This window comes from Flavobacterium sp. RSP49, assembly GCF_003968735.1.
Classification (GTDB): domain Bacteria; phylum Bacteroidota; class Bacteroidia; order Flavobacteriales; family Flavobacteriaceae; genus Flavobacterium.
Window position 1 is genome coordinate 1 of sequence record NZ_RYDN01000027.1, and the last position, 42535, is coordinate 42535.

The window sequence follows — 42535 nt, forward strand, 5'->3', positions numbered from 1 at the left end:
CTGCCCAAGACTGAAACTGTTCGCTCAAATCGATTTAAAAGTTCCTCGAAACCCGGAACTTCCCGTTTGGCTTGGTTCAGGATTTTGTTTTCTCTTAAGGAATCGGGGTGCTTTTTTTTGTAGTCATACTATTCTATTTTAGTTATCTTCGTAAGATAATCAAAATCTACAATGGTGCTACCGAAGGTTTAGTTCAACCACTCAGTAATAGCTGAACCAATCAGATTAATGCTAAATCATTTTAAAGAAGTAAAATTAGGAAATCAAGTTTCTATTAAATACAAATTAAGAGGCTACTACAATTCAGGTCATTCCAAATTGTCATTACCTTTAAATATACAAAATCTTAAAGACCACTTTTTAACTTATACTCGAACTGAAAAAATTAATAGTGTACCAACTAAAGTAAAACATCTTCATCATAACGAGCTTACACTTAATGATGCCGAATTAAATGAATTCATCGGATTACTTGAGATTGATATCCATGCTTTTGAATTTGAAAAACAATTTAAAGAAATTATCAGTCTATTTAAGAAGGTCTTTACTTGTACTGACTTTACATCTGAATTTTATTTTTACAACAGCGCTTTAAGAGTTATAAGAGATATTTCAAAAGATTCAAATCAATCAAATAGAAACATTACTAAAGGAGAGTTTCTTAAACGTGTAAATAATTCAAAAATATTATTTAATGAATGGTATGTGGTAATAAAGGGAGAAAAAGCACATTATTCTAATTTAAGAAAGGAATACTTTAGCAACGTGAACATATTATTTAAAGAACGATTTTTCTTATTTGAAATAGATCCAAGATCCTATTCAAGAAGTGATCTAAAAACTCTCTTAAATTTAGTAATTATAAATTATGCGAAAATTATAAATCAACCTACTCCATTTTGCCCCTATATATACATCCATGGAATTGATAATTTAGAATTAATAGAATTAAAAAAAGACTTAACAGACGATGAAATCATAATTTCTGATGGTTTTGATTTTGAAGGAGCCAATTTTAATTCAAAATCGATAATAAAAAAACCAGCCCTTTCTAATCCAATCAAACTTAAATTCCTTAATAAGATAGATTTCTTAGATGAAACACTAGCTATAACTGGAAGACGTTCTGAAATTTATCAATTTTATTTGAACGATATATTTTTTGATTATAGTTCAAGTTCAGTTAAAGAGGTTAAAATTCAAGTAGAAAACCTAAATATTATTAAAAATATAGTATGAGTACAGAAAATTCAACAGAGCCAAATGCTCAAGTAATAGCAGTGTTTCCTGATAAGGTTAAAATAACAGTAAAGGATTTGGAAATATTTAAAAATGTTGATGAAACATTGAAAGTAGGTTCATATTTAAAAATTGAAGATAGCGAAAATGCAAGTTTAATTGCAATTATTGAAAATTTTCAAATTTCAATTCGAGACGTAAAAGATGAAAATGGAGATATGAAACACGTAAGAGAACATATTATAGAAGCATTTCCTCTCGGAGTTTTAAGGAATGGTAAATTTGAAAGAGGAGGTGATTCTCTTGCAATTCCGCCGAAAAGTGTTTTTCCTGCAACAATTGATGAAATAAAAAAAATATATGAAGAATCAATAGAGGAAAAAGAGAGTTTTACCTTCTCTTCTCTTTCATCTAATCCTACAGTAAAAGTACCCGTTAATGGAAATAAGTTTTTCAACAAACATATTGCGATTGTGGGTTCAACTGGTTCTGGTAAATCTCATACACTATCTTCAATTATTCAAAAAGCTGTATCGGAAAAAGATGGTAGTTTTTCATTGAATAATTCACATGTAATTATTTTTGACATTCATTCAGAATACAAATCTGCATTCCCAAATGCTAATTTCATAGATATTACAAATCTGGCATTACCATATTGGTTATTAAATAGTGAAGAACTTGAAGAAATTCTTTTGGACACAGGTGAAAGAGATAATTACAATCAATCTTCTGTTTTTAGAAAATTGGTTACAGAAAATAAAAAGAAACATAACCCCGGACATGTTAAAGTATTTTATGACACACCTTTATTTTTTGATGTTACAGAAATTAAAAATGCATTGTATAACATTCTCTATGTAGAGTTTTGTAATTTTACAAATATGGTAAAGAACCATTGTTTACAACAAGTAAAAAAATTTAACGACGGCTTACTTGAAGTAAAGTAGAGTTGTAAACATTCTAAATTTACGTAACTCAAATGAGTATAACCATAAAAGAAAAAAAATGAAAACTAAAATGCAATTAGAACAAAGCATCATAAAGATAACTACTACAATTAACCAAGAATATCCAGAGCTATCAAAATTTATTATTGAAATGCCCGAGAACAATTCGGAGAGTGAGGAAGTAACTATCAAAAGCCTTGAAGAGTATTATAATTCTTTAAAAGATCTTCTGGATAAATATGCAAAAACGCATAGTGAAACGGAGATCAAAGAAATTGTTAAAACACCGGAATACGCAGACTTACAAATCTACCCGCCTTCTGACGATATTTATCAACAATTAAAGGAAGAAAAAGATTTAAATCCAGAAGATATTACAAAAAAGAAAACACCAAACGAAAAGGACTTTAAATATGTGAAAACGGGTGCTGATTTAGATGTTCCAGGTTCAGAGCTAGACGACCAACAAGAAAATGTGGGAAGCGAAGACGAAGAAAACAATTATTACAGTACCGGCGGAGACAACCATAATGATTTAGACGAAAACAAAGAATAATATATAAAACAATTATGAAAATTCAGTTCACCACAGACAAAACAATTTTTGATGACGAAAATCAAGAAGACTATATACCTACCTAAAAATGACAACAAAGGATTTATCAAAGAGCTGTTTGTAAAATACTAGATTATCCTCACGGTTTTGATTGAACACATTAAATTGTTTGTAAATCAGTTTCCTCATTTAGTTAATAGTAGTTTTATAAAAGTATTTATATATAAAAAACGAAAAAATGACTGCTTTTTAAATTTGTAGTTAAAAGAATAATAACTGAATGAATCACAACGATGAAACAATTAAAGCAATATAAAATGAAACAAAGTATAAACAGTTTATTAGGCTACACCATTAAAGGAACTGATGGTGAAATTGGAAAAGTAGAAGAATTCTTTTTTGATGATCAGACCTCAACCATACGGTATGTGGTGGTAAAAACGGGAGGATGGTTTTCCGAAAAAAAAGTTTTGATTTCGCCTGAAGCATTTCAAAAACTGGATTGCGAATCAAAAAAACTATCTGTAAATCTTACGCAGGAAAAAATAAAAAACAGTCCCGATATTGAAACAGACAAACCTGTTTCAGAACAACAGGAAGAGTTGATTCGTGGATACTACTCTTGGCCCGGCGATTACGGAAACGGAATGTATGGACACATGGGCCTAGGCATGTGGGGATATCCGTTAGTTGAAGTAAGAGAAACAGAAAAGGAAATGATACAAAGAAAAACGGAAAAGCAAGCTAATGAAAACCCGCATCTACGCAGCACACAGGAAGTTACAGGATATGATATTCATACAACGGACGGAAACATAGGCAAAGTAGAAAATTTTATAATTGACGATGTAAGCTGGAAAATCCATTTTCTTATTGTGGAAACCGGCAACTGGTTTTCGGGAAAAAAAGTGATTATTTCTCCACGTTGGATTAAAGATGTAAAATGGCAGGAGCAGATAGTTACTATTAATCACTCAAAAGAAGAAGTAAAAAACAGTCCCGAATATGATTCGTCGCAACCGATAATTGATTCATATGAGCATTCACTCAATGACTATTACGAAAAATAAAATAATAATTATGGAAATTTTACAACAAGCAGAAGTATTTGAAAAAGCCAAAATGAGTCATATGTCTAATAGTGATAGAGTGACAGCTTCAAGAGAAGCAAAACGACTTGTATTAGCAATCAACAAAATTTATAAGAAGACAAAAGAAGCAACCTTGATGGATATAATGAAGCGGTTAACCATTAAGAAAAAAAGAATAGATATTCGATTGAAAGGAAGACCTAATTCTTGAGTATACTTATACTATTAACCTCTAATAAACAAACGCCATGGAAAATCATATTGTAAAAATAATTTCAGTGGAACCAGTAACGCATGATGTAAAGCGATTTACAATCCAAAAGCCAGAAGGTTTCAAATTCATACCTGGACAGGCAACCGAAGTGTCTGTAAATACTCCTACTCTTAAACATGAAAAGCGACCTTTTACTTTTACAAGTTTAAATGATAATAGGCACCTTGAATTTACAATCAAAATTTATGATAACCACAACGGAGTTACAAAAGAATTAGGAAAATTAAAGCTCGGTGACGAACTTATCATCCGTGATGTTTGGGGCGCAATTGAATATAAAGGCGAAGGCGTATTCATTGCTGGTGGTGCAGGTGTTACACCATTCATTGCAATTCTGCGGCAGTTACAAGCGGATGACAAAATTGCTAACAACAAACTAATTTTTACCAACAAAACCGAAAAAGATATAATTCTAAAAAAAGAATTTAATGAAATGCTCGGCAAGAATTTCATCAACACGCTCACTGATGAAAAAAAAGAGGGGTACGAAAATGGTAGGATTGACTATACTTTTCTAAAAGAAAAAATAGACAACTTTAAACAGCATTTCTATGTTTGTGGTCCACCACAATTTGTAACGGCCATTTCAGAAGCACTCACACAATTAGGAGCGAAAACTGATACAGTAGTTTTTGAGAAATAATCGGTGAGATTTGTTAAAATTGCTTTAATGATTTGATTGCTTTTTTCTCGAATTTAGAATTATAAAAAAAATCTTTAAATTTATATTGTGCTTGTTACAAACGCATCCGATAGCAATAAATTATGAAAAAAACATAAAAACGATAATAACTAAAAACATATTTCGTCTCCCACTGGATATTCCGGGGCAAAGTAAACACCCCATTCCGGTTCAAATTGGACAGTTTTGATGATGATTTTTAGTCCTACTTTGTGATCAAATCAAAAAGATAATTAATAGCCTAATCAAAGCCATAGATAGAGTATGTGAACAAATAACAAGAGATTGTGTATCTACCCGAAAGACATACAACGCATAACAGGAAAGAGTTAACGTCAAAGCATAATACTACTGCAAAAAATGAGGATTAAGTCGAATAAACTAGAAGAAAAGTTTGTGTCTATTGAAGAATTTTGCCAATTTATGAGCCTAAAAATTAAACAAGTTGAACCTTTGATAATTGGATAGAATTTATGTTTTAGGTGACTAAATTTTGAACCGTTTCCAGTTCAATAATAGTACTCAACTAGTTCAAACTTTAAACAACGAAAGACCTTTTTTACTTTAATAAACCTTTAATTATCACTATATTTACAACGATAAGATTACATGATTTTTTACCTATAAATCGTAGGAGTAAAATCGAGACCCTTGTTTTAAAATAGTTTGCGAGACATCGTAAACACTGACATAAGGAGAGAGACAAATCCCTCTTTGATTTTCTCGATTGGTACATCAGCTTTATCTTTTGGTTTTGATTTAGTAGGTTTTTACTATATTTCTAAAATTCCAGCATTTGTTGAAAATAATTCTCCTTGTCCTGTTGAGGATTGTCCGCCATTTATAGTTGCTCTAGGAATAGGGTTGCTCGGCGATTGGCTATGTGATCCAGTTCCTTGCCCTGAACTAGACTTCGGTAGAAGTTCTTGTGATGTTGTTTCAATTGGTCTTTTACTATTGGACTGTAATGTTACAAGTGTACTTGGTATGGTTACTAAATCAGAAATAACGTGAGATGCTAATAGCGGTTTTGCGTAACTACTGTTTTTGCGTTTGCAGGAACGCACTTTTTAATAACTTCACGTATTCAGGCCGAGAGTACTCAGTTCCAATTTCCGAAACTGTCGCAAAGCCACGAAACGTTCGGTCCGAATAACATTCTGTATTCATTACAATTAATATCCATACCGATTCACACAATAAATCCAATCTTTTATCTGAAACTTAGTATATTTCAAAAGCTAATAAGGCGTTTTATTGACCAATTAATTAGTGGTTTAAAAAAATTACGTGTGTGTTTTTTTTAAATACTATTTACTACCCCTTGTAGTTTTACCCTTTCTAATTTCAATCTATTTTACAATAAATACGACTATTTAAAGGACTTTAGCACTTTTTATCCAATACGAATTACTCTTATTTTTTCCTTTTTTATTTACACAATATTCTTTATTTTGATAATAAAAATACGATTACTGTAAAAATAAATTTTACTAAAACGTTTTTGTAATAAATTTTACCTTAGGTTTGTGATCAAGCTCCGATTTATTTACACCCTTTTATCATTATGAGAAAAGTTACCATTAAGGATATTGCAATTCAAGCTCAGGTTTCTATATCTACTGTTTCTTTTGTTTTAAATAACAAAGGACCACAAATGGCAATAAGTAAAGTTAAGATTGAAAAAGTAAAAGAAATTGCCAAAAATTTAGGCTACATCCCAAATATGATCGCTAGTAGTTTGAGAACTGGAAAAACAAAATCGATTGGTCTGATTGTAGAAGATATCTCAAATCAATTTTTCTCAGAACTTGCTAAAGTAATTGAAGATCAGGCTCGTATACTAGGATATAAAATTTTTTATTGCAGTACAAATAATGATGATGTACGAACAAATGAATTAATCCAAAGCCTGCTACAGGCAAATGTAGATGGTTTTATTATTACTCCTACAGCCGGTTCCGAAAAAAATATTGATCATCTAATCCAGTTAAATAAACCGGTGGTATTGATTGACCGTTATTTTCCTCACAAAAATGTGAGCTATGTAGTAATGGATAATTACGAAGCTGCAACCGAAGCTGCCAATTTATTAATTAGTAAAGGATTTAAAGACATAGCATTGGTTAATAATACCTCTGGAATGATCCAAATGCAACTCAGGGAAAAAGGATACATGGATGCTTTAAAAAAAGCAGCGATTTATAAAGAAGCACTAGTTTTACATCTCCCTTTTCAAAGTACAGAACAACAACGAATTGAAGAGTTGGTTTCTTTCTTTAAAAAATACCCAGAAATTGATGCAGTAATTTTCTCTGCAAATTATATGGGACTCGCAGGTCTTCAAGCTTTTAAACAGATGAAATATATACTGCCTAAAGACATTTCTATAATTAGTTTTGATGATCATGCCAGTTTTCGATTGCATACTCCTACTATATCCATAATTGAGCAACCTATAGAAAGTTTAGCCATAAAAGTAGTTGAAATTTTGATGGACCAAATTAATAATCAAAAGGAGTTTAAAGTGCAAAAAATAATGCAAAAAGGGAAATTAATTCTAAGAGAATCTATATTTTCTAATAATTAACACGTTTAAGATTCGAGTATTTTTTTATTGAATTTACTAAAACGTTTTAGTACATAGTTTAGTCTAATTGTTTTCAATATAAGGAGAATTACCACATATATTCTTAGTAATAAAATTTAAGGAGGATAAGTAATAACCATTGTATAATGTCGTGTTTTAAAATTAGATAAAATGACGCAACAAATCGATTTTAAACTATTGTTTACAATATTGCTATTTTGACTAGTAAACTTTAGACTTACTTAAGAGATTTGACTTATTTCAAATTTAGACTGGACTAATGCAATAATTACAGAATGACCAATAATAATTAAAATAGTATTAAAAAAACTACCATGAGAAAGAAACACTTTATTTTATTAAGTCTAATTTTCGTTTTTTTTACATCAAAAGCACAAACCGATATTTTTGACGCCGTGAGCTATGTTAACCCGCTGATGGGAACACAGTCTACACACAGTCTCTCTAATGGAAATACCTATCCTGCTATCGCCAGACCTTGGGGAATGAACTTCTGGACTCCACAAACCGGTAAAATGGGAGATGGATGGATGTACACTTACACCGCGGAAAAAATTAGAGGTTTCAAACAAACCCACCAACCATCGCCTTGGATGAATGATTATGGACAGTTTTCCATCATGCCGGTTACCGGTAAATTGGCTTTTTTAGAAGACGACAGAGCTAGCTGGTTTAGCCATAAAGCCGAAATTTCTACCCCTTATTATTATAGCGTTTATCTCGCCGATTATGATGTTACCACCGAAATAACCACTACCGAAAGAGCCGCTCACTTTCAAATTACATTTCCGGAAAATGACAGATCATATATTGTTCTTGATGCTTTCGACAAAGGGTCTTATGTAAAAATAATTCCTTCTGAAAATAAAATAATAGGATATACCACCCGCAACAGTGGCGGAGTTCCTGATAATTTCAAAAATTATTTTGTGTTGGTCTTTGATAAGCCCTTTGCTGATAAATACACCTGGCAAGATCAAAAATTAGATAAAGACAAATTAGAATCTATGTCCAATCATGCTGGAGCGATCATCGGTTTTTCTACTACTAAAGGAGAAAAAATCAATATAAAAGTAGCTTCTTCCTTTATCAGTTTCGAGCAGGCAGAACTCAATATGAAAAGGGAACTGGGCACAGCCACTTTCGAACAAACTAAAATAGAATCCAAAAAAGAATGGAATAAAGTACTAGGAAAAGTCAAAGTCGAAGGCGGAACAGTAGAACAAACCAAAACCTTCTACTCCAGTTTATACCGAACCGTTTGTTTCCCACAGAAACAATATGAAATTGATGCCACTGGAAATCAAGTGCACTACAGTCCCTACAACGGAAAAGTGGAAGCCGGTGCTATGTTTGCCGGTACCGGATTCTGGGATACTTTTCGAGCTTTATATCCTTTATTGAATTTAGTGTATCCTTCCATAAATAAGGAAATGCAAGAAGGTTTAATAAATGCTTATAAGGAAGGAGGCTTTCTTCCGGAATGGTCTAGTCCTGGATTTAGAGATGTAATGGTAGGTAATAATTCGGCATCTGTGGTATCTGATGCCTATTTAAAAGGACTTCGTGGATATGACATTAAAACATTGTATGAAGCGCTTTTAAATGGGGCAAATAATGAAGGGCCCTTGAATGCGGTAGGAAGAAAAGGAGTTAAGTTCTACAATTCCCTAGGATATGTGCCCAATGATGTAGGTATAAACGAAAGTGCTGCAAGGACTCTTGAATATGCCTATGATGATTTTACCATCTGGCAGCTTGCCAAAGCACTAAAACGTCCCAAAAAGGAAATCAATTTGTTCGAAAAACGAATGATGAATTATAAATTACTTTTCAATCCAGAATTCAATTTGATGAGTGGAAAAAGTAAGGATGGTAAGTTCTCCGCTTCTTTTAATCCGTTCAAATGGGGTGGTGATTTTACCGAAGGAAACAGCTGGCATTACAGCTGGAGTGTATTTCATGACATGCAGGGTTTGATTGATTTAATGGGGGGAGAAAAAATATTCACCTCTCAACTGGATGCTGTTTTTAGCTTGCCTCCTATTTTTGACGATAGTTATTATGGCGCAACCATACATGAAATACGAGAAATGCAAGTCATGAATATGGGACAATATGCGCATGGTAACCAACCGATTCAGCATCTTATTTATTTGTACAACTATGTTGGCCAGCCTTGGAAAACCCAATATTGGTCCCGAGAAGTAATGAATAAATTATACAAACCAACACCCGATGGTTATTGTGGAGATGAGGACAATGGTCAAACCTCTGCCTGGTATGTTTTTTCTGCAATGGGCTTTTATCCGGTATGCCCGGGAACGGATGAATATGTTCTGGGCGCTCCTTTATTCAAAAAAATAAGTTTGGAACTTGAAAACGGAAAAAATATAACTATTAATGCTCCCAATAACTCTGATGAAAACATATATGTAGCTGATTTAAAATGGGACAATACTCCTTTTACTAAGAATTTCATAAAGCATTCCGACTTACAAAATGGTGCTATTTTGAATTTCAACATGACCAATACCCCAAATAAAGAGAGAGGGATAGATCCAAAATCCTATCCTTATTCCTATTCAAGCTCAAAATAAACAGTATGCAATCACGTAGAAAATTTATTCAAAACACAAGTCTTTTAACAGCCGGTTTACTAACAATTCCTGCGGGATCATTTGCTTTTTCAACTAAAAATTTCACGAGTAAAAGACCTCCTTTATCTGAAAGAAAATTTACCAGTACGGCTGTAGAAGCGGCAATAATAAAAGTCAAAAAACAAATAGCAAATCCTGAATTGGCATGGTTATTTGAAAACTGCTTCCCTAATACATTAGACACCACGGTTGATTTTGAAATCATAGATGGAAAACCGGATACCTACGTAATCACAGGTGACATTGATGCCATGTGGTTAAGAGACAGTACCGCACAAATTTGGCCCTACCTGCCTTACATCAAAGAGGATCCAAAGCTCAAAGAATTAATCAAAGGTGTAATCAATCGCCAGACTAAATGTATTTTACTGGATCCTTATGCCAATGCCTTTTATAAAGATGTGAATCAAATAAGCGAGTGGAAAAATGATCTTACGGATATGAAACTGGGTATCCACGAACGCAAATGGGAAATTGACAGCCTCTGTTATCCCATTCGACTTGCTTATGGGTACTGGAAAGAAACTGGAGATACCAGCTTGTTTGACAAAGACTTCAAAGAAGCAATGTTCTTAGTGTTGCAGACTTTTAAAGAACAACAACGATATGAAAATCTGGGACCTTACAGTTTTCAAAGAACAACAGCGTGGGCTACTGATGGAGTTCCTTTGGGTGGTTATGGTTATCCAGTAAAGCCATGTGGCTTAATCGTATCTACTTTTAGACCAAGTGATGATTGTACTTTATTGCCGTTTTTGATTCCAAGCAATATGTTTGCCATTGAGGTTTTAGGGTATCTAATGAAACTGTTTTCACTGCCAGCAATCAAAGATGATTCCTTAGTTGCCAAAGCAAAAGAATTACAAGTACAGGTAAAGAAAGGTCTGGAAGAACAAGGAATAATTAATCATCCCAAATTAGGGAAAATTATTGCTTTTGAAGTAAATGGTTTTGGTAGTTTTCACATGATGGACGATGCCAATGTTCCTTCCATTCTATCACTTCCTTATTTAGGAGCTATAGCACCAGATGACTCTTTATACCTTGCCACCCGTAACCTAATATTGTCTGAAAATAACCCCTTTTTTTATAAAGGAAAAGCAGGAGAAGGAGTTGGCGGCCCCCATACTGGGGTAGATACTATTTGGCCTATGAGTATTATCCTTAGGGCTATAACCAGCGTTGAGGAGGATGAAATTAGAAAATGCATCCATACTTTATTGAAAACTCATGCGGATACCGGTTTTATGCATGAGTCCTTTCACAAGGATGATGCAACAAAATTTACCCGCAAATGGTTTGCTTGGGCAAATACTCTTTTTGGAGAAATGATCGTACAAACAAGTATTAATTACCCACACCTGCTCAAAGAAAAGAACGGCTAGTTTTTTTAAAAAAAATATTGTTTTTTCTGTTGTACACCTACTCTATTGGATTTTCAATAGTATAGGCAGGGGCTTCTTATCGTAAATTCTGAGCAAGTACCCTTATAGAAATAAGGTATGAATGCCAAAAAAATTAAATAATTATGAAATCCAATTACAACAAATATCCTGCAACTCTAACAAAAGGCACACTGTTCCTGGGCTGGAAAAAGGCTATGGATCAGTTGAAAACGGAAATAAATAAAGAGCGATTTTTAATAGTCTTCGATATTTATATTGGAATTTATACCTCTGAATTTTTAACAGAAATAAAAACTTATAAATCTGAACTTTTCATCAATACTAGCGATTTATTTTTAAAGGAAGAAGAAGTTCTAAAGATGACTTCCCGATTTATGACCAACGATAGTTTGTTTGGTTATGTAACCAATTTAACAATGATTGATTATTTTGATCCTATAAAACTGGAAAAAGCAAGACAATCAATTAAGTATTCTAATGGACTCACAATTGTTTTCGGACCTGGTGCGGAGTTAGTGGATAAAAATTATGACAAATTAATTTATGCTGATTTAGCCCGATGGGAAAGTCAGTTGCGATTTCGTACACAATCCGCTCCAGCTTTAGGCATAGATGACAGCAAGGAGCCCTTTGCAATACAATACAAAAGAGCCTATTTTAATGACTGGATTATTTGTGATCAACATAAAAAAACCTTATTTGATAAGGTCGATTACTGGATAGACACACACATCGCCAATCTGCCAAAAATGATCCACAAAGAAACGTTTTTTAATGGAATCCACAAAACCATCGAAGGCCCTTTCAGGGTAGTTCCTTTCTTTGATCCTGCTCCATGGGGTGGTCAATGGATGAAAAAAGTATGCGATCTGGATCAGGATAAACCAAATTATGGCTGGTGTTTTGATGGAGTTCCCTCTGAGAACAGCCTGCTCTTAAATATCAATGGAGACTGCTTTGAAATGCCTTCCATTAATTTAGTTTTTCTTAAAAGCAGCGCATTATTAGGAGAACCCGTAAAATCGCGGTTTGGAGAGGAATTCCCCATTCGCTTTGATCTTTTGGATACTATGGAAGGCGGGAATCTTAGCCTGCAGGTACATCCTACGACCCAATTTATTCGAGATAATTTCGGAATGCACTATACCCAGGATGAAAGCTATTACATCCTGGATGCAAAAGAAAATGCCTTTGTATATCTAGGTTTAAAGACGGGAGTTGATAAAGAAAATATGATCAACGATCTCCGGGAGGCTGAAAAGGGCAAAATTGTCTTTGACGCCGACAAATACATTAATAAAATACCTGCTAAAAAACACGATCATTTCCTCCTACCCGCCGGAACTGTACATTGCTCCGGAGCGAATACGCTGGTTCTTGAAATAAGCGCTACGCCAAGCCTGTTCACTTTTAAACTATGGGATTGGCAGCGTCTTGGATTAGATGGTAAACCCAGACCTATCAATATTGAAAGAGGAAAAGAAGTAATCAATTGGGAATACCAAACGGATTATATCTATAAAAATATGGTGAATACTATCATTCCAATTGCAGCGAGTAAAGCTTGGAAAGAGGAATCAACAGGACTTCATCCCCGTGAATTTATTGAAAGTCGTCGTCATTGGTTTACGGAGAAAGTAAGCCACAATACGAACAATAGTGTAAACCTTATAAATTTAATAGCAGGAGATGAAGTCGTAGTAGAAAGTCCGGAAGGAAAATTCGAGCCTTTTCATGTACACTATGCCGAAACATTTATTGTTCCTGCATCTGTCGAAAATTATACAATAACTCCTTTTGGAACCGGCATCGGCCAACAATGTGCTACTATTAAAGCTTACGTAAGAATTTAATATTTAAAATAATAAAAATGTATACAAACGATAATCGAATTGTGATGACACTTGATGCCGGAGGTACAAATTTTGTTTTCTCTGCAATCAAAGGAAATCAGGAAATTGTAACTCCTGTAATATTTCCTTCCAATTCAGACAATTTGGAAAAATGTCTAAATACAATTAAAGAAGGTTTTTGTATTATAAAAAAAGAGTTAAATGCCCATCCAGCAGCCATTAGCTTTGCCTTTCCTGGACCGGCTGATTATAAAAATGGTATCATTGGAGATCTTCCGAACTTTCCTTCTTTTCGCGGTGGTGTAGCACTAGGCAGCTTTTTAAGAGAAAATTTTGATATCCCAGTTTTTATAAATAATGATGGAAATCTATTTGCTTATGGGGAAGCTTTGGCTGGCCTGCTACCCGAAGTAAATACCAACTTAAAAAATGCCGGTAATTTAAAACAATATAAAAACCTTTTAGGAATTACCATAGGTACTGGATTTGGTGCTGGTATAGTAATTAATAATAATTTAAATATTGGCGACAATGAGTGCGGTGGCGATGTATGGTTATTGCCTAATAAAAAATTTCCAAATATAATAGCCGAAGAAAGTGTCAGTATTCGAGCGGTACAAAGAGTATATGAAGAAATCACAAAAGATAATTCTGAAAAATCACCAAAAGATATTTTTGAAATAGCCGAAGGGATAAAGCTTGGCGATAAAGAAGCAGCAATCAAAAGCTTCGAAGAACTTGGGGAAGCTGTGGGCGATGTAATTTCTCGAATTATTAATGTTATGGATGGCTTGGTCGTAATTGGCGGAGGATTATCAGGTGCTGAAAAATATATTTTCCCTGCTATTTTAAAAGAACTGAATTCCACTGTGGGAACCTTTGATAGTAGTTATTATCCTAGTTTACAAATGGAAGCGTTTAATCTATCCGATTCTTCTGAGTACATAGAATTTCTAAAAGAAAAATCAAACCTTATCAATGTTCCCTTTTCTAATAACCAAGTGCGATATAATCAATCTAAAAAGACCGGAATTGCAATATCAAAGCTCGGAGCAGCGAAAGCCATTTCATTGGGCGCCTACGCTTTTGCTTTGGAACAATTAAATAAAAACGAAAAAAAGCTTGAAATAAGCCTATAAAAAATACGATACTATCAAAAAAAAATGATGATTACCTAAAAAATTTACTTTTTTGAATAAAAAAAATAAAATGAAAAATAGCAATTATAACCTCAAAAAAATACTTCCCATTCTATTTGGTTTCTTTATTGTTGGTTTTGTGGATCTTGTTGGTACCGCGACAAACAACATTAAACATGATTTTAATCTAAGTGACTCCATGGCTAGTACATTGCCTATGGTTGTATTCCTTTGGTTTTTAATTTTCTCTATTCCAGTGGGTTTATTAATGAATCGCATCGGAAGAAAGAAGACAGTTCTTCTAAGTATGATCGTTCATTTAACCGCTTTTTTGCTACCATTATTTGCTTATAACTTTACAATCATTTTAATAACTTTCGCATTACTAGGAATAGGTAATACTATTATTCAGGTTTCCCTAAATCCACTATTGTCTAATGTGGTACAAAACAATAAACTTACTGCCAGTCTTTCTGCAGGACAGTTTGTAAAGGCAATATCATCTTTTTTGGGACCGATAATTGCCGCTTACGCCGCCAAAGAATTTGGGGATTGGACGCTAATTTTTCCCGTTTATCTGATAGCTACTTTGGCATCCTCCTTTTGGTTGTTGGTTACTCCCATCACTGAAAACCAGACCATTCACTCTTCCTCCTTCAAATCCTCTTTATCATTGCTAAAAAATCCAACAGTATTAAAATTGTTTATTGGAATTTTTACAGTCGTGGGCATTGATGTCGGAATTAATACAATAGCGCCAAAACTAATGGAAGAACGTATTTTTGGAATGACCTCCCTAGACTCCGTTTATGCTATTAGTGTCTATTTCATATTTCGTACTATCGGCTCTTTTCTGGGGAGTATTATGCTTTCCTATGTTTCAGTCCGAAAATTTTATATCACTAGTACTTTTATTGCTATAAGTTCTTTACTTGCTCTGATTTTTGCTGATAACTTAAACATACTCTACTTATTTATAGCCTTAGTAGGCTTATCGGTTTCTAATATCTTTTCTATCGTTTTTTCCTATGCGCTTCAATATTTACCCGATAAATCAAATGACATTTCTGCCTTGTTAATTATGGGGATTTCTGGAGGTGCCTTATTTCCTTGGTTAATGGGCTTAGCATCCGATAGCTTAGACTTACAGGCTGGAGCTTTAATTGTACTGATACTATGCTGCGTATACCATATTTATCTTTCGTTTTTTGTAAAAAAGGTAGAAATCGAAACTGTTGATAAATAAAAAATTAAATTTTGAGAACCAAAACTAATTATTAAAATGTCCAGATGCCGTAAAAATGCATCACTTAAAAACCCTAGTGCTTATGCTAAAAAATCTTTAACTAACAAAAAATCTTTAACTAAATAATTTTTTATTATATGTATATACAGAAAAAACAGTCTGATTTTTACAGACTATTCAAATCGCGTCTCACAAGTATCTGTAGCGCATTTATCTTCCTTTTTTCAATGACTGCCTTTGGACAAAATATCCAAATAACAGGCGAAGTACTAGATACAAAAAACAATACTTTGCCAGGAGTAAATGTGGTTGTAAAAGGTACATCAAGAGGTACAATTACTGACTTAGACGGTAAGTTTAGTATTACTGTGCCAAATGAATCCTCAGAACTCGAATTTTCTTCATTGGGATTCGTTACAAGTATTCGCAAGGTAGGTCAATTAACAACGATTAATATCATATTAGCCGAAGACTCTCAGGAATTAGATGAAGTTGTTGTGGTGGGCTATGGTGTACAGCGAAAATCTGACGTTACTGGTGCCATAGGTAAAATTACATCCAAAGAAATCCTTGAAAACCCCTCTTTTAATGCTCTAGAAAGTATGAGAGGTAAAGTATCCGGAGTTAATGTTTACACAAATTCTGGCTCACCTTCAGGGAGTAATAGAGTAGTCATTAGAGGAGTCGGTACCATTAACTCTTCATCAAATCCACTTTATGTAGTGGATGGAGTTGCCATGCAGGATTTTCAATTTCTAAATCCCAATGACATCGAAAGTATGGAAGTCTTAAAAGACGCTTCTTCAACAGCGATTTATGGAGCTAGAGGAGCTAATGGAGTTATTTTAGTGACCACCAAAAGAGGGAACAAAAGTGACAAAATTACCGTTGCCTATGACACTTATGTCAGTTTTGGTCAATTGCGGAAACAAATGGATGTATTAGACTCAAATCAGTTACTGCAAGTGATTAAAACGGGCTATGCCAATGCCCCTAAATATAATGACTATCAGCCGGGAGCTGCTCCTGTACTAACCACTAATGATCCTCGCTTATTTGATGCGAATGGACAGCCACTTTACAATACAAATTGGCAAGAAGAGGCTACTAGAACTGCTATCTCTCAAAATCACCAAATTAGTATTCAACAAGGGGGAGAAAAATCATCGGTAGGTGCTTTTTTAAATTTTACAGACAGTCAAGGGATTATGCTGAATTCCTATATGAAAAGGATTAATGCAAAATTTGCCTTTGATGTTAAACCTAAAGAATGGTTTGATTTTGGAATTAACATGCTCGTTAATCGTACAAATGAAAATGCGGTTGAGGAAGATGGTGGCGGGCAGTCACCCAGGAGAACTATGATTGAAATGCCTTCGTTTTTTCCTGTAAAATATCCGGATGGTTCCTGGAGTAATTCTTTAGGTACAACTGATAATTTTGGATTTGAAGGAATGGCTAATCCGGTTCATGTGCTAGAAACTCAGGAGCGTTTACGCAATCGTACTCAAATCTTTGGTAATGCTGCTTTGACCTTTCATATTTTACCTGGTCTGGATTTAAAAACTCAATTTGGAGTTGATAACCAATATCGTAATTATAAAGATTATTGGCCTACCGATTTAGTAAATATCTCTGCCCCTAATGGTTTTGCTCAAATCACAAACGAACAAAACATGTATTGGCAACAAGAAACGTTCCTTACTTTCAATAAAGATTTAGGCGATAATCACCGTATAAATTCGGTACTAGGTCTGAGTTGGCAGGAAAATAGTTTTGAAAGAAGTGGTTCGGCCACTAGAGGTTTTTTTGATAATTTTTTCAAATACAATAATATGGGAGCAGCGACAACACCTGATCCTCCTACTTCATTATCAGAAAGCTGGGCTATGAATTCGTACTTTGTGCGTACCGGCTATACTTATAAAGATCGTTATTTATCAACATTCACCGCCAGAATGGATGGTTCTTCCCGATTTGGTGCCCAAAACAAATATGCCTTCTTCCCTTCTTTGGGTCTAGGTTGGATCGCATCTAAAGAAGATTTTTTTGTAAATAATCTTAAGTTTATAAACCAATTAAAATTTAGAACCAGTTATGGCCTTACAGGAAATTCCGAAATTGGAACCTACAGATCTCTGGCAACTATAGCCTCCGGTACTGCTCTGATTAATGGAGAACGTGCTCCCTCATCCTACTCTAACAGACTTCCTAACAGCAATTTAAAATGGGAGAAAACTTCACAATTCGATATCGGCTTTGACCTAAGTATGTTTCAAAATAGAGTTTCTCTCGAATTTGACTATTATTACAAATCCACAACCGATCTTTTGTTAGATCGTCCGGTTCCGCATAGTACTGGTTTTACATCCGTACTCGATAATATTGGTGAAGTATCGAACCGTGGAGTAGACATCCTAGTTTCAACAGTAAACATTGAAAATAATGATTTTTCTTGGAATACCTCTTTGAATTTAAACTTCAACAAAAACCGTATTGAAAAATTAGGCACGAACAACGAAGATATTGAACCAGGTCCTTTTTGGGTATCAGGAAGTCAGACAATCTTGCGCGTTGGGGAGTCTTTGGGATCTTTCTATGGATATACTCGTTTAGGAACTTGGAGTACAGATGAAGCTGCTGAAGCCGCCTTAGTAAATCAAATTCCGGGTGAGGCTAAAAGATCAACTACAAAAAGTATTTTAGGAAGTGGTTTACCTGATTGGACTGGAAGTTTTATAAATAAATTACGATATAAAAATTTTGATTTCATCCTGGACTTTCAATTTGTTAAGGGAGGCGAAATTCTTCAACAGTTTTTTCACTCTACTCAGGATAGAACGGGTTATGGTAATGGTTTAGTTGAAACACTAACCGAAGCTTGGACTGAACAAAATCAAAACACGATGGTACAACAAATTCGGAATGGCCCTATTAGCGGTCAAAGTTCGGAAATGGACAGCCAGTGGGTTTCCGATGGATCTTATCTTCGACTGAACTCTATCTCTTTTGGATATAACTTCCCCGATACGTTTCTTGAAAAAAGTGGTATTAATCGTTTAAGAATCTATTCTACATTAAACAATGCATGGGTTTTAAACGCCAAGTCCTTTAAAGGTTTTGATCCCGAAGGATCTTCACAAGGAGGAAATCAATGGGGACAGAATATGTTCTTCTTTCAATATCCAAGGCCAACAACGCTCACTTTTGGACTTAATGTTAGTTTTTAACCAACCTTTAATTGAAATTTAATATGAAAAAATCTATTATACTTTTAACGGGACTCCTTTTAATATTGAACTCTTGTTCTGATTTCTTAGTTGAAGAGCCCCTAAGTGAAATTACACAAAATCAATATTTCACTTCACCCAATCATGCGTATGCTGCAGTAAATCAGCTGTATCGTGGCGGGATTCAGGACCTTACTTATGCTGCTAGTGCTTATAACGGTCCTAAACTAATGAGTGGCGGATACATGTCAGGCTTCTTTGACAATCCTAACTATAAAGGACAGGAACAATTTATTGTTCAAAGTCAAAGCCTTAGTCTTAATGCGCAAACAAGTGCTGGTTATCTCGATGGAATTTGGGATCCTTGTTATAGAGCAATTGCTAGAGCTAATTTTGCTATTGAAAATATTCCTGTAACTCCAGGTTTAAACGATAATGAAAAAAAGCAACTTTTAGCAGAAGCCTATTTCTTCAGGGCGTTTAATTATTTCTATTTAGTAAAATATTTTGGAGACGTACCCCTTATTATTGATACCCTCCAAGAGGATATTTATGTTGCACGTTCAACTTCAAAAATAGTATACGAACAAATGATTACGGATCTTACTTATGCTAGTAAAGAAGGAGATTTAGAAGACCTTCCTATGCCAAAAAACAATTTCAGAATCTCAAAAGGTGCTGTTAATACCCTTTTGGCTGATATTTATTTGCATATGAGTGGATTTCCAGTTCAGGCGAATAAATATGCCGAAGCAGCAACAACGGCTCGGGAAATTATCAATTCAGGAAACTATAGACTAATCCAAAATGGAAATACAACTACTAATAGTGCCTATAATATTATGAGAACTTCTGATAGCGAAGATGAATACATGTACCAGGTTGAATATATGTCAGGTATTGCAACGAATGGATGGATGGCAACCTATTCTTTTCCAACAGGTGCTGTTAGCTGGCCTGGACAAATTTTCAAATTTGCTATTACCACCGAAGTCTTTTTGCCTCGCCCCGGATTACTAGCTATTTATGACAGCACCGAAGATATTAGAATTCAGGAAAAACAATTTTTTCATTCACAGTTTACCTATGATTATTCTAATTCTAGCGGTACAAATACCGAGACAAGAAATTTTCCAACGATGCCCTATTTGTGGTTTGACCAAAATGCTTTATTTACTTCAGGGCAACAAGACAAAGATTTTAAAATATACCGCTACGCCGAAGTATTGCTTATTGCCGCAGAAGCAATTGCCAAAACAGAAGGAGTCACTGCCGAAGCTAGAGGCTACTTAGCCCAAGTTAGAAGCAGAGCTTCACTTACAGGAAAAAGTGTGGAAACAGTTTCAACCGAACTGGCTGCTTTATCTCCCAATCAATTTATTGAAGAAGTTTGGAAAGAAAGACTGAGAGAGTTTCCTCTTGAATTTAAAATCTGGGAGGATATGCAACGTACCCGTAAAATCATGAAAACCAACATTAATAATAAGGGAGTAATCTCTTTTATTGATCTTATAGGGGCACAAAACACTTGGGGAAATACATTTCAGGCCAGAGACCTTCTTTATCCAATATCTGCTAATGAATTACAACGTAATCCAAATTTAACTCAAAATGAGGGCTACTAAAATATAAATCTAGTATTAAAAGGGAAGAAAAGAGCATGAAAAAAGTATTGAAATAGCTTGCTCTTCCCTTTTTTATTTTTGAATTAAGGGTAAATTAAATCTCCTAATAAACAAAAAAAGCATGCAAAATCTAACATATCTTTTACTCTTATTCTTCTTAATTCCCGAATTTAAGAAAGAGAGCACTGAAACAAAAACACTATGGCAAATTGGCACTAAAAATAATAAAGCCGATGAATTTGCTCTGAAATCAGGTGCTTATCAAGACTTTCTGAAAAAAGATTTTGGTTGGGAAGACCGATATTATCTAATTGGTGTTTCAAAGCCTGAAAAAGACTGGCCATACATCATACCAGGTCCTCAGGATAAATGGGGAGGTACTGGTGGTACTTCAGGGATACGAACAAATGTGATGACTATTTTATTTGGAATGGATACACTTCCAAAACAAGGAAAATATAAATTAATTGTCACGGTTTTAGAAACTTCTGAAAAATTGGAGTCGTTGTTAAAAATTACCGTGAATTCTAAATCTTGGAAATACAAACTAAAGACCGGCACTGGTGATATTAGCCTCAAAAAAGAACCTAATACGCGAAACTCACAAATTATAAGTATTGACATAGACTCGGAGATAATCACCACTCATGGAAATGAAATACAAGTCGGTATTATTGAAGGTTCCTGGCTTATTTTTGATGAAATAAGACTCGAAAGCCCCGCTGCTGCCAGTATCTCAAAAACACACCAAGCTGCCTTTATACGTAAAGTGAAGGCCGCAGATTATGAATTAAAAAACAAAATGATTCAACCCTTATTAATTGATGTCGAACATTTGAATGGCACGCAGGAATTGACGGTTAAATTAGATAATTCTCTTATTTTTAAACAAAAAACAGAGCAGGGTCGTTACCTCTTTGAGGCTCCCATGCCAGCAGTGTTAAGTACTCAGAAATCTAATTATAGTATCGCTTTAGACGGTAAAATAATTGAAAACGGTACCATAATTAGATCTCCTCAAATCGAAGCTTCAATAGCTAATTACGTAGACACAAGAATAGGAACGGCCCATTCCCGATGGATGATTGCCCCAGGACCTTGGATGCCTTTTAGTATGGTTAAACTGAGTCCTGACAATCAAAATGACGGTTGGCAGTCCGGATACGAGCCTTCTTTTGAAAGTATTGGAACTTTTAGTCACATTCACGAATGGACTATGGCTGGATTAGGAATGATGCCGACATCCGGAGAACTTAAAACCGATATTGGGGATCAAAGTGTCGATTTGATCAATCCTATAGTGCTTGATAATAATACAAAACCAGCTTTATCCGGATACAGATCTAGAATTGACAAGGCTTCCGAAAAAACTCCGCTCGGATATTACAGTGTCAAATTAACAGATTATAATATTTTAGCCGAATTAACAGCGACCAATCGATGTGGCTTTCAAAGATATACCTATCCCAAAGGGGCCAAAGCCAGAGTAATGATTGATTTACAAATACCATCCGAATACAAGTATCTCGTTCAGAATGCTGAAATAAGGCAAATCAATAATCGAAGAATTGAGGGATTCAGCAAACAACTCTCCGCAGATGCCTGGTCTGGAGGAGTCGATCAGGAATACACCATTTATTTTGTTATAGAATTTGATCAAGATATTAATAAATTCGGTGGATGGGAGAATGAGCTCGTATCTAAAAATAGAAGTATTAAGGGTACTAACCTATCGAAAGTGGGAGCCTATGTAGAGTTTGATACGCGAGAAAATCAAATAATTCAGACACGTTCAGCAATTTCATATGTTGATATTGAAGGGGCACGTGGGAATCTCAAGACAGAAATATCGGATCCTTTTAAATGGAATTTCGAAGAAATCCGTCAGGCTCAGGTTGATTCTTGGAATAAAATTCTAAATCGAGTTGAAATTAGTTCGAATGACAAGCGGGAAAAAACACGTTTTTATACCAACCTTTACCGATCCTATTGCAGGAATACTTACAGTGATTCTGACGGACGCTGGGTGGATGCTACCGAAAAAATACAAAAATTCTCCGATACTGATGCCCTTGCCTTAGGCTGTGATGCCTTTTGGAATACCTTTTGGAATTTGAATCAAGTATGGAATTTAATAACACCGGAATGGTCAAGCCGATGGGTTAAATCGCAATTGGCCATGTTTGATGCTAACGGATGGCTGGCCAAAGGCCCCGCAGGCATGGAGTATATTCCTGTAATGGTCGCAGAACATGAAATACCTCTTTTAGTAGGAGCGTATCAAATGGGAATACGCGATTATGATACCGAAAAACTTTTTGCAGCGGTAAAAAAAATGCAAACTACGCTTCCTCAAAAAATTGGTGGCGGCTATGCCGGAAACGAGGACTTAGCGCCCTACTTAAAATACGGCTATGTTCCTTCCGATAAAGGACGCTTTTCCAATAGCCTGGAATATTCCTTTGATGATTGGACTGTGGGGCAATTAGCACTAGCCTTAGGCAAAAAACAAGACTACGAAATATTTAATGATCGAGGCAATTGGTGGAGAAATGTTATTGAACCCAAATCCGGATATGCACAACTTCGCAACAGCGAGGGTATTTGGCAATCGGACTTTGATCCTTTTAAATCAGGGGCAAACCACCATTATGTAGAAGGGAATGCCTGGCAGCTCACCTTTTTTGTTCCTCAAAATATACCTGCTTTAGCAAATGCAATAGGAAAAGATCGTTTTATCGAACGATTAAATTGGGGTTTCGAGCAAAGCGAACCCTGGAGATATAATGCTCCTGGAGATCAATATTGGGATTTTCCAGTAGTGCAGGGAAATCAACAATCCATGCATTTTGCTTTCTTATTTAATTGGGTCGATCAACCTTGGAAAACTCAGAAATGGTCAAGATCAATACTGGATCGTTATTATGGATTTGATATTTCAAATGCTTATTTAGGGGATGAAGATCAGGGCCAGATGAGTGCCTGGTTTATAATGGCGGCACTGGGCTTATTTCAAACAGATGGTGGTACCCGCTTAGATCCGATTTATGAAATTGGGAGTCCATTATTTGAAAAGGTAACCATTGATCTTGGGCAAAAATACGATCGAGGCAAAAAGTTTACAATCGAGGCAAAAGAAACCTCAAAAAAAAATATTTATGTACAATCAGCAAACCTCAACGGAAAAGTATTAAACAGCTTTCAATTCCCGGTAAGTGAATTGCTCAAAGGCGGTAAATTAAGTCTGATCATGGGACCAGAACCCAATAAAAAATGGGGAGCAAAATAGATTATAAATACCAATAACGCATCAAATAATAACTTAAAAATAAACATATGAATTATTTTATAAAAAAAAGCGTACTAATTTTAGGCCTGGCATTAGCTTTTGGTTCCTGTCAAAAAGATTCAGAAAAAAAGATTGATAACCTGACACAATATGTAGATCCTTTTATTGGTTCAGGAGGCCACGGCCATGTTTTTGTTGGCGCCAGTGTTCCTTTTGGCGGAATCCAGTTGGGTCCTAGTAATTTTTATAAAGGCTGGGACTGGTCTTCCTCCTATCATTTTTCAGATAGTATTGTAAAAGGTTTTACCCATCTAAATTTAAGTGGAACTGGGATTTCTGATTTAGGGGAACTTTCGGTTTTGCCAACTGTTGGAGTCCGAAAAGTTTGGTCTGGAAATCAAGACCGCCCAAAGGAGGGTTATGCCTCGCTTTACAATAAAACGACAGAAGCTGTAAAACCAGGATATTACACGGTCGAATTAGAGGATTATAATATTAAAGTGGAACTCTCTGCTACGGAACGGGTGGGTATTCATAAATATACATTTCCGGCGAATAAAGAATCCAGAGTAATTGTCGATTTAAGCGAAGGAAACTCCGATATTGCCGTAGAAACCTTTATCCGCCAAATTAACGATACTACTTTTGAGGGCTATAGGTATTCAAAAGGATGGGCTGAAGATGAAAGAGAATACTTCTCCTTGATACTCTCAAAACCGGTAAAGAATTTTGTAATCTACAATGAAAATACCAAATTGGAAGGAAACGAAGCTAAAGGAAAATTGATCAGAGGATTCTTAGAATTTTCGACAACTGAAAAAGAGATTCTGTATCTAAAAATGGGAGTTTCACCAGTAAGCATGAAAAATGCCTTAGCTAATATTGAAGCTGAAATTCCAAATTGGGATTTTGACAAAGTAGTGGCTGATGCCGATGCTAAATGGAATAAAGAGCTTTCAAAAGTCACAATCAAAACAGAGGATGAAGCTAAAAAAAGAGTGTTTTATACTGCGCTTTACCACACCATGATTGCTCCTAATCTCTATAATGATGCTAACGGAGAATACCGAGGGACCGATAAAAAAGTATACTCGGATCCCGGATTTAATAACTACACTTTATTTTCGCTTTGGGATACCTACCGCGCAGCACATCCTCTTTTCACAATTACCCAACCCGGGCGTGTAAGTGATATGATCAATTCCATGCTTTTGATTTTTAAACAACAAGGAAAACTTCCGGTATGGCATTTAAGAGGGAATGAAACCAATACGATGCCGGGTTATAGTGCCATTCCCGTGATTGTTGATGCTTGCCTTAAAGGATTCGAAGGAATTAATTTAGAAGAGGCCTATCTTGCCGTGAAAACATCGGCTACTGGTGATTTTGAACCCGGGGTGAAAGATATGATGAAATACGGCTACATACCCGCTGATCATGGTCCTGAATCGGTAGCAAGTGCTATGGAATATGCCATTAGTGACTGGGCAATCTCTAAGTTAGCAGAAAAATTAGGCAAAAAAGAAGATGCTAAATACTTTGGAGAAAGAGCAAAAGGCTATAAAAAATACTTCGATCCTGAAACAAGATTCATGCGAGGTAAAATGTTGGATGGTAACTGGAGAACTCCTTTTGATCCCGTTTCTGCACAACACAGGATTAATGATTATTGTGAAGGGAATGCCTGGCAATATTTATGGATGGTCCCTCAGGATCCTGAAGGGCTGATCGAACTTCTTGGCGGCGACAAGCATTTTGTTGCAAAACTGGATGAACTTTTTAGTCGGTCTTCAAAATTAGACGAAGGTGCTTCAATGGATATTTCAGGATTGATCGGACAATATGCACATGGTAATGAACCGAGTCATCATACAACTTATATGTATGCTTATGCCGGAGAGCAATATAAAACTGCTGATAAGGTTGACTATATTTTGAATGAACTCTATACCGACAAGCCTGATGGTTTGAGTGGAAATGAAGATTGTGGCCAAATGTCCGCCTGGTATGTGTTCTCTTCTATGGGTTTCTATCCAGTAAATCCATCCAATGGAATGTATGTATTTGGCAGACCTCTTTTTGATGAAGTTACCATTGCTTTACCTGATAATAAAAACTTTAAAGTAGAAACGGAAAACAATAGTTTCAAAAATATTTATATTCAATCAGTTACTTTAAATGGAAAAAAACATTCAAAATCGTTTATCACTCACAAGGAAATTTTAAAAGGTGGAGAACTTAAGTTTGTTATGGGACCTAAACCAAATCTCGAATTTGGAAAAAAACAAGAAGATCGTCCCAAATCCATTGTTTATTAATAAATTATAAAGCTAAAATTTTGATTCTGATGCTCGGATAGCAAATCCTAAACGCTATTTCGCATTGGAATCAAATTTTATTGGTTTGATAAGCCATTGTATTTAAAAATAACCATCCTGTTTTTTAAGCTGGGATTATCAAAACACATCAAATTTCTTTTTTATTTTCTGAAATCTGAAACACGAATTATGAAAAAAAATTTAATTGCTTGTATTGTAATTGGCACTGCTATAAACCTAAAATTAATAGCACAAACCAAAATAAATAGCACTACAAAAACTCCAATTGACCAAATACAATGGATCAATTATGTACAACCGAATATAGGTACAGCGCATTCGCGTTGGTTTTTTTATACGCCCGCTGCTATGCCTTTTGGAATGGCAAAATTAGGCCCCTCAACTAATGGGCATTACGGAAATGCTTCCGGTTGGGAAGCCGTTGGATATGATTACCGCCATACTTCCATCGAAGGTTTTGCCGCTTTCCATGAATTTCAAATTGGAGGTATTGTTACTGCTGCAACCGTTGGTGATATTCAAACCGTCCCAGCAAAACTTGAAAATCCTGACCAAGGATATCGATCCCGATTCAATAAAGAAAATGAATTTGCGACTGCAGGTTACTATGCTGTGTTACTTAAAGATTATAATGTAAAAGCTGAATTGACAGCAACGAATAGGGTGGCATTTCAAAAATACACGTTTCCTAAAAGCAAGCAATCAAATCTAATTTTTGACATTGGAAATCAGCAAGGGGAAAGCGGTAAGGTAAAAAAAGCTTTTGTAACGCTCGTCGATCATAATAAAATAGAAGGATATGTAATAACGGAGCCTGAATATGTCAAAGTGTATCAACCAGGAGCTACTGTGAGCATATTTTTTTCTGCTATAATTAGTAAAAAACCGGATTCATGGGGTACTTTTCGAAACGATACTATCTATGCTGATAATCAAAGTATCGAAGGAGTTGGTGCTGGATTATATCTGGTTTTTGATACCGAAAAAGAAGAGAAAATTGAAATTAAAATGGGATTATCCTATACCTCTATTCAAAATGCAAGACTCAATTTAGCAGCTGAAGCGGCTGAATTAAACTTTGAGCAGGCCAAACAATTGGCAACCCAAACATGGAATGATCAATTAGGACGTATTGCCGTTGAAAGCAAAGACGAAAAGTCAAAGATAAAATTTTATACAGGACTATATCATGCTCTTCTTGGAAGAGGTCTTGCAAGTGATGTAAATGGTCAATATCCTAAAAATGATGGTAGTATTGGACAAATTACTCTGAATAATAAGGGAGTTCCATTACACAATCATTACAATACTGATGCTGTTTGGGGCGCTTTTTGGAATCTCACACAACTCTGGGCTTTAGGCTATCCAGAATATTATTCCGACTTTATAAAAAGTCAATTACTGGTCTATAAGGAAACCGGCTGGCTTGGAGATGGAATAGCTAACAGTCGCTTTGTTTCTGGAGTAGGCACCAATTTTGTCAGCTTAATTATAGCGTCTGCATATTCGTCTGGAATAAGAGATTTTGATATTGATCTCGCCTACGAAGCGGCACTTAAAAATGAAATCACTTGGAAAAATCGACCCGAAGGCGCTGGTAAAATGGACCTCAAACCTTTTGTAAAATCAGGCTACATCAATTTTACAAAAGCTTTTGGAAAAAGTAATGCCAAAGGCTCTGGATTTAGTGCTTCTCACACCTTAGAATATGCCTTTAGCTCATTTGCTGTAGCTCAGATGGCAAAGCAACTGGGCAAAAAAGAGGATTATGATAAGTTAATGAAACAATCTAAATCATGGGAAAATCTATTCGATCCAAAAACACAATTAATTCGTCCTAAAAACAAACAGGGTAAATTCACAGATCCTTTCGACCCCTATGCGCCATGGGAAGGTTTTCAAGAAGGTAATGCAATCCAATATACCTTCTATGTGCCGCATGATCCGGAACGTTTAATTGCTAAGATTGGAAAAGAAACCTTCAATAATAGATTAGACAGCATTTTTACTCTTTCTCGCAAAACAGTATTTGGGGGTGGTAAAGAAATTGATGCTTTTGCAGGAATAAAAACACTATACAATCATGGTAATCAACCCAACCTTCACATTTCATGGCTATTTAATTTCTCTGACAAACCCTATCTTACCCAAAAATGGACCCGTGCTATTTGTGACGAATTTTATGGTACAGAAGGAATCCATGGCTATGGATACGGTCAAGATGAAGATCAGGGTCAATTAGGTGCTTGGTATGTTATGGCTGCTATCGGTTTGTTTGATGTAGGCGGTCTTACAAAGGAAAATCCAGAATTCCAAATTGGAAGTCCCCTATTTGATAAACTAACCATCAACTTGAATCAGGACTATTACAAAGGGAAACAATTCAGTATTGAAACCAGAAATAACAGTAAAAATAATTTCTATCTAAAAAACATAAAATGGAACGGCAAGAAACAATTTAAGGCCGCTATTCCCTTTTCTGAAATAACTAAAGGCGGTATACTGTTACTAGACATGTCTGATAAACCTATTCAATAACGAATCTAATAATATGATTATGAAAACATATTTTCTTTTTTTAATCCTCTCAGCCTTATTCTTTTTATCCTTAACTGTAACAGGACAAAAAGCGGTTATGAAGCCCGAATTAGTGTATAAAATCAAAACAGATACCCGTTTAAAAACAGTATCAGAAAAAGCGCGAAAGCTCGTTTCCTCTGGTTTTAACGCAGGAGATGGTTATTCCGAAGTATGGATTCGGGATTTGAATACTTTTACCGATCTCGCTACTAAAGTCGCCGATAAGGAAAAGCTGAAAGAGGCTCTGCTTACCTTTTTTAAATTCCAGGGAAAAGACGGTAACATCATGGATGGTTATACTGAAATTAAAAATGCCAGTAGTGGTGGTGTTTTTTATTACAGCAAACTCGCACCAGAATTTGCAGCCCACAAAAACACCGTGGAAACAGATCAGGAAACTTCGCTTATTCAAGCTATATACAAATATATAGAAGCTACTGGAGACCACTCCATTTTAAAAGAAAAAATTGACAACAGCACTGTAGAAGAACTCATGGGTAAAGCATTAACCTTTTTACTGGAACACCGTTTTGATAAAAAATACGGCTTACTTTGGGGAGCTACAACAGCCGATTGGGGTGACGTTCAACCGGAGCATGATTGGGGTGTAGTTATCGACAGTTCCAGTCATTTTGCAATTGATATTTATGACAATGCCATGTTTGTTATTGCACTAAATAATTATATTGATTTATTAGCCTTTGACATTCAAAAGAAACCTTGGCTTGAAATCAAACAAAAAATAATAAGTAATACTGAAAAACACCTTTGGGACAAAAAAAACAATAAATACAGGACTCATATTTACCTAAAAGACTCTCCCTTCCCTTCTGACTTTGATGAAAATAAAATCTATTATCATGGGGGTACTGCTATTGCAATTGAGGCGGGTTTATTGAACAAAAAACAAGTAAAACAAGCGTTCGCAAAAATGAAAGCGAATATGAAAGCAGCAGGAGCGCAGAGTATAGGACTCACTCTTTATCCCGTTTACCCTAATGGTTTTTTTAAAAATCAAGGAATGAGTGAATATGGTTACCAAAATGGCGGAGACTGGACTTGGTTTGGTGGCCGAATGGTACAACAATTAATTCATTATGGCTTATATGAGGAAGCCTATGAAGCGCTTTCTCCGATGCTGGACAGAGTAATACTACACAAAGGATTCTACGAATGGTGGACTCCTGCAGGAGAACCAAAGGGTTCTGGCCAATTTAGAGGGTCTGCCGGAGTTCTTTGGTCTGCTATTGAGCAACTAAACGCTCAATCCGTCCAAGAATAAAAGAGAACTAATAGTATCCATCTAATTCCCAGCTTGCCTCCTATTCTTCAATAGTTACCCGTACTAAAAATTAATTTTAAATATTGTATCATAGTGAAATTTAAAAACAGAGCTGTAAGTTAGCGATTAATTCGAGCCCTAAAATAAATGTTTAAAAAATAACTCTTTAATATTTACAACAAATGAAATACTTCATATTTAGTATTCTCCTACTCCATTTAAATTTAATTAGTGCGCAACAAAATTTAATTAAATATGTAAAACCAATCATTGGATCAGAAAAAATGGGACATACTTATCCTGGGGCAACTGTGCCGTTTGGAGCCGTACAATTAAGTCCCGAAACGGATACCATATCCTATGAATTAAACGGAAAATATAATGGTGATGTTTACAAATATTGCGCAGGATATAAATATGAAGACAAAACCATTGTAGGATTCAGTCACACACACCTGAGTGGAACCGGTCATTCTGATCTTGGCGATTTTTTAGTTATGCCAACACAAGGAAAACTACAACTGAATCCCGGAACGGCATCGGATACAAAAAGCGGGTATCGCTCTGCGTTCTCACATTCTAATGAAATATCCGAAGCTGGTTATTACAAAGTAAAACTGGATGATCATGCTATTATTGCCGAAATGACGGCAACTACCAGAGTAGGAATGCATCAATACACATTTCCAAAATCGGATGAAAGTCGCATCATCCTTGACTTAATGGCTGGTATTTATAATTACGATGAAAAAAATGTTTGGACATATATAAGAGTGGTCAATGACTCCCTAATCACAGGTTACCGACAAACAAATGGCTGGGCACGGACTAGAACCGTATATTTTGCAATGTCGTTTTCAAAACCATTTGCCAATTACGGACAAAAAAATTATGACACAAAGCAATCGTATCGTGGTTTTTGGAGAAAATTTGATGAATCAAAAAACTTTCCGGAAATCGCCGGAAAAAAAATACGCATGTATTTTGATTTTAAAACCGAGGAAGCCGAAAAAATTAAAATAAAATTCGCACTGTCCTCGGTTAGTCAAGAAAATGCTTTAGAAAATATGCAATCCGAAATTAAAGATTGGAATTTTGAGAAAGTTAAAACGGATGCTCAAAAATTATGGAATGACGAACTGAACAAGATTAAAATTGAAGCTTCCGAAGACAATAAGATAAACTTCTACACCGCTATTTATCATACTTTTATAAACCCTACGGTTTACACTGACGTAAACGGACAATACAAAGGTTTAGATCAAGACACTCATATAGCCAATGGTTTTACAAATTACAGTACGTTTTCCTTATGGGATACCTATCGGGCATTGCATCCATTTTTTAACATAATTCAACCTTCCCGGAATAATGACATGATAAAGTCAATGATGGCGCATTTCAAGCAAAGCGCCTTACACATGCTGCCAATTTGGTCTCATTACTCCAACGATAATTGGTGCATGAGTGGCTATCATAGTGTTTCAGTAATTGCAGATGCGATCATAAAAGGGGTTTATAATGGCGACCCAAACGAAGCGCTGGATGCTTGTGTGGCAACAGCAAAACATCGAAATTATGAAGGCATTGGCACCTATATGGATTTAGGTTTTATACCTGATGAAAAAAGTGGCACTTCAGTTTCAAACACATTAGAATATGCCTATGATGATTGGTGTATAGCTCAATTAGCAAAAAAATTAGATCGACAGGAGATTTATGAAGAGTTTATAAAAAGATCTTCAAATTGGAAAAACAATTTTAATCCAACAACAGGATTTATGCAACCCAAATTAGCAAACGGTACTTTCAAAAGTAATTTTGATGCTATGACAACGCACGGCCAAGGATTTATTGAAGGAAATAGTTGGAATTACAGTTTTTTTGTTCCACATAATCCAACTGAATTGATTGCCAAAATGGGTGGTAAATCCGCATTTTCAGATCGTTTAGATACTTTATTTTCCATGCATTTACCTGATTCATTTTTCGCTGAAACAGAAGACATTACGAGAGAAGGAATAATTGGTGGTTATGTGCACGGAAATGAGCCTGCGCACCACGTAGCCTATTTTTACAATTGGACAAATGAACCTTGGAAAACACAATATCAGGTTAGAAAAATAATGAAAATGCAATACAAACCAACACCTGATGGTTTGGGAGGAAATGATGATTGCGGACAAATGAGTGCTTGGTATATCTTCTCTTCATTAGGGTTTTATCCAGTTGCTCCAGGTTCAACTGAATATACTATTGGATCCCCTTTGGTAAACAATGCGGTATTGACATTAGAAAATGGTAAAATGTTTATCATAGAGGTGTTAAATCAAAAAGACAAAAATGTTTATGTTCAAAAAATAGTACTAAATGGCAAGCCCTTACCAACTTTGTTTATAAACCACAATGATATTACTGCTGGAGGCAAATTGACTTTTTATATGGGATCTAAACCTAAAAAATAAATCAAAAATTTACATCCCCATTAAAAAGATTAATTTTCTGGTATTTTTCACAGATACAATTGTGTAGCATTGTTTTTAAGTATATTAAATTCTTTAGATGTAATTAGTTTTTGATGATAATTTTTCGTCAGTTCGAGTGATTTTCTCCCCAAGTCTCGGGAATAAAATCGTATCGAGAACAAGAAAAATTTAATTAAAACGGTTCTTGATACACGTCACTTCGAGTGAGAAGCGTATCGAGAAGTTTGTTCCGTTTTACTACTTAAAAACACGCAAACTGATATTTTAATCATTGCATCCAACAGATTATATTAAGATCCTGAACATACAGATGGGGATTTTAAAAAGAAAAAAATTAAGAACAAAATTCATCAATATCTATCTCTTTTTTATGATATGAATGGGTTCTTTTAAAGAGTTCAACTTAGTGGTGAGGATATAGACTTCGAGTCATTACAACAAAAACTGGACAACTGTTTAATAAACGCTTAGCAACACATTAATCGAGAACCCAAACGGCCTAATATCCTCTGCAATTGCTAAAAAACCAACAAAATCTAAAACCTAATCCGAAAAATAACATTCTCTTAAAGGATTTGTATCCTTTTTTGGTTACCCTTGTACCGTTCGATACAACTAAAACCTCAATATATAAACTTCATCTATGAGTCGTATAATAATATATTTATCCTTTCTGCTTTGTCTTTACTCTACTGTTTCAAAAGGGCAGGCTCCACCCGAGGAATTAAAAATTGCTTTTCTGGCAGATGTTCATTTTCAGGATATATATGGAACCTTACAAGACAGCGATTATAAAGGAATCACCAATCCTAAGAACGGAAAGCATACTTTATTAAGAACGATGGAATCGCAGTTACATTCGACTCGGATTTTTAATGAAAACTATTTTGCGTTTTTCGCAGCCCTAGATGATATTGTACAAAGAGGAATAAAAATCGTGGCGCTTCCGGGTGATTATAGTGATGACGGACAACCACTTCACATTCGGGGTTTAAGGCAGATCCTTACTGATTATACTAAAAAATATGGGATCCAATTCTTTATCACCACAGGCAATCATGATCCTGCCGGACCTTTTGCTCAGGAATCTGGAAAAAATGATTTTTTGGGCAATCAAGGAAAACGCCAGCCTATTTTTAGTAAAAAAGGATTATATAAACCCAATAGCAATGATGAAAATACGGTAGTAATAACCCAAGATATTGCCAAAATGGGATATCTCGGTATTACAACTGAACTGAAAGATTTTGGTTTTTCCCCAAAAGAAAGCGATTTATTCTGGACCACTCCTTTCTGCAATTATTCATTAGACAATTATACTTATACAAAAGCAACAGAAGCCTCTTCTTTGACTAATAGAACCTATTCCGTAACGCCGGGATATTCCGTGCCTGATGTGAGCTATGTCGTAGAACCCGTTCCGGGACTTTGGTTACTGGCTATTGATGGTAATATTTATATTCCAAAAAAAGAGGCTTCTGAAAACTCAAAGGACTCCAAAGAGTATTCTGATGCAGGTTTAGGCTACAATAAGGTGCTTTCTCATAAAAAACACCTGATAAAATGGATTGAAAAAATAAACGTAGAGGCTAAAAAGAGAGGGAAAACCCTAATCGCATTCAGCCACTTTCCAATGGTAGAATTTAATGATGATGCGTCCACTGAAATTGAAAAATTAATGGGCAAAGGAAAATGGCAATTAAACCGTGTTCCGAAGGAAGAAGTCGCAGAAACCTTTGCTGATGCCGGATTGAGAATCCATTTTGGCGGACACATGCACATCAACGACACAGGTGTTCGAAAAACTAAAAAAGGAAATACGCTGGTAAACATTCAAACTCCTTCTTTGGCAGCCTACATTCCTGCCTACAAACTGCTCACTGTCAAAGAAAATGAAATCATGGAAATTGAAACGATACCAATCACTGAAGTGCCCCGATTCAATGAACTTTTTGATCTTTATAAAATAGAATATGAATTTTTGAAAAGCCAAAATACCGCAGACCTCTGGAATAAGGACATTTTAGAAACAAAAAACTATCTCGATTTTACCGATTTCCATCTGAAAGAATTGGTCAGATTACGCTTTTTACCAGACGATTGGCCGGAAGAATTTAAAAATTTTATTTTAGAAGTTTCCGCTGAAGAATTGCTCCTACTCGCCAATATAGAATCTACAGCAGATTATAATACCATTATAAACCGCAAGAGCAATTTTAAGGAAGCTTGGAAAAAAGCAGAAAACAAACTAAAGCAACAATTAAAAGAGAATCAGTTCAATCAAAGTGATTTTAAATGGTCTGGTTTAGAGCTGATCACCGACTTTTATCGCATTCGAAGTGCTGATGAATTGGCTATAGCCGAAATTGGTAAAGAAAGAATAAAACAATATCAATTTATTATCGCTTCGTATCTTGACCATCAAAAGGGAAGAAAATTAAATCCTGAAAATCAAACAGCAAAAAATACAATTCTTTTTCTGACCATTCTGAATAAGTTCTTAAACGGAGCTCCTTCAGATCATTTTTTTGTTGATTTGAAATCGGGTGTTATTCAAAAATAAAAAAAGAGATACCTTTTATTGATATCTCTTTTCTCTTTAGATTTAATTTTTATGAGAATACAAACAAATTATTTAAGCTCCAATACTTGTTTGATTTTATGAAAAACTTCATTATTTTCATATACACCAGAAAAAATATCCGATTGCGGTCCATAGCTAAATATCGGCACCATAATTCCAGTATGATCATCAGTTGTAAAATCGCCTTCAATCATTTTGTCTTTTAAATTTCCTTGCGGTAGTGTAAACCCCGATGTCTCATGATCTGCGGTGACAATAACCAAAGTGTTGCCGGTTTGATCCGCAAATTTTATAGCCTCGGTTATCGCTTTGTCAAAATCAATTCCTTCCGAAACAATTCCGGGTACATTATTCGCATGACCGTAGGAATCAATCTGAGCGCCTTCAACCATAAGAAAGAACGGTTTATTCTTGGCATTCAAAAATTCCAATCCGTTTTTTGTGGCTTCTGCCAATAAATTTCCACGTCCTTTTAAAACACTGGGAACCGTATTTTCAGAGAAAAAAAGACCAACTTGATTCTTATTACTATTGGCAACATCTGCAATGGAATTTAAAATTGAAAAATCAGTTTTAGAAAAACCAGCAGCGAAATTTCGGCTTCCGCCACCCATAAAAAGTGAAATCTTACTATTTATAAGATCATTTGCGATGGCTGCTGTCATATCGCGCTCTTTTTGGTGCGAATAAAAAGACGCAGGGGTCGCTCCTGTAATATGATCCGTGGTGATTAAACCCGTACTAAAACCCTTTTTGCTAAGGACTTCCATAATGTTTTCAGTAGGAATCCCTAAGGAATCCACTCCAATTGCCCGATTGAAGGTTTTTTTACCAATAGCTAATGCGGTGCCTGCTGCAGCTGAATCGGTGGTAAAATCATCAGAAGATTGCGTTTTTATAAACCCTATCGATTTTAATTGCGTCAGTGTCAATTGGCCACCATTAGCCAAAACAGCACTAGAAATCTGGGCAAGTCCATTCCCGTCGCCTATAAGCAGAATTATATTTTGTATTGGACTGTTTTTCTTGTCAGACAAATAAGTAGGTGTGTAAACCGGCGAATCAATCGTATTGTAAAAAACTCTGCTGTCTAAGGAATTCAAATAGCGTGAACTCTCGTAAGGCATGTCGGTATTTATAAAATCGACTCCGAGATCCTTGAACGTTTTCCATGCGGTTTTAGAATCTGGACAACCCCAAAAACGGAATGGTTTTCCATAACTATGCGCCTTATTGATTGCTTCGGATACCTTTTTGTAATCTTCGGCAGTAAGACGTCCTTTTCCGTTCCAAGATGAAAATTCACTGAAACTTTTGCTGATTATCGCCACCTTTTCCCATTGTTCTTTTTCTGGAATACCAGCAAAACTTTGATAATCAAATTGAATGTAATTAGGGTATTGTGTATATGTTTTTGCTTCTGGTCGGTTTCCAGATATCACAATGGAGAAATTTTTATTGTTTATTACATTGGGGTAATTTTCTAAAACAGCGATCAGTTTTTTTAACGTTGCAACAGACTCGGTTTTAATATCAATCAGTAATTGTATGGGTTGCTGATTTCCCATTTTTAGTGTCATTACTTGTTGCAAAGGATCTAAATACAGCTTTTCAAGGGTACGTTCTTTTTTGATATCGGTCTCGGTATGGCTTACATACAAGTTGTTATCCTTCAAAAAAACATCCGCTTCAATAGAATTCAAACCATTGGCATAAGCGCTCCAAAACGGAATATTTTGTTCATAATCATTATGAGAATGTATTTTATATTTTTGAATGTCTTGTGCCTGAATGAACTGCAAAGAAAACAGCAAGGCCAGAACTGAAATTTTAATAGATTGGGTCATAGTATAAATTGTAAAAAAAGAGTAGTGTTAACTCGTTGGGTTTAATTATTTAAAACATCAGTTCGAGTGTTTTTTGTCGAGTAAAACGGAACAAAAAATGTATCGAGAACCGTATTTAATTATGTAGACCTTTCGGCTGCTATTAGAGTTCACCGAAAGGTCTTTAATAAAATTATATTTTATGACGTGATTCAGTAGCTTAGTTTAATTTTCTCCTTTAAAACCATGCTAAAACCACTTTTTTGATCCAATTAATATCCTGCGTTTTGAACTAAATATCCAGGCTTGTCTGAAGCTCCATCAATAGCAGATTGTGGAATTGGAAAAAGACGTTTCTGAACATTACCATCCGTTTTTTCGGTCCAGGTTCCTTCATATTTTCCAAAACGAATCATATCCGTACGTCTGAGCATTTCCCAGTAAAATTCAAATCCACGTTCTCTGTACAAAAGATCGAGTTTCATTGAAGTTAAGGCTGGCGGAACAATTCGGGCTGTTCTTGAAGCTCTTACCAAGTTTACATCGGCTAGTGCTCCACCTGCATCATTTGATTTACGAAGTTTAGCTTCGGCACGCATCATGTACACATCGGCCAAGCGAAGAATAACAATATCGGCATCTCCTCTATTTCTCCCGTTATCCGATTTTTTACTGAACTCATATTTCAATACTCTATACCCACTACTATACCCACTTCCTTCTGCTGTAAAATCTATTTTCTCTGTATGGTTGACTAGTTTTGTTTTATCCGCTCGAGTTATATTTCTCAGTTTACCAATTTTATATCCAATTCCGTCAGCACAACGAGCAAAGGGTTGCCCATTAGCAGTGGTAAGTAATCCATATTGCTGGCCTCTGATGATCCCGCGATCAATTTCAAAATTAGCTGCCGTAACGCACGAATCCGCCGGTATTATAAGATTCTTTTTAGAAAATCTAGGATCCATTGTTGCGGGATCCTTAGAGCCATAAGCAACGACCCAAGTCTGATAAAAATCAGATGTAATGGCTGGACCGTCAGTTCCATTTGCTTTTACAAATGCGGGAAGCGGAAACCGGTCGCCGGATAAGGAGAAATAAGCCAAACGATTATGACCGTTCAATTCTGCTCGTTGATCAACAGCAAAGATTAACTCTTTGTTGGTATGGTTTTCATCATCAAATATTTCAAAATATTCAGAGGAAAGATTGTACTGTCCGGACTCAATAATTTTAGAAGTATACAAAATAACCTTATCCATGTCCTCTGATTTGAAATCAAAAGTACTTGCATATGGATTCCGATACACTGCAGCATTTAAGTGCAAACGAGATAGAAGTCCCCATACAGCACCTTGCGTAATACGACCGGGTCCTGAAGTTTTAGAAACCTCATTTTCAATAGACAAAAATTCGTTTTTAATATAATCTACCGCTTCAGAACCACGTAAAACAGTAGAAATTTCCGCAGGGTTTTCTTTTACAAAAATTAATCCAAAAAGATCTAAACTCAACATAGAGTAATACGCTCGTAGCCCTTTGGCCTCAGCCAAATAAAGTTTAGCCGCAGGATTGCTTGCTGCCAGCGGACTTAGTGCATTGATTGCTGTCACGGATCTCGAAATACCTTGAGTAATGGATCCCCAAGTATCTTTTATTCGAATGTGGGAGCTGCTGTAAGTATGACGATGCATATCAATAAAAATCCCATTATCACCCCAATCAGTTCCTCCTCGATAAGGCAAAATAGCTTCATCCGTTGATATTTCCTGAAGTGTAAAATAACTGGTGTGTAAAAATAATCCCGGTAAAACAGCATAAGCAGGTGCAATACTTCCATCGGCAACCGCACCAGATGTAGCACCGCCAGTTAGGGACTCGTCTAAAACTTCTTCCTCAAGTGTTGTACAACCAAATTGCAATAAAGTGGTAAAAACGGTCAGTAATAGTATTATTTTATTTTTCATGTGAATTGTATTTAATTAAAAGGAAACATTAAATCCGAATAGGAATGTTCTTGCTTTAGGATAACTCAAATAATCGATACCGTAAGAAGTGACTCCAGCTACAGATCGATCTGAGTTGACCTCTGGATCATAACCGTCATAATCCGTAATGACAAATAAATTTTGTCCGGTTACAGAAAATCGCATGGAACTAATCCAATCTCCAACGCCAATCGACTCTGGTTTTAAAGTATAGCCAAAAGATACATTGTTTAAGCGAAGAAAAGCGCCATTTTTCAAGTATCGTGTTGAAATAGAAGCCGGGTTTGTAATCGACTCCGAAGAAAATTCTCCTGCTGGAGCAGTTGTGTTTAATGACTTGGCTAAGCGGGCTTTATAGAAATTGGAATTGGCTGTGTTGTCATAGATTTTATTTCCAGCAACACCATTAAAATTAAAGTTTAAATCAAATGCTTTGTACGCTAGATTACCATAAAAACTAAATAATTTGTCTGGCAATGCACTTCCGGCTACAACACGATCTGCATCGGTATCCAAACCATCATTATTGGCATCTCTAAACTGGCTCATTCCTTGATCATTGATTCCAATAAACTCTTTCATAAAAAAAGTACCAATCGGTTGACCGTTTACATAACCGTTAATCGTAGCCGAGGAAAGTCCCGAGCCTGAAGCACTTCCTGTAGTGAGCACCGTAAATGGCGAGTTTTCGATTTTATTATCAATAAAAGATACGTTACCACCAAATCCAAATGAAATTCCTTTCTCACTTTTATACTGATACGCTAGTGCGAATTCCAAACCGCGATTGGTAATAGTCATGTCTTTTACATTAGTCCAATACGTCGAAGCGGGCTGTATGGGATCTGAGGGCACCACTTCAAGTAAAATATTATCTGAAACTTTATTAAAATAATCTATTGTTCCAGATAAAGCGCCTTTAAAGAATCCAAAATCCAAACCTACGTTAGTTTGTGTAGATACTTCCCACTGAATATCTGGATTCGCAAATCGAGCAAAAGTAGTTCCCCCAGGATAAGTGCCTGTCGGATAAAGCGGATAACTGGTGCTACCACTCACTGAGGTTGTCGAGGAAGCTTGTGTGATTTTAGATGGGATTTCTTGATTTCCTGTTCGACCCCAACCAGCTCTTACCTTTAAATTGCTGAACGGACTTGCTTGCATGAACTCTTCTTCAGAAATTTTCCATCCTGCAGAAAAAGAAGGGAAATTTCCGTATTTATTGTTACTTCCAAATTTTGAAGAACCATCTCTACGAAAAGTCGCAGTTAATAAATACCGGTTTTGAAAACTATAATTCAATCTCCCAAAAAACGATTGTAATTCATTTTTAACCGCTGATCCCGAAGGCATATTATCTATTAAATCCAATTCTTGACCCAAACCTGGATTGTATTTTGGATCGATACCATTATCTTTAAATCGGTCAATACTCCAATGGCGGTATTGTACAAATGTTTTTTGAAAGGAATGCCCCGCCAAAAGCGAAAAATTATTCTCCCCTAAATCAAAATTATAGGTGATGTAATTCTCAATCAAAGTATTTTTATTATTGCTATAAAAAGAATCAAGCCGACCATCCTCTTGAGGTAAAGTACTTGGTCTATTTTGAATATCGCGATCAGAACTGGAGTTGTCAACACCAAAATTGAGTTTATAATCCAATCCTTTGATGATTTCAAACGAAGGAGAAATATTAGCTATAATACGATTCGTTTGAGTCAAATCTTCATACAATTTCAGACGTATCAGAGGATTAAAAACATCCGGAAATATAGAAGGAGCTCCATTTTCATCATAAGCAGGATAAGTAGGATTGAGACTTAATGCAGTACCTATAAGACTTTCAATGGCCGGCCGCTCGCTAATGGTGTTAGTAGCATTCAGATTCAAATCAATCTTGAGTCTATCGTTAAGTAATTTTTGAGTAATATTAATTCTACCAGAAAGTCTTTTTAATTCACTATTTTTTATAATTCCTTGCTGATCCTGACTTCCTATAGAGGCAAAATAAGTCATATTATCAGCGCCACCACTTAAGGATACGTTATGATTTTGTGTAAAAGCGGCTCTCGTAATTTCTTTTTGCCAATTAGTAGAGCCCCCTAAATCCGTGAGCTCTCCGCCAATTTCAACAACTCTTGATCGAAAAGCGTCAGCACTATAAACCGGGATTTCTTTAGCTATACTTGAAGTCCCCAAACTAGTAGAATACGTTACTTTAGACACCCCTTTTTTTCCTCTTTTGGTAGTAATCAAAATAACACCATTAGCACCTCTTGCTCCATAAATAGCAGTTGCAGAAGCATCTTTCAATACATCAATTGATTCTATATCATCAGAATTTATAAAACTAAGCGGATTGGTAGCTCCTCCTGTACCTGAATTATCAAGAGCAAAGCCATCGACAACAAATAAAGGCGTGCTTCCCGAACGAACACCACCTTGACCACGTATGCTTATGGTTTGATTACTTCCTGGTTCTCCGCTTGCTGATGTGATGTTAACCCCCGAAACCTTACCTTGAATCAATTGTTCTGGAGAGGTAACGATACCACGATTAAACTGATCACTTTTTACAGAAGTAACTGCACCTGTAACATCACTCTTTCGTTTAGAACCATATCCAACTACTACCAAATCATCTAATTGCAGAGCGCTTGATTGCAACTTTATATTTAATTTATTATAGTTTTTAAGGATTACTGATTGTGTTTCAAATCCTATATAAGAAAACACTAAAACATCGCTAACGGATGCCTTAATATTAAACCGACCATCAAAATCGGTTACTATTCCTTGTTTATTTCCCTTTACCAAAACATTAACACCTGGTATTGGAGAATTTGCATCATCTAATACTACTCCTGTCACTTCTGTTTGTGCCCAAGAGTCCACAGAAAACACCATTAAAAGAAATAGCATCAAAAATTTAATTTTTTTCATTTTTTATTAATTTGTTTATACCGGGCAAATGAAGTCGATAATTGCCAAACAAATGTTAATTAAGAAACAAGAAAAAGTAAATTTTAAACAAGAAAAAGTGAATATTAGTTAAAAAAATAGAAATACAAATAACGTAAAATAAGTACAAAACGACTTCTTACATTTAGAAAATCTATTTACTTTTTTTACCTTTCATTAATTTAATTACTTATATTCTACAGCTATTTAATATCAAAAATATTAAAGCTATTTATTTTTAAAAAAAACAAATACAATGAATTAGATATTTTTTTTTTTAAAATTAGAAGCAAATTAGCTCTTCAAATAAATTACTTAAATTAGAAATAATGACTAATTTTTATTAAAAAAAAATCATTCAGACTGAAATTTTTGAAACAAATGCGTTAAAAATAAAATTAAAATAATAGACCAAACAGATAATAAAAATTTAACCTTTGTATAATATAATTTTTTACCATTTTAAAAAAACTTTCCTCATTTATTTTAAAGGAAAAGGGATATTCCTAAGATACTCTGTACTAAAACATAAAAATTTTTTTAATATTCTTTCTGATTCTGTCTTGTCCTGAATAACCGATACAGATTATTAGATAAAAATATTTAATTAAACACTTGCAAAAACGTTTTTGCAA

Annotated in this window: 24 protein-coding genes; 20 read left to right on the plus strand and 4 right to left on the minus strand. The window is 35.3% G+C overall.

Annotation, left to right across the window (positions count from 1 at the left end):
* Positions 1–228 precede the first annotated feature (228 nt).
* The 6 genes from EKM02_RS11720 (at position 229) to EKM02_RS11745 (ending at position 4753) form a co-directional block, all read left to right on the plus strand.
* Positions 229–1239, plus strand: a complete 1011-nt coding sequence (locus EKM02_RS11720; RefSeq protein ID WP_126455370.1) for a DUF4297 family anti-phage-associated protein — start codon at positions 229–231, stop codon at positions 1237–1239.
* Positions 1236–2189: an ATP-binding protein gene (locus tag EKM02_RS11725; RefSeq protein WP_126455372.1), complete on the plus strand. Its 954-nt coding sequence runs from the start codon at positions 1236–1238 to the stop codon at positions 2187–2189. Before EKM02_RS11720 ends, EKM02_RS11725 begins: the two co-directional genes overlap by 4 nt.
* 58 nt (positions 2190–2247) lie before the next feature.
* Positions 2248–2745, plus strand: coding sequence for a hypothetical protein (locus tag EKM02_RS11730; protein WP_234423189.1), 498 nt, complete (start codon positions 2248–2250; stop codon positions 2743–2745).
* Positions 2746–3062: 317 nt separating this feature from the next.
* On the plus strand, positions 3063–3815 hold the full coding sequence (locus tag EKM02_RS11735) for a PRC-barrel domain-containing protein (RefSeq protein ID WP_158614748.1): 753 nt from the start codon (positions 3063–3065) through the stop codon (positions 3813–3815).
* A gap of 10 nt (positions 3816–3825) precedes the next feature.
* Positions 3826–4047, plus strand: a complete 222-nt coding sequence (locus EKM02_RS11740) for a hypothetical protein (RefSeq protein WP_126455375.1) — start codon at positions 3826–3828, stop codon at positions 4045–4047.
* A gap of 37 nt (positions 4048–4084) precedes the next feature.
* Positions 4085–4753: an FAD-binding oxidoreductase gene (locus EKM02_RS11745; RefSeq protein ID WP_126455377.1), complete on the plus strand. Its 669-nt coding sequence runs from the start codon at positions 4085–4087 to the stop codon at positions 4751–4753.
* Between the two features lie 812 nt (positions 4754–5565).
* On the opposite strand, the gene EKM02_RS11755 is transcribed toward EKM02_RS11745, so the two are convergent.
* Positions 5566–5859, minus strand: a complete 294-nt coding sequence (locus EKM02_RS11755; protein WP_126455379.1) for a hypothetical protein — start codon at positions 5857–5859, stop codon at positions 5566–5568.
* A 500-nt stretch (positions 5860–6359) separates the two neighbouring features.
* Between EKM02_RS11755 and EKM02_RS11760 the strand changes: the two genes are divergently transcribed.
* The 14 genes from EKM02_RS11760 to EKM02_RS11825 all read left to right on the plus strand — a co-directional run bounded on the left by EKM02_RS11760 (position 6360) and on the right by EKM02_RS11825 (position 35101).
* On the plus strand, positions 6360–7382 hold the full coding sequence (locus EKM02_RS11760) for a LacI family DNA-binding transcriptional regulator (protein WP_126455381.1): 1023 nt from the start codon (positions 6360–6362) through the stop codon (positions 7380–7382).
* A 335-nt stretch (positions 7383–7717) separates the two neighbouring features.
* Entirely contained in the window at positions 7718–10003 is a 2286-nt protein-coding gene (locus EKM02_RS11765; RefSeq protein WP_126455383.1) for a GH92 family glycosyl hydrolase, read from the plus strand.
* Positions 10004–10008: 5 nt separating this feature from the next.
* The gene (locus tag EKM02_RS11770; protein WP_126455385.1) at positions 10009–11448 is read left to right on the plus strand and encodes a glycoside hydrolase family 125 protein; all 1440 of its coding nucleotides are present in this window, start codon (positions 10009–10011) and stop codon (positions 11446–11448) included.
* A 143-nt stretch (positions 11449–11591) separates the two neighbouring features.
* The gene (locus EKM02_RS11775) at positions 11592–13322 is read left to right on the plus strand and encodes a class I mannose-6-phosphate isomerase (protein ID WP_199878485.1); all 1731 of its coding nucleotides are present in this window, start codon (positions 11592–11594) and stop codon (positions 13320–13322) included.
* Between the two features lie 17 nt (positions 13323–13339).
* On the plus strand, positions 13340–14461 hold the full coding sequence (locus EKM02_RS11780; RefSeq protein WP_126455389.1) for an ROK family protein: 1122 nt from the start codon (positions 13340–13342) through the stop codon (positions 14459–14461).
* A gap of 70 nt (positions 14462–14531) precedes the next feature.
* Positions 14532–15707, plus strand: coding sequence for an MFS transporter (locus EKM02_RS11785; protein ID WP_126455391.1), 1176 nt, complete (start codon positions 14532–14534; stop codon positions 15705–15707).
* A 227-nt stretch (positions 15708–15934) separates the two neighbouring features.
* A complete protein-coding gene (locus tag EKM02_RS11790; RefSeq protein WP_126455393.1) occupies positions 15935–18937 on the plus strand; it encodes a SusC/RagA family TonB-linked outer membrane protein in 3003 nt (1000 codons plus the stop codon).
* Between the two features lie 23 nt (positions 18938–18960).
* Positions 18961–20562: a RagB/SusD family nutrient uptake outer membrane protein gene (locus tag EKM02_RS11795; RefSeq protein ID WP_126455395.1), complete on the plus strand. Its 1602-nt coding sequence runs from the start codon at positions 18961–18963 to the stop codon at positions 20560–20562.
* 121 nt (positions 20563–20683) lie between these two features.
* Positions 20684–23851: a GH92 family glycosyl hydrolase gene (locus tag EKM02_RS11800; protein WP_126455397.1), complete on the plus strand. Its 3168-nt coding sequence runs from the start codon at positions 20684–20686 to the stop codon at positions 23849–23851.
* A 47-nt stretch (positions 23852–23898) separates the two neighbouring features.
* A complete protein-coding gene (locus EKM02_RS11805) occupies positions 23899–26169 on the plus strand; it encodes a GH92 family glycosyl hydrolase (RefSeq protein WP_126455399.1) in 2271 nt (756 codons plus the stop codon).
* 189 nt (positions 26170–26358) lie between these two features.
* Positions 26359–28728 carry a GH92 family glycosyl hydrolase gene (locus tag EKM02_RS11810; protein WP_126455401.1) on the plus strand — a complete coding sequence of 790 codons (2370 nt, stop codon included), beginning with the start codon at positions 26359–26361 and terminating at the stop codon, positions 28726–28728.
* A gap of 19 nt (positions 28729–28747) precedes the next feature.
* Positions 28748–30052 carry a GH36-type glycosyl hydrolase domain-containing protein gene (locus tag EKM02_RS11815; protein ID WP_199878487.1) on the plus strand — a complete coding sequence of 435 codons (1305 nt, stop codon included), beginning with the start codon at positions 28748–28750 and terminating at the stop codon, positions 30050–30052.
* 182 nt (positions 30053–30234) lie between these two features.
* The gene (locus tag EKM02_RS11820; RefSeq protein ID WP_126455403.1) at positions 30235–32517 is read left to right on the plus strand and encodes a GH92 family glycosyl hydrolase; all 2283 of its coding nucleotides are present in this window, start codon (positions 30235–30237) and stop codon (positions 32515–32517) included.
* 664 nt (positions 32518–33181) lie between these two features.
* Positions 33182–35101, plus strand: a complete 1920-nt coding sequence (locus EKM02_RS11825) for a metallophosphoesterase family protein (protein ID WP_126455405.1) — start codon at positions 33182–33184, stop codon at positions 35099–35101.
* Between the two features lie 68 nt (positions 35102–35169).
* On the opposite strand, the gene EKM02_RS11830 is transcribed toward EKM02_RS11825, so the two are convergent.
* From EKM02_RS11830 to EKM02_RS11840, 3 genes are all read right to left on the minus strand, one after another.
* Complete coding sequence (locus tag EKM02_RS11830) at positions 35170–36969, minus strand: alkaline phosphatase (protein WP_126455407.1); 1800 nt, start codon at positions 36967–36969, stop codon at positions 35170–35172.
* Between the two features lie 251 nt (positions 36970–37220).
* On the minus strand, positions 37221–38915 hold the full coding sequence (locus tag EKM02_RS11835; RefSeq protein ID WP_126455409.1) for a RagB/SusD family nutrient uptake outer membrane protein: 1695 nt from the start codon (positions 38913–38915) through the stop codon (positions 37221–37223).
* A gap of 15 nt (positions 38916–38930) precedes the next feature.
* Positions 38931–41882: a SusC/RagA family TonB-linked outer membrane protein gene (locus tag EKM02_RS11840; protein WP_126455411.1), complete on the minus strand. Its 2952-nt coding sequence runs from the start codon at positions 41880–41882 to the stop codon at positions 38931–38933.
* Positions 41883–42535 lie beyond the last annotated feature (653 nt).

Excerpts from the sequence above, each read along its gene's own strand:
- EKM02_RS11720 (WP_126455370.1), top strand. The coding sequence starts at position 229 with ATGCTAAATCATTTTAAAGAAGTAAAATTAGGAAATCAAGTTTCTATT.
- EKM02_RS11725 (WP_126455372.1), top strand. The coding sequence starts at position 1,236 with ATGAGTACAGAAAATTCAACAGAGCCAAATGCTCAAGTAATAGCAGTG.
- EKM02_RS11730 (WP_234423189.1), top strand. The coding sequence starts at position 2,248 with ATGAAAACTAAAATGCAATTAGAACAAAGCATCATAAAGATAACTACT.
- EKM02_RS11735 (WP_158614748.1), top strand. The coding sequence starts at position 3,063 with ATGAAACAAAGTATAAACAGTTTATTAGGCTACACCATTAAAGGAACT.
- EKM02_RS11740 (WP_126455375.1), top strand. The coding sequence starts at position 3,826 with ATGGAAATTTTACAACAAGCAGAAGTATTTGAAAAAGCCAAAATGAGT.
- EKM02_RS11745 (WP_126455377.1), top strand. The coding sequence starts at position 4,085 with ATGGAAAATCATATTGTAAAAATAATTTCAGTGGAACCAGTAACGCAT.
- EKM02_RS11760 (WP_126455381.1), top strand. The coding sequence starts at position 6,360 with ATGAGAAAAGTTACCATTAAGGATATTGCAATTCAAGCTCAGGTTTCT.
- EKM02_RS11765 (WP_126455383.1), top strand. The coding sequence starts at position 7,718 with ATGAGAAAGAAACACTTTATTTTATTAAGTCTAATTTTCGTTTTTTTT.
- EKM02_RS11770 (WP_126455385.1), top strand. The coding sequence starts at position 10,009 with ATGCAATCACGTAGAAAATTTATTCAAAACACAAGTCTTTTAACAGCC.
- EKM02_RS11775 (WP_199878485.1), top strand. The coding sequence starts at position 11,592 with ATGAAATCCAATTACAACAAATATCCTGCAACTCTAACAAAAGGCACA.
- EKM02_RS11780 (WP_126455389.1), top strand. The coding sequence starts at position 13,340 with ATGTATACAAACGATAATCGAATTGTGATGACACTTGATGCCGGAGGT.
- EKM02_RS11785 (WP_126455391.1), top strand. The coding sequence starts at position 14,532 with ATGAAAAATAGCAATTATAACCTCAAAAAAATACTTCCCATTCTATTT.
- EKM02_RS11790 (WP_126455393.1), top strand. The coding sequence starts at position 15,935 with ATGACTGCCTTTGGACAAAATATCCAAATAACAGGCGAAGTACTAGAT.
- EKM02_RS11795 (WP_126455395.1), top strand. The coding sequence starts at position 18,961 with ATGAAAAAATCTATTATACTTTTAACGGGACTCCTTTTAATATTGAAC.
- EKM02_RS11800 (WP_126455397.1), top strand. The coding sequence starts at position 20,684 with ATGCAAAATCTAACATATCTTTTACTCTTATTCTTCTTAATTCCCGAA.
- EKM02_RS11805 (WP_126455399.1), top strand. The coding sequence starts at position 23,899 with ATGAATTATTTTATAAAAAAAAGCGTACTAATTTTAGGCCTGGCATTA.
- EKM02_RS11810 (WP_126455401.1), top strand. The coding sequence starts at position 26,359 with ATGAAAAAAAATTTAATTGCTTGTATTGTAATTGGCACTGCTATAAAC.
- EKM02_RS11815 (WP_199878487.1), top strand. The coding sequence starts at position 28,748 with ATGAAAACATATTTTCTTTTTTTAATCCTCTCAGCCTTATTCTTTTTA.
- EKM02_RS11820 (WP_126455403.1), top strand. The coding sequence starts at position 30,235 with ATGAAATACTTCATATTTAGTATTCTCCTACTCCATTTAAATTTAATT.
- EKM02_RS11825 (WP_126455405.1), top strand. The coding sequence starts at position 33,182 with ATGAGTCGTATAATAATATATTTATCCTTTCTGCTTTGTCTTTACTCT.
- EKM02_RS11830 (WP_126455407.1), bottom strand. The coding sequence starts at position 36,969 with ATGACCCAATCTATTAAAATTTCAGTTCTGGCCTTGCTGTTTTCTTTG.
- EKM02_RS11835 (WP_126455409.1), bottom strand. The coding sequence starts at position 38,915 with ATGAAAAATAAAATAATACTATTACTGACCGTTTTTACCACTTTATTG.
- EKM02_RS11840 (WP_126455411.1), bottom strand. The coding sequence starts at position 41,882 with ATGAAAAAAATTAAATTTTTGATGCTATTTCTTTTAATGGTGTTTTCT.